The organism is Methylomonas paludis (assembly GCF_018734325.1).
Lineage (GTDB): Bacteria > Pseudomonadota > Gammaproteobacteria > Methylococcales > Methylomonadaceae > Methylomonas > Methylomonas paludis.
This window is the reverse complement of the sequence record NZ_CP073754.1, coordinates 2651543-2709213: the sequence shown is the minus strand read 5'-3', so window position 1 is coordinate 2709213 and position 57671 is coordinate 2651543. Positions and strand designations below refer to the sequence as shown.

The following is a 57671-nucleotide window of genomic DNA, read 5'->3' as shown; positions in this document are numbered from 1 at the left end:
TAACCACGTGCCACATGAGCAACAAAGCGCAGATTCGACATGACCAGTTCGCGGGCAGCTTCCAGATCGCCGCTGTCCCGGTAACGGATAGCCAGTTCGTGTTCTTGCTCTGCCGTCAGTTTAGGCATACGGGTCAAGAGGCTTAGATAAGCATCAAATGTCCCGACCGATAAATTGATCGGTAAAGCCAGATTGTTGTTCATAGATACCTCGATAATTCAGTGATGATTAAATTTTAGCACTCGTTTGATGCGAGTGCTAATAATTAATTCCCGAGACTCAAAAAAATTTATTCAGGACGACTTATCCCATTCCATGTGATGGGCTGCGAAGATGCCAGCACCCGTTAAGACAGGTTTTCAAGAGAATAATTTGACAATCAATCGTTTGTTTGAAATGATAACAATCAATCGTTTGATTTAATTTATTCGCCCACATATGACTCAATCTGACCCTAATAAAACCCTGCAGCCGGATGCCCGGTCACGACTGATATCGGCTGCATTGCATTTGTTTGCCGAAAAAGGCTATGAACGCACTTCTACCAGGGAAATTTGCCAGACTGCGCAAACCAATATTTCCTCTATTCGATATTATTTTGGTGACAAAGCCGGTTTATACCGCGCGGCATTTCTCGAAGGCACAGCTGATCATTCATGTGCCGTTAATATTGATCTCTATAGCAGTTTAGCCTTGCCGGAAGCCTTAAGTCTGTTATTTAAGGAGTTTCTTGAGCCTTTAAAAAGGAGTGAAGAATTAAGACTGGTGATGAAGCTGTATTACCGGGAAATACTGGAGCCCACCGGGCTGTGGCAGGAGCAAATTGATACCGATATCAAACCCCAACACGATGCCGTGGTAGCCATGCTGAAACAGCATTTTGGCTTGCAGAGGATAGATACCGATGTGCACCGGCTGGCTTTTGCCATTATCGGTATGGCGGTACATTTTTATGTGGGGCAGGATATTGTAGCGGCCATTGCGCCCAATATGGTTAAAAACGCCAAAGCCATCGATGTCTCAGCAGAGCGGCTCACGGCTTATGCATTGTCTATTATTGAAGGCGAGGCCCAACGCCGGGCAGCACAGGTGGATCATGACAAAATTTAACACCAAACTGGCAGGGTTGATCTTGGTGAGTGGGGCAGTCAGCGGTTGTGGCATGACCAGGGGTTTGCTAACCACCGTTGGCCCAGATTATCAACAAGCCACATTGCCAGTGGCTGAGCAATGGCAAACCCCGGCCTTGGTTGCCCATCAGGGCGAACCGGAAAATCTGCAGCAATGGTGGCAGCGCTTTAACGATCCGGTGCTGGATACCCTGTTAAAGGCCGCTGAACAGCAAAGCAGTTCGGTAGCAAAAGCCAAGGCCAGAATCAGCGAAGCCCGCGCCAATGTCACCAGCGCCACTGCAGCAGCCTTGCCCAATCTGGACAGCACTTTGGGCGCCAACCGCACCGCTTTCAGTTTTGGTGGCCCGGTGTTTATCCGCGATCAATATCAACTTAATTTGCAATCCAGCTGGGAAATAGACTTGTTCGGTGGATTGGCGCGTCAGCAGGAGATGTATGAAAGCCAGTTGGAATCGCGTCATGCCGCCTGGCATGATGCCAGGGTTGCCGTCGCCGCAGAAGTAGCCAATGCCTATTTGGCGTATCGCTATGACGAAATCCTGATCAAGCTGGCTGATAAAGATGCCGTATCACGGCGTGAATCTGCCCGCCTGATCGATATGGCCGGCCAGTACGGTTTACGAGCCCCCGCCGATGTGGCGCTCAGTCAGGCCAGTGCGGCCGACGGCAACAATATTTTGCTTCAACGTCAATTATTACGTGATAGGGCAGTGAAAGGACTGGTGGCGATGACCGGATTAGCCGAGGCCGAAGTACAAGGCTTGTTAACCGCGTCTGTAGAAGTCCAGGCCAAATTACCCCAACCACCGCCGTTCATTATCGACAGTATTCCCGCCCGGGTGTTGCTGCAAAGGCCGGATGTCCATAGCGCGGAACGTGATATGGCCGAAGCCAGCGCCAAAATAGGTGTGGAACTGGCGCAACGATTTCCGCGTTTATCGCTGACCGGTAATATTGCCGAATCCATGCAAAGCCTGCATCCCTCGCCGCTGATGTACGCACAAACCTGGTCGTTGGGGCCCAGCATCAGTTTACCGCTGTTTGATGCCGGCAAACGTGCCGCCAACGTGGAAACCGCCCGAGCCCAGTATGAAGCCGCCGCTGTTAACTTGCGCAGCGTGGTGCGCAATGCCGCCAAAGAAGTTGAAGAAGCCCTGTTACGGCTCAATAGTGCCGCCGCCCGCTTACCCGAAGTGCAAAAAGCCGCACAGGGTTATGCCCAGAATCTACGGGCCAGTGAAGAACTATACCGGGCCGGTTTGGGCAATCTGGTGGATGTCGAACTGAATCGCCGTACCGCCATTACCGCAGAAACCGCCGTCGCCGAACTGGAACAGGAGTCCGTTGCCGCCTGGATCGCCCTCTATCGGGCTATCGGTGGTGGCTGGGAAAATATTCCGGCCGATATACCTGATCCGGCTTTGGCAAGTGCAGACCGTTAAACCCAGACCAAAAATGATTTTTAACAGGATTTAGCTCATGAAAAAAACCATATTGACCATCATCTTTGGCTGCAGTGTCGTCTTGGCCTTAACCGGCATAGCCGGTCAGGCGCTTGCTCAAACCCCCACAGAAAAAGTCAGCCGTCCAGCGCTGACAGTAGCCGGCGTCAAACCGAAATTGATCGATATTCCGGTCAAACTCAGTGCCAACGGTTCCATAGCGGCCTGGCAGGAGGCCATCATCAGTGCTGATGTGAGTGGCTTGCGCCTGCTGGATATCAAAGCCCAAGTGGGTGATCAGGTCAAAAAAGGCCAGATTCTGGCGGTGTTTGATGATGAACAAGTGCTGGCGGATGTCGAGCAAAGCCGGGCAGCGCTGGCCGAGGCCGAAGCCAATCTGGCCGATGCCAAAGTCAACGCCGACCGGGCACGCGGAGTGGTCAGCTCCGGTGCCATTAGCGCCCAGCAAATCAATCAGTTTTTTACCACGGCAAAAACCGCCGCCGCCAAAGTCCAGTCCGCTAAAGCCCATCTGGATAACCAATTATTAAAATTAAAACACACCCGCTTGCTGGCCAACGATGACGGCGTGATTTCCGCGCGGAATGCCACCTTGGGCACCGTACCAGGGGTGGGTGAAGAATTATTCCGGCTGCTGCGCCAGAATCGCCTGGAATGGCGGGCCGAAGTCACCGCCGCCGAACTGTTACAGCTCCAACCGGGGCAGCTGGTCAATCTGGAAGTACCGGGGGCACCCAAAGTCGTTGGTAAAATTCGGGCATTGGCCCCGGCGCTGGATCAGCGCAGCAGAAATGCACTGGTCTACGTGGATGTGCCTGACGCTTACCGAAATGGCTTGCGCCCCGGCATGTTTGCTAGGGGCGAAATTGGTCTGGGGGCAAAATCCGGCCTGATGGTACCGCTGGATGCCATCAGTTTACGTGATGGCTTTAGCTTTGCTTACCGCATAGAACAGCTGGATGGTGAGCATGCCAAGGTCAGGCAGTTGAAGGTGCAACTGGGTAATACCGTGGGAGAACTGGTGGAAATTCTGGGCGGACTCAATGCCGACGATCTGTTGGTGGCCTCGGGCGCCGCTTTCCTGGCCGATGGTGACAACGTCAGAGTGGTGAGCAAATGAGTATCTCCACTTGGTGTATCCGTAACCCCATTCCGGCACTGATGTTTTTTGTACTGCTCAGCTTTGCCGGCATGCTGAGCTTTCAGGCCATGAAAATCCAGAACTTTCCAGATCTGGATTTGCCGACCGTCAGCGTTTCCGCCAGTTTGCCGGGGGCATCGCCTGCGCAACTGGAAACCGATGTGGCGCGCAAGATCGAAAACGCGCTCGCCAGTTTGCAGGGTTTAAAGCATATCACCACCAAGATTCAGGACGGCAGCGTCACCATGACCGTGGAATTCCGTCTGGAAAAACCGGTACAGGAAGCGGTTGATGATGTGCGCTCCGGCATTTCCAAAGTCCGGGCCGATTTACCCAATGAATTACGCGATCCTGTCGTCACCAAACTGGATTTGGCCGGTTCGCCGATTTTGGCCTACACCGTGACCTCCAACAAACTGGATGACGAGGCCTTGTCCTGGTTTGTTGATGATGCCTTAACCAAAAAACTGTTGCGTCTGCGCGGAGTAGGGGCGGTAAATCGGGTCGGCGGGGTCAGTCGACAGATATTAATCGCCCTAGATCCGGTCAAACTCCAGGCTTTAGGTGCTACTGCTGCCGATATTTCCAGTCAGTTACGTCGTATCCAGCGCGAAAGCTCAGGTGGCCGCACCGATTTGGGCAGTGGTGAACAGGCCTTGCGAACCCTGGGTAATGTCGCTACCGCCGGCGAACTGAAATCCATGCAAATCTCGCTGGCAGATGGCCGCAGCATCCGCTTGGAACAGGTCGCCACTATCAGCGATACCATCGCTGAACCCCGCTCTTTGGCGCTGATGGACGGCCAGCCGGTGGTCGGCTTTGAAGTCACTCGCAGCCGAGGCGCCAGCGAGGTGGAAGTGGGAGCCGAAGTGCAGAAAGTGCTGGCCGAATTGCAGACTGCTGATGCCGATCTGAAAATCACTGAAGCCTTTAACTTCGTGATACCGGTTGCCGAAGAATTTCAAGGCTCCATGTCCCTGCTTTATGAAGGCGCATTGTTGGCCGTACTGGTGGTCTGGTTGTTTCTCAGAGACATACGCGCCACCTTGATCGTGGCAGTAGCCTTGCCATTATCGGTTATCCCCGGTTTTGTCGGTATGCATTATTTCGGCTTCTCCTTAAATGTGGTCACCCTGCTGGCATTATCACTGGTGGTGGGTATCCTGGTGGATGATGCCATCGTGGAGGTGGAAAACATAGTCCGGCATTTGCGCATGGGTAAAACCCCGTATCAGGCCGCGCTGGAAGCGGCTGACGAAATTGGTCTGGCGGTCATCGCCACTACGTTTACCTTGATTGCGGTGTTTTTGCCCACCGCCTTCATGAGCGGTATCTCCGGCCGGTTTTTTAAACAGTTCGGCTGGACGGCGGCGCTGGCCGTTTTTGCCTCCTTGCTGGTGGCGCGTATGCTCACCCCGATGATGGCGGCCTATATCCTCAAGCCCACTAATGAAACCGAGCATAGCGATGGCCGCATTATGCGCAGCTATATGCTCACCGCTGCCTGGTGTTTACGGCACCGCTTTATCACCATTAGCGGCGCGGTGGCCTTTTTTGTGGGTTCAATTTTTCTGATTCAGTTTTTACCCACCGGCTTCATTCCCGCAGACGACAACCCGCAAACCCAGGTTTTTGTAGAATTACCGCCTGGATCGACCCTGGCCGAAACCAGGGCCGCCGCCGAACAGGCCCGGCAATTACTGACCCAGGTGGATTATGTAAAAAATGTCTACACCACCATAGGCGCAGGTTCGGCGGGTAGCGATCCTATGGCCGGGTCGTCTGGTAGCGGTGAAATTCGTAAAGCTACGCTGACCATCCTGTTGGCCAATCGCCAGGACAGGCCGGTGCGCAAACAGGTGATTGAGCAGAAGATACGCCAGGTATTAGAGATTATTCCCGGTGTCCGCACCAAAGTAGGTCTGGGCGCATCCGGCGAGAAATATATTCTGGTCTTGAGTGGCGATAATCCGCAAGCCCTGAGCCTGGCGGCCCGTGCCGTGGAGCAGGATTTACGCACCATACCGGGCTTGGGCAGCATCGTCTCCAGCGCCGCATTGATCAGGCCGGAAATCCAGTTGCATCCGGATTTTGCCGCAGCAGCCGACCTGGGTGTAACGTCAGTGGCCATAGCCGATACCTTGCGCATTGCCACCGTAGGCGATTACGACTGGTTTTTACCCAAGCTTAATCTGGAACAGCGCCAGATTCCGGTGGTGGTCAAAATTGACAGCGATGGCCGTCGTGATCTGGAACTATTAAAGCGTCTGGCCGTGCCGTCCAGCAAAGCCATAGGCCCGGTCATGATCGGCCAGGTGGCTACCATGGAATTATCCAGCAGTCCGGCGGTCATCGATCGTTATGACCGCTCCCGCAACATTAATTTTGAAATCGAATTATCCGGCGCACCCCTGGGCGATGTCACCACTGCCGTGGCTAATTTGCCCAGCATCACCAATCTGCCGCCCGGTGTCAAACAGGTCAATATCGGCGATGCCGAAATGATGAATGAACTGTTTACCAGCTTTGGGCTGGCCATGCTTACCGGCGTGCTGTGTATCTTTGTGGTGCTGATCCTGCTGTTCAAAGACTTTCTGCAACCCGTCACCATTCTGGCCGCCTTGCCCTTATCGTTTGGCGGTGGCTTTATCGCCCTGTTGCTCACCGGCAAAGCCTTGTCCATGCCGTCCATGATCGGTTTGATCATGCTAATGGGTATCGCCACCAAAAACTCCATATTATTGGTGGAGTACGCCATCACCGCCTGGCGGCACCAGGGGGTAAGCCGCTTGGAAGCACTGCTGGATGCCTGCCATAAACGCGCCCAGCCGGTGGTGATGACCACCATCGCCATGGGTGCCGGCATGTTGCCGATAGCCCTGGGCTGGGGTTCTTCGGATTCTTCGTTCCGCAGCCCAATGGCCGTCGCGGTCATCGGCGGTCTGGTCACCTCAACCGTACTAAGCTTACTGGTCATCCCGGTCGCCTTCACCTATCTGGACGACTTTAAAAATATCTTTATGCGCTACTGGCAAAAACTGCGCAGATAAACCTTAAATGCATACCATGCGCCGCCACCAGGCGGCGCATCAGTTTCCGGCTACCAACAATTAACCAAGGTAATAAAACAAATGTAGCCTCGATGCAGCAAAGCGGAATCGAGGGCGAGGGCTTAAAAATCAACCTTCAGTTTAAATTGCACGCAATATTTTGCCTGACTTAATTTAATTCGCTATGTTGTTATGATTGAATTGCCAATCCACCGTAATATGTGGGTTGTTTGAAAAGGTGCTCTCTAAGGAACCTCTGATTAATTCGCTATCTCGAATTTCTTGGCTAAAAAATCAATGTTTTGCGTATGGGTTTTTGTTGAAAAACTGTATTAATCAGAGGTTCCTTAAGATAAACTTCACATATAATGACATTTAGCAATTTTTATGTTTTAGGTGTGTTTTTTACCTGAAATCAAATTTGACTAAATTGAAACCCACTCTATCGATCAAACTCAAGGAAAAGTGTAGTGGTCAATATTTTTGAAGAAAAAAGTCAGTCAAGCCTTATCCTCGAAATCATTCTCGATTCAACGGTCAGCTACGCTTCCTATCAGAATCATGTGCCATTATTACGTAGTCTAAGGCTCGTAAATCAAGGAAATGGCATTGATAGCTCTGAATACCTTAATATCGAAGTTGTGATTAGAACGGAGCCGTTGATTGCTGATGTGCTTAGGTTACGATTCGATAAATTAGGTATCGGAGAAAGTCGCCAAATCAGCTCCTTGAATTTGAAGTTCAACCATGCGTATTTAGCCGAATTATCAGAACGCGAGCATGGGCGTTTGATCGTCCAAGTGTTATCCAACGAGCAGGAAGTTCTGGTATCAGATCACCCTATTGAGATACTGGCTTACGATCAATGGGCTGGCGCTCGATCCTTACCTGAGTTGTTAGCCGCTTTTTCATTACCGAATAATCCGGCAGTTGATCGATTAATCCATTCAGCGGGCGAACTACTAGCTAAGGCGGGAAAGGGTCAATCGATGAACGGTTATCAAAGTAAAAATCGAGAAATTTGCTGGACTCAGGTTTCATCTATTTATTGCGCTATCGGCGCTATTAACATTCATTACACGGCACCACCCGCCTCATTTGGAACGGACGGACAGAAAATCCGAACGCCAGATCGTATTCTGTCAGGCGGGGTTGCCACCTGTATGGATTTGGCGATGCTATTGACTTCTTGCTTGGAACAAGCGGGCCTGAATCCCATCATCTTAGTAAAAAACGGCCATGCATGGGTGGGTTGCTGGCTTATTAATACCAGCTTTCCAACATCTGTATTCGATGACGCCCAAGCCATTCGCAAACGCGTTACCAGTGGAGAATTAATAGTATTTGAAACCACCACATTAACGCATCGTCCAATCGGTTCTTTACGCGGAGCATGCGATCTTGGTCTCAGCCACCTCCAGGACGAAGCCGAATTTCTGTTTGCCATTGATGTACGGCGTGCTCGAATTGAGCAAGTACTGCCCTTACCCAGTCGTGGTCATGTAGCCAATAAACCCTTAGATAATATATTTGATCTCGCGCCCTTGATAGAAGCGCCACCGGTTCTCCCTTCGCTTGATGGCGAAACCATACTCCTGGATGAGGATGTTGTGCCTGAAAGTCCCGAAGGACGATTAGCGCGTTGGAAGGCAAAATTACTGGATTTAACTTTACGTAATCGGCTGATCAACTTTAAACCTACCAAGCTGGCTTTGCCATTGAGAGTGCCTGATTCGTGTCAACTGGAAGATGCGTTATCCGATGGTAAAGGGTGGAAGTTTAGGCCCCTACCGCAGATTATGCAAGGTAACGATCCACGAGAGGCCGAGCTTGCCCGGTTCCGAACCGGCGAAGATCCTATTCGGGCAGCAGCGCTTGCGGCTATGCGCGAAATGGAATTACTAGCAGACGTAGAGCCTAAAACCCTGGATACCCGTCTGCATGAAATATACAGCGCCGCAAAGTTAGGTCTTGAAGAAGGTGGGGCGAATACCCTCTATCTTGCCTTAGGATTTCTGCGTTGGGCAGAGGACGAAAGGTCTGAAAAAACCCATATCGCACCAATTCTGTTGATTCCAGTCACCTTAATGCGTTTATCCGTGCGTAGCGGTTATTCGATCAAACGTCATGATGATGAAGCCATCGTAAATCCCACGCTACTGGAATTATTGAGGCAAAATTTTCAACTTACACTGAAAGCACTCGATCCTTTGCCGACAGATACCAGTGGCGTTGATGTTGCGGCTATTTGGCAAATTTTCCGCTTGGCGGTTAAAGAAATTCCACGCTGGGAAGTACTGGAAAATCAGGTCTATTTGGGGATTTTTTCATTTACGAAATATCTGATGTGGAAGGATCTGCAAGACCGTGCTGAGCAACTGAAAAAAAACAAGGTGGTGAATCACCTGATTGAGCGGCCATGCGAATCAATGGGGGCAGGGCATTCCATATTGGATCGTCATGATCTGGACGAACGGCATTCACCTGAAAGTCTTCTGACACCCATGCTGGCGGATTCATCACAATTAAATGCGATCAGCCGTGCTTGTTCGGGTGTGGATTTTGCGCTTGAAGGGCCGCCAGGCACCGGCAAATCGCAAACCATCACTAATTTAATAGCGCATTTCCTCGGCACTGGTCGGTCTGTATTATTTGTTTCGGAAAAGATGGCCGCGTTGGATGTAGTCCATCGTCGGTTAATTTCTATTGGATTGGGGCCATTTTGTCTACAACTCCATTCGGCTAAAGCCCGTAAAGCCGAGGTATTAGAGCAACTTAGAATATCACTGAATGTATCCAATCGTTTCACTGAGGAGGGTTGGCAGAGGGAAGCCCTTCGATTATCCGGATTGAGGACAAATCTGAATGATTTTGTGCGTACTTTACACCGTCAACATCGTAACGGACTGACGGTACAAGCTGCGCTTGGTACAGCCATTAAATTTAAAAATTGGAAAGCCGCAGCAATGTCTTGGGCAAACCCAGAAGTTCACAGTATAGATGAATTGGTGCAGTTGCTAGAGCTTTCCCGATCCATGCAGGCCGTTGCCGGTGAACTACATTCTCTTACAGACCACCCGTTGGCGGCCATTCACCATGCCGATTGGACAAATGCTTGGGAAGAAAAGTTATTTCAACACTGTCAGCAACTTCAGGAACGGATAGAAGCCCTCCAAAGCGCAGTGCCCCCTATTGAAAAAATTTTTGATCTAAATTTAGGCGCGGCTTCAATAGAATTGTACCGGGCTATTGACCGTCTGGCAGCTATCTTGTTGCAAGCTCCACAAGTCCCTGTCGGACTGGCGCAGCGTGTAAATGACAGTACTACGCTGGCCCAAATACAATTAATGCGTCAGCATGGTGAAAAACGTCAATCACACTGGGACAAACTATCTGGATCGTTTAAACCGGAAGTCGCTAAAGCGGATGGTGGCCGTCTATCAGAAGACTGGGACTTGGCGCTACTCGCTTGGTGGCCAAAACGCTGGTTTTCAAAACGTTCTGTTCGCAGCCGTTTACAGCTTTACACGCTGAACCGTAAACGTCCAAAGATTACCGATGTCCTTTTTATTCTGGGCGAATTGTGCGGACTGAACGCCGAGGATAGGCGACTCGAAAGCCTTGAACCCAGGGCAACCGAATTACTGGGTTTCGAGTATAAAGGTCATGAAACCAATTGGAAAACCGTCCAAGAACATGAAATCTGGTGTCAAAATACCAGTCAGGCGCTAGTCTCGTTTTCAGGCATCCTTGATTTAAAGCAATACCAGGACATCACAGCACGTTTCCTTAAACTCGGTGGCGAGCAGCGAGAGCTTCTTGCGCCCACCAGTCCATACGCAGTGCAATTGGCTGAGTTTAGGGATGCTTGGCGAGAGTTTCAGCAAAAACTGGATGTGCTCGCCGAAATCGCCGAATCCGGCGAGCAGTTGGTGGGTACAAACCGACAACAAGCAGGTTTGACTAGTCGTATTCTGTCTACGCTCTGGGATTGGAATCAGCAACGGCGCTCGCTTAAAGTCTGGTGTCGCTGGCGCGATCTGCGTAACCAGGCGCAAGCCTCAGGTTTGTTGGGAGTTGTCGAAGCAGTCGAAAAAGGTGAAATCGAGATTGCCGATTTGGAAAAGTTCACGGAATATTCCTACCAGAACTGGTGGCTGAAAGCCGTAATCGATAATGAACCACTGCTCAGGAAATTTTCAAGCGCCGACCACGAACGAAAAATCAGGGAATTTCAGCAAGCTGATGAAAACTTCCAAAAATTAACAGAGCTGTATATCGCTGCTGTCCTAAGCGGGAAAATTCCTCATAACAAAGATGGGCAGAAGCCCGATACTGAAATGGCTCTTCTGCTGCGTGAATTGGCTAAACAAAGAGCGCATATCCCAATCAGAAAGTTGGTTCAAGGTATTCCAACATTACTGCCAAAGCTGAAGCCATGCCTGCTCATGTCACCCATTTCAGTAGCGCAATATTTGGACGCGTCCCATGCAGATTTTGATATTGTCGTTTTCGATGAGGCTTCACAGATCCCGACTTGGGATGCCGTGGGCGCGATTGCCCGAGGTCGCCAGCTCATTGTGGTCGGTGATCCTAAACAATTACCCCCCACCAATTTCTTTGGTCGTTCCGATCAGGCTGAAGAAAATGACACCGAAAATCTAGCCATCAAGGATTTGGAAAGTATACTCGATGAATGTTTAGGAGTTGGCATGCCGACACTTCGACTGGAATGGCATTACCGTAGTCGCCACGAGAGTCTGATTAACTTTTCAAATCATCGATATTATGATTCCAGACTGATTACCTTTCCTTCGCCGGTGACTAATGATGTTGCGGTAAAACTCGAAGTGGTCGAAGGTATTTATGACCGAGGTGCGACCCGCACCAACCGGGCAGAAGCTGAAGCCATTGTCGATGCAATTGTTTCGCACTTTTCCGATAATTCCCTTCGCCGTTTTACCATGGGGGTAGTGACATTCAATCAAACACAACAGCGCCTCATTGAAAAACTTCTGGATGAAGAACTGCGTAAAGCCCCTCTACTAGAAAACCATATTCAGGAACATGGAGCCGAACGACTGTTCATCAAAAATTTGGAAAATGTGCAAGGCGACGAAAGGGATTTCATATTATTTTCGGTAACCTACGGTAAAGACGCGGCTGGCCGAATGCCAATGAATTTTGGTCCGCTCAATCAGGAAGGCGGAGAGCGCAGACTAAATGTAGCAATTACTAGGGCACGGATGGGCGTCACTATCTATAGTTCGATACGACCAGAGGAAATTGATTTATCTAAATCACGTTCAACTGGGGTTGCCGATCTTAAAAATTACTTGGAATTTGCACAAAAAGGGCCGCGTGCGCTAGTTGAACAATCAATTCCTACCGGTCGAGAACCTGATAGTCCCTTTGAAGTTGAAGTCATACGCAGTTTACGCAATAAAGGCTGGATCGTTCATCCTCAAGTAGGATGTTCAGGCTATCGCTTGGACATGGCGGTTGTTGACCCTAAAAACCCAGGCCGGTATATACTTGGCATCGAATGTGATGGCGCAACTTATCATTCATTACCTACCGCAAGGGATCGAGACAGATTAAGAGAAATGGTTTTAAATGGCCTGGGATGGAAGTTGCACAGAATTTGGTCGACAGATTGGTGGACGGATCCTCAGAGAGAAATTGAAAAGCTGGAAAATAACTTAAGCCAATGTATTGAAAGTCAAGCTAGGGGTTAGCATAAATCGTTCGTAGTGGAGTGTTTCCGGAGCTTTGGCACTAAATTGCCAATCGTCATTGGGGTAAGGCCTATCCTACGGCAATTGTGATATATTGATGCAACCTTTGGTTTATTAAAGAATTCAATTTGGAAGCATTGGAGAGTAAGTGTTTGGTTATGCCTACCAACTATCAATCCTCGCATTACAAAGCCTAAACCCATTGCAATAATCCCCGATTTATTCCCAACCATACCCAGGCAATATGGCATAATCAACCCATAGTCACTGTCTGCTCTATACCGTGCAAAAATCCTTTAAATTACAAAGCGCTTACCAGCCTGCCGGGGATCAGCCAACCGCGATACGGCAACTGGTGGAAGGTATCAATGACGGCGAAGTCCACCAGACCTTACTGGGTGTGACCGGTTCCGGCAAAACCTTTACCATCGCCAACGTCATTCAGCAAACCCAGCGACCGGCCATGATCATGGCGCATAACAAAACCCTGGCCGCCCAGTTATACGGGGAAATGAAAGAGTTTTTCCCGGAAAACAGCGTGGAATACTTCGTTTCCTATTACGATTATTACCAGCCGGAAGCTTATATTCCTTCTTCGGACACCTTTATTGATAAAGATGCCTCGCTGAACGAACATATCGAACAAATGCGTCTATCCGCCACCAAGGCCTTGCTGGAGCGCCGCGACACCATCGTGGTGGCGACTGTCTCGGCTATTTATGGTCTGGGTGAGCCGGAATCCTATTTTCAGATGGTCTTGCATCTGGTGCGCGGGGATATCATCAAGCAGCGCGATCTCCTGCGCCGCCTGGCCGAAATGCAATACACCCGCAATGATATAGAATTGCGCCGGGCCACTTACCGGGTCAGAGGCGAGGTGATTGATGTGTATCCCGCGGAGTCGGAAGAACTGGCCATCAGAATCGAATTGTTCGATGACGAAATCGAACGCCTGTCGCTGTTCGACCCGCTCACCGGTGAAATCAGTCAACGTCTGGCCCGTTACACCATCTACCCCAAAACCCATTATGTCACCCCGCGCGATCAATTATTATCCGCCGTGGAAAAAATCAAGGTGGAACTGGCCGAACGTCTGGCCCAGCTACGCGATAACCATAAACTGGTGGAAGCACAACGTCTGGAACAGCGCACCCTGTTTGATATTGAAATGATCCTGGAAGTGGGCTATTGCTCCGGTATCGAGAATTATTCCCGGCATTTATCCAGCCGGAATAGCGGTGAATCACCGCCCACCATGTTTGACTATTTGCCCAAGGATGCCTTGCTGATCATAGACGAAAGCCATGTCACCATTCCCCAAATCGGCGCCATGTATAAAGGAGACCGTTCCCGTAAGGAAACCCTGGTGGAATACGGTTTTCGGCTGCCGTCCGCGCTGGATAACCGGCCCTTGAAGTTCGAAGAATTCGAGCAAAAAACCGCCCAGCGCATCTATGTGTCGGCCACCCCAAGCGTCTACGAACAAAATCTATCCGGCGCGGTGGTGGAGCAGGTGGCCCGTCCCACCGGTCTGCTCGATCCGGTGGTCGAAGTCCGGCCAGCCACCACCCAAGTCGATGATCTGCTCTCGGAAATCGGCAAACGGGTGGCGGTCAATGAACGGGTGCTGGTCACTACCCTGACCAAGCGCATGTCTGAAGATTTAACCGATTACCTCGGCGAGCACGGGGTAAAAGTGCGTTATCTGCATTCCGATATCGAAACCGTGGAGCGGGTGGAAATTATCCGCGATTTGCGGCTGGGCGTGTTTGATGTGTTGATCGGCATCAACCTGTTGCGGGAAGGCCTGGATATCCCCGAAGTTTCGTTGGTTGCCATTCTTGATTCAGACAAGGAAGGGTTTTTACGCTCACAGGTATCGTTTATCCAAACCATAGGCCGGGCAGCGCGTAATGTTAACGGCAAAGCGATTTTGTATGCCGACAAAATCACCAAATCCATGCAGTTCGCCATCGATGAAACCGAACGCCGCCGCTTTAAACAGATCGCCTTCAATCTGAAACACCATATCCAGCCGCAAACCATCAACAAACAGATTACCGATATTCTGGAGCTACCGATTCCCGGCTCCGGCGGTTCTATTAGTCACGCCCGAGCCAAAGTGGCAGAGCCCGCAGCGGAATACCACGCCATGACCCCCAAGCAATCAGCCAAGGTTTTGAAACAGCTGGAAGAAAAAATGTATCAGCATGCCAAAAACCTGGAATTTGAAGATGCGGCCAGAGTCCGGGATCAAATCCGCTTGTTGCAGGCCGAAATGGTGGTTTGAACGTAATGGCTTATGTTTAATTTCAGGTAGCTGCTTGGTACCTAAAACTTATTGAAAAACAGGTGCTTGTAGGATGTGCTAAACGCAGTGCAGCGCATCATTCGAAACTAATACTTTATTTAAAATGAATCGTGCCACTTTACACTGAGTAATTAGGGTTTCGAAGCCAATAATCCTCTGATCTCCGCAATACACGACCCACAATTAGTCCCGGCCTTTAAACAACGCCCCACATCCTGCACCGTTGCCAGTCCCTGAGTTTTGATAGCTGCGCGTATGGTTTTCTCGCCGACATTAAAACAGGCACAGATCACCTTGCCGCTATCCTCGCTGCCTATCGGCGGTAGGCCGGATAACACCACTTGTCTTTCCGCTGGTTCAAGCTCAGCTTTGCTGAACAGACTGGCTAACCAGTCACGGTTGGGCAAAGTAGGCCCTCGGCCAATAAACAGCAAGGCATCCAGCCGGTTTTGATTAATCAGTGCCGCCCGGTAAACGCCCAGACCGGTATCCTGATATTCCAGCCAGCCAGCAGTAATATTGCCAGGCAGATTGACTTGCCCCTTAGCCCATTCCAGCCAGTTTGCCGGACTGGATAAGCCGGCCAGTTCGTAACGGTAATAGTCGGTGCCGGTATTTTTTAGCCAATATTCCGTTGTAGGTGCAGCCAGTTCAGTCCGGGATAACATAAAGCCATACCATTTGGCCTGAAAAGCGTTGATTCGTACCGGCGTGTGTTTGCTCTCCGGTTGTTTGGAGATGGGATCGACGACCGGATTGACCAAGCCCCCCATTCGCCCGCGACTGGCGTATTGCCCGGTCCAGTGCATGGGTACAAACAGGTTGCCGGGCTGTATGCTGTCAGTAATGTGCACTCTGGCCAGCATACTGCCCCAGATGCTGTTGATTTCGGCCAGGCTGTCGGCGGCCAGACCATAACGCTCAGCGTCTGCCGGGTGTACTTCCACAAAAGCTTCCGGTTTGTGCTGATTCAGTTTACTTGCCAGCGCGGTGCGGGTCATGGTGTGCCATTGATCACGCAAGCGTCCGGTGTTTAAAATCAAGGGATAAGCTGCATTCGGCGCATTAACGGGCTTGGTTGGGCTAACCGCTATAAACTGGGCTTTACCCGATGCAGTAAAAAACTGCTGATCAGCAAATAATCTGGCCCGGCCTTGCGGGTAATCCTGATTTAGCGGCCATTGCCGGGGGGGGAGTTCAGCGTATTGCTGATGGCTGATGTCAGCATAAGCTGAAAGGTCAAAATCGCGGCGGCCATGTTCGGCATCATTTTCAAATGCGGAAAGCGCGGCATGTTCCCGAAAAATATCAGCAGCACCCTGATACGCAAAGGCCTGAGCAAACCCCAGTCGTTTCGCCAGTTCGGTGACGATCCACCAGTCCGGTTTGGCCTGACCGGCTGCCGCAAACAAGGCGCGCTGCCGGGAAATCCGCCGTTCGGAATTGGTGACCGTGCCGTCTTTTTCGCTCCAGCCCTGGGCGGGTAATAATAAGTGGGCCAATGCAGTGGTATCGGTAGCCGCGATACAATCCGAAACAGCCACGAAATCGCATTTGCCTAAAGCCTGTCTGACTTTATCGGCATTAGGCATACTCACGACCGGGTTGGTGCCCATAATCCATACTGCTTTTACTTTACCAGCATCAATAGCGTCAAATAGCTCAACTGCCGAATAGCCGGCTTGGCGGGCAATATTGCGGCTGCCCCAAAAACGGGCGACCCGATCGATATCCTCCGCATTGCTAAAATCCATGTGGGCAGCCAATTGATGAGCCAGGCCCCCGACTTCGCGGCCACCCATCGCATTAGGCTGGCCGGTCAGCGAAAACGGCCCCATCCCGGCTTGACCAATCCGCCCCGTGGCAAGATGGCAATTGATGATGCTGTTGACCTTATCGGTGCCGGAGGCGGATTGATTAATACCCTGGCTGTATAAGCTCATGACTTTTTCGGTGGCGGCAAACCAGCTATAAAAAGTCTGCAAATCCTGAGCTGGCAGGGCGCATTGTTGGGCCACCCGTTCCAGACTGGCGGTGCCGGCCAGTGTCAGTGCTGCCGAAAATCCTTGGGTATGCTGGGTTATATAGTCCCGGTCGATGGCTTGCTGCTGATGCAAATAATGCAGCAAGCCATTGAACAGCCAGCTATCACTACCAGAAGCCAGTGGCAGATGCAGATCGGCAATATCGCAGCTACTGGTCTGGCGCGGGTCTATCACGACCACTTTCAACAGCGGATTGGCGCTCTTGGCTGCGCGGATACGCTGAAAACTTACCGGGTGACACCAGGCGGCATTGGAGCCTATCAGGATGATCAAGTCTGCCAGTTCGAAATCCGCATAACAGCCAGGCACGGTATCGGCTCCAAAAGCGCGTTTGTGTCCGGCTACCGAAGAGGACATGCACAAGCGGCTGTTGGTATCAATATTGGCGCTGCCGATAAAACCCTTCATCAGCTTGTTGGCCACATAATAATCTTCGGTTAATAATTGTCCCGAGCCGTAAATGGCCACAGCATTCGGCCCATAAGTGCTAATAGTGTCGGCAAAGGCCGTAGCCAGCGCATCCAGCGCCAGTTCCCAGCTACAATCCTGGCCGTGCAAACGCGGTTGCAGCAGTCGGCCCTGCAGGGTGACGGTATCACCCAGCGCCGAACCTTTGGAACATAAACGGCCAAAGTTGGCCGGATGATCAACATCACCGCTGATCACTACCGTGCGTGCCAGTGGGTCAACTTCAGCGCTGATGCCACAGCCGACCCCGCAATAGGGGCAAGTGGTTTTGATGGTTTTAGGCATGAATAATCATTACATCCTGGCTAATGACGGACGATGGCGCGATCGGCATAGGCTTTACCAAAAATTAAGGCATCGCGGCGGGCGCTGATATCTTCACCACTTTCCAGCAAGTGCTGATACCACGGACCATCCTCGGTGTCACCGTAAAGTACGGCTCCCACCAGACGGTTATCTTTAAGCAGCAGATTTTTGTAAATGGCCCGCTCAGGGTCTTGATAACAAATCTGGCGGGTTTGCTGTCCGCCACTGAAATCGCCGGCCGAAAACAAATTAATGCCGCTGACTTTCAGCTTGGTGGCAGTCGGTACCTGCACAAAGCGGGCAACCCCGTGGCCACTAAGATGATTGGCGCAGACGCTGGCCTGGGCAAACAGCGGGGCAACCAAACCAAAAGTGGTGTCGCGATGCTGTATGCATTCTCCCACCGCATAAATGCGGGGATCATAACTTTGCAGGGTGTCATTAACCACTATGCCGCGCTGACAAAACAGGCCGGCTTGTTGCGCCAGACTAATATTGGGGCGGATACCGATAGCCATCACCAATAAATCGCAGGCCAGTTCGCGGCCATCCTCACAGCGCACGGCACGGATATGTTGCTGCTGGTTGCCCAGTAAGGCTTGTACCTGGCTGGTCATGCAAAATCGCACGCCGCGTTGCTCCAGTGCCGTTTGCAGCATCCGACCGGCCTGATTATCCAGTTGCCGGTTCATCAAAACGGCATGATTGTGGATGACGGTGACGTCCATGCCGCGCAGGGCCAGGCCGTTGGCGGCTTCCAGCCCCAGCAAACCGCCGCCCAGCACCACCGCGTGTTGATGGGTGCGGCTGTAATTGAGCATGGTACTGACATCAGCAATATCCCGGAAGCTGATCACGCCAGCCAAATCATGGCCCGGCACTGCTGCGATCACCGGTTTGGCGCCAGTGGCAATCAGCAGTTTGTCATATTCGGCTCTACTGCCGTCGCGGGTCAAAACGCTGCGTCTGCTGCGTTCAATTTTTACCACCTCCTTATCTGTCCCGGTTTGTAAGTTAATCCCATTAGCCGCATACCACTGCCGGTTATTAATGACGATATCGGGTAGCGCTTTTTCACCGGACAGCACGCCAGACAGCATAATCCGATTGTAATTGCCGTAAGGTTCAGCACCAAATACCGTGATGTCATATTGATCGGGGGCGGCGCACAGCAATTCTTCAACGGTGCGCATTCCGGCCATGCCGTTACCAATCACCACCAGACGCTGTTTCATAAGCTGGACTCAGGGCAAATTTGCACCGCAACCCGCTGCTGGCTGATGCGAACCGGGTAAGTATGGATGTGAATGTCGGCATCCTCAAAACAGCGTCCGCTGGTCAAACTGAAATGTTGTTTGTACAAAGGCGAAGCCAGCATGGGTTCGCCGCCGATATCACCCACCATACCGCGTGCCAGCACATTGGCCTTACCGATGGGATCAAAGTTGTCCACCGCGTAGACCTGATCAATTTTAGACAGATAAAACAGCGCCACCTGGCGACCTCCAGCCAGAACGCAGATCCCCGAATCGGCTATCAAATCATCCAGCCCGCATACCTCTATCCAGTCACTCATAGCCGCTCCTCCACCAGCTGATAATGCTGGCGTTCCTCTGGCTTAGCCGGGCGAATCTGGCCGCGTTCTTCAACAAACACAATATGATTGTCAGCCTGGTCACTGTTAACAAAATGCCGGAACCGTTTGAGTCGGGTTTCATCCTGCAAGGTAGTTTTCCATTCGCATTGATAGGTGGCGATGATATGTTGCATCTGTTGTTCCAGATCAGCACACAATCCTAGTCTGTCATCTATGACCACCGCCTGCAGATAATGCAGGCCGCCTTCCAGATTATCCAGCCAGACCGAGGTACGTTGCATACGGTCAGCCGTCCGTACATAAAAAATCAGCAACCGGTCTATATATTGAATCAAGCTGGCCTTGTCCAGGCTGGTGGCAAACAAATCGGCATGGCGCGGTTTCATGCCGCCATTGCCACAGACATACAGATTCCAGCCGGCTTCGGTAGCAATAATGCCGATATCTTTACCTTGTGCTTCGGCGCATTCGCGGGTACAGCCGGACACGCCGAACTTGATTTTATGCGGGGCACGTAAACCCTTGTAGCGGTTTTCCAGTTCTATGGCCAAACTCATGCTGTCATCCACCCCGTATCGGCACCAGGTGCTGCCGATACAGGATTTCACGGTACGTAGCGATTTGCCGTAGGCATGTCCAGACTCAAAACCGGCGGCGATCAGTTCCTGCCAGATCAAGGGTAATTGTTCCACTCGGGCGCCAAACAGATCAACCCGCTGGCCACCGGTGATTTTGGTATACAAGCCATATTTTTTGGCCACCTGACCTAACACGATCAGTCCATCCGGGCTGATTTCGCCGCCGGCAATGCGCGGAACTATCGAATAAGTACCGTCTTTCTGCATATTGGCCAGAAAAATGTCATTGGTGTCCTGCAAACCGATATGCGCCTGGGCCAAAATATAGTCGTTCCAGTAAGAGGCCAGTATCGAACCAACCGCCTGTTTACAGATTTCACAGCCCAGGCCGCGGCCATGTTTGTCCAGCAGCTCGGCAAAGGTTTTAAGCTGTTCGACTCTGATCAGATGATATAAGTCCTGGCGGGTATGCGGAAAATGCTCGCAGATGTCGGTATTGATTGCCACACCGGCTTTTTTCAGCTCGCCATCCAGCACGGATTTCAGTAGGGCCGTGCAACCGCCGCAACCGGTACCGGCTTTGGTTTCCGCTTTCAGGGCCGCTACGCTGGTGCAGCCGGCGGCAATGGCCGAGCACACGCTGGCCTTATCAACCGCGTAACAGGAACAGATTTGCGCGCTGTCCGGCAAGGCATCCGGCCCCAAACCGGTCGGCTGATCAGCGCGGGCCGGTAAGATCAGCGTCTCGGGATTTTCCGGCAGGGTCATGCCGTGTAAACAATACTGTAGCAGGCTGCTGTAGTCATTGGCATCACCGACCAGCACCGCGCCCAGCAGCCTTTTGTTGTCGGCACTGACTATCAGACGTTTGTAGACATCGGCGTGGCCATCCTGATAACTGTACACCAGCGCCCCAGGGGTTTTGGCATGGGCATCACCGATACTGGCGACATCAACCCCCAACAATTTTAATTTGGTGCTCATATCGGCGCCACTGAACCAGAGTTCACTGCCGCCCAATTGCGCGACCACACAACGGGCCATGCTGTAACCGGGGGCCACCAGACCGAATATCTGGCCATTCCATAACGCGCATTCGCCAATGGCGTAAATATCGGCATCGGAAGTCTGACAGGCATTGTTAATCACAATCCCGCCGCGTGGACCTACTTCCAGGCCACAGTCACGGGCTATTTGGTCTCGGGGTCGAATCCCGGCGGAAAACAGCACGATATCGGTTTCCAGTGCCGTGCCATCGGCAAAAGTCATTTTATGCAGGCACTGTTCGCCGGCGGCGATCAGCGTGGTGTTTTTTTGCAGGTGGATTGTTAAGCCCAGATTTTCAATTTTACGTTTCAGTACACCGCCGCCGGCCTCATCCAGTTGCACGGCCATCAGGCGTGGGGCAAATTCGATAATATGGGTTTCCAGACCTAAATCGCGCAGGGCTTTGGCGGCTTCCAGACCCAGCAAGCCGCCGCCGACCACGGCACCGACTTTGGACTGGTTGGCAGCGGCCTGGATGCGTTCCAAATCTTCAATGGTGCGGTAAACCATGCATTGCTGACGGTCATGCCCGGCAACCGGCGGAACAAACGGGTATGAGCCGGTAGCCAGCACCAGCTTGTCATAGGCCACGCTCCGGCCCTGTGCCGAAGTGATCCGCTTGCGCTGCCGGTCTATACTCACCACCTGATCATCCAGATATAGAGTAATGTCATGTTCATCGAAAAATTCTGCGGAAACCAGGGATAAGTCTTCCGCCGTTTTACCGCTGAAATACTCGGATAAATGTACCCGGTCATAAGCGGCACGCGGTTCTTCACCAAATGTGGTAATCCGATATTGGTGCAGGGCAGGGCTGGCGGCCAGACTGGCTAAAAAATGCTGTCCCACCATGCCATTGCCGATAACGACCAGATTTTGTTTATGACTCATACCCACACCTCATTCATTTTAGATTGCACCGCGTGCCGAGACGCTGCCAAAATTCCGTACCGATAGCTGATTCAGTATTTTTCGGGCATAAAAAAAGGCATCCTGAATTGTAATGAGGGAAACTCATTCAATCAGGACGCCTTTGTCCAAACTCACAATAATCAATAATCTCGGCAGGAGACTTGCAGAACTGACAGCAATAAACAGGCCAAAACAGCAGATCCAGACTGGACGGGCTTGCCGGACATCACTGGCTGGTTAGATTTCAGTAAAAACTGTCAAGATGGTGCAAATTGATGGTGCGAGCGCACCATTATGGATATATTTTTTGTAAGCACTCAGTGTCCAAATATCACTTTAAAAACAGATAGTTGTAGGATCTGCTAAACGCAGTGCAGCGCATCATTCGAAGCTAATTACTTGTTTAAAAACAGTGTTTCAAAATTTATGCTGAATAATTTCCTATTTTTAATCAATAGGCTTGGGCATTAGCCGTATAGCTGACTTTGATAAGGTCTGAGTGTGATCTATTCGCTTGCAGCTTAGGGGTAAGGATGTCACTTCACACAACGGCACGGCCTGGCCGCTTATGCTTATATGGCATGTTATCTGCTCAGGCTATGCTATACACTACTTCTTTTGTTCAACGCCACCATGTCTATGCCGGTTTATAAACTATTGTCCATGCAGGGAAAAACTAAAATCCTGCATATGAGCTGGATGGCTTTTTTTATCAGTTTTGTGGTTTGGTTTAATCATGCTCCCTTGCTGATGCTGATTAAGCAAGATTTACAGATTTCCGATGCTGAAATCGAAATTATTCTGTTACTGAATGTGGCTTTGACTATTCCGGCCAGGGTGATTATCGGCATGGTGGTGGATAGATTTGGAGCTAAAATCAGTTACAGTGTGTTATTGGCAGCCTGCAGTCTGCCCTGTTTCATGTTTGCCCTGGCGGAAAATTTTGCCGAGCTGGCCTGGTCGCGATTTTTGCTGGGCTTTATTGGCGCGGGGTTTGTGGTGGGGGTGCGCATTATCGGCGACTGGTTTCCTTCCCGCCAGATCGGCATGGCCGAGGGTATTTATGCAGGTTGGGGTAATTTCGGTTCGGCGGTTGCCGCCATTATTCTGCCGGGCGTGGCTTATTACTTTGGAGCCGAAAACGGCTGGCGCTATGCAATTGCCGCTACCGGAGTGCTGGCGCTGATCTATTCCTTGATCTATTACCTGAATGTGGAGAACCTGCCCCCTGAATTGGCCGGCCTGAAAAGTAAACGCGCCACGACTATGGAGGTCAGCAGTATCAGCGATTTATTTTTATACATGCTGAGTCTGACACCGCTATACGCCACCTTGTCTTTATTGATCTGGAAATTAGCCGGCGCCGTGCCGATCCCCCTAATCTCCGGGCAAGCAGCCATTTTGTTGCATCTCCTGATCTGGGGAATATTTATTTTCCATGCCTGGCAATTGGTCAGGACTAACGCCGTCAGGCTGAGCCGGCCGATTGCCAGTATTCATCACTACCGGTATCGCCAGGTGTTCATATTGGCTATTGCCTATTTGATTACGTTTGGTTCCAAGCTGGCTGTGTTGTCCATGCTGCCGATGTTTTTTTTCAAAACCTTTCAGCAAAGCCAGCAGCTTTCCATGCTTAATGCCGGCTTGCTGGCTTCCAGTTTTGTGATTACCAATGTCATTGCCCGGCCGGCCGGGGGCTGGCTCAGCGATAAAATCGGCCGAAAACTGGCGCTGACCCTGTTTACCATCGGTCTGGCGGGCGGCTATTTACTAATGGCACTGATTTCTGCAGACTGGTCAATTGGGCTAACCCTGCTGGTGACCATCGTTTGCTCGATTTTTATGCAGGCTGCCGAAGGTGCCATTTTTGCCTTCGTACCCCTGGTCAGACGGGCCATAACTGGGGAAGTGGCCGGTATTGTCGGAGCATATGGCAATGCCGGAGCGATTATTTTTCTGATTATGCTGACCTTTGTCTCACCCAGTGGGTTTTTTATGTTATTGGGCGGCGACTGCATCCTGTTGCTGGGTTTGATCTATTATCTGGATGAACCCAAAAACTTCATTACCGAAATCATGCCGGACGGCTCAATACTGAAAATTGAGCTCGATTGATGATGACCAGGCTGAAAGTATTAATCATTGATGAATTTGATGCCGAGGGTCTGATCGAAAAAAGTTTGCAGTCCTATGGCTATGAAATCGCCACCCTCAAGCTGCGCGCCTTAAATCTGTTGACCGTCGTCAAAACCTTGCAGCCGGATGTGGTGGTGCTGAATCTGTATACCCCTGATGCTGCCGTGTTAAACATGATGCGCGCTATCAATCAGCAGCATCCAGTGCCGGTGGTCATGTTTGCCGAAGACCAGCAAACCGATACCATCAATCAGGTAATTAACGCTGGAGTCAGTGCTTATATCGTTGATGGTCTGGAACCGAAGCGTTTGAAAGCCATCATTGATATTGCCATTGCCCGGTTTCGCGCCCAGCAGGAACTAAAGGATGAGCTGCAGAAAACCAAAAACCAGTTGGAAGATCGGAAACTGATTGATCGCGCCAAAGGCATTTTATGTAAATCCCAGGGCTATAGTGAAGATGAAGCCTATCATGCGCTACGCAAGCTGGCGATGGATAGAAATATCGCCCTGGGTGAAATGGCCAGAAATGTGATTGCCATGGCCGAGTTGTTTAAATGAAATGATTTTTGCACCATTTCCAATTTAGCGCACCAACTCGGGGCTGAAATACAGCTTAAAATCCTGTCTAACCGCACTAGCATCGTCCTGATATCGCGGCAGGAGTGGATGGTTAATTTATATCGTATTGTTTATTATGATATTTTTAAATTAGGTTTTGGTTTTCATTAATGCGGCATGTATATTGCTGAATTTTAGATAATCCCCGCTGTTGGGGTGACAATTTAGCTCAACGTAGAGCAAACCAGACAAAGGCGTCTTATGTGCCCGGATTTTTCCGGGTGCTAAGACGCCTTTTTTTTGGCCTAAATTTTCTCAAAGAACAGGATCAGGCATGAAACCCAATACTACATTGACATCTAAAACATTGCTGACAGCCCTGGCTGTAACCGTGCTCAGTGTCTCAAGTCCTGCCGGTGCCGCCGGCAAACTGGAGAAAGAAGATTTGAAATTCGGCTTTATCAAGTTGACCGATATGGCGCCTCTGGCCGTGGCAGCTGAAAAAGGCTTTTTCGAGGATGAAGGCCTGTTTGTGCAACTGGAAGCTCAGGCCAACTGGAAAGTGGTGATGGATAGAGTGGTCAATGGCGAACTGGATGGTTCGCACATGCTGGCTCCCGCACCATTGGCCGCCAGCATCGGTTTCGGCACCAAAGCCGACATCATCGCCCCGTTCAGCATGGGCTATAACGGCAACGCCATTACTGTGAGTAATGATGTCTGGAAACAAATGAAAACCAGTATCCCGTTGCAGGATGGCAAACCGGTGCATCCGATCAAGGCGGATGCGCTGAAACCGGTGCTGGAAAGTTATAAAAATGCCGGCAAGCCCTTCAATATGGCCATGACATTTCCGGCCGGCAGTCATAATTTGAAATTGCGTTACTGGTTGGCCGCCGGTGGGATTAATCCGGGATTTTACCAGCCGCCGCAAGATATCTCCGGCCAACTCAATGCTGAAGCCTTGCTGTCGGTGACGCCACCGCCGCAAATGCCGGCTACCCTGGAGTCTGGCACGATTTCCGGTTATTGCGTGGGTGAGCCCTGGAACCAGCAGGCCGTTTTTAAAGGCATTGGGGTACCGGTGGTCACTGACGACGAATTATGGAAAGACACCCCGGAAAAAGTGTTTGGCGTCACTCAGGCCTGGGCTGATAAATATCCCAATACCCTGAAAGCCGTGGTCAAGGCTTTGATTCGTGCATCTATCTGGCTGGATGCCGAACACAACAAAAACCGCCATGAAGCCGTGGAAATGCTGGCCCAAAAACAGTATGTGGGGGCGGATTATGAGGTGTTGGCCAACAGCATGAATGGCAGTTTTGAATACGAAAAAGGCGACAAACGCGCATTGCCCGACTTCAACACCTTCTTTCGCAATGGCGCCAGCTACCCGTCCTACAACGGAGCCATCTGGTATCTGACCCAAATGCGCCGTTGGGGCCAGATCAACGAGTTTAAACCGGATAACTGGTATCTGGAAACAGCGAAAAAAGTCTACCGTCCCGACATTTATCTGGCTGCCGCCAAAGAGTTGGTGGCCGAAGGTAAAGCTAGGCCAGAAGATTTTCCGGCTGATACCGGTTTGAAACCGGCGCACAACGATTTCATCGACAAAATTTCCTTCGATGCGGCTAAGCCCAATGACTATCTGAGCAAATTTCCGCTGGGTCTGAAAGCCAAACAAACCGTCAGCGGCGGCAAAATTGTTGAATAAGCCTGTACTTCCGTCCAGGAAGGTTTTGGTCGGCAGGGAAGCCGGATTTTTTCTAAATCAGTCTGCAAAGAGTAAGGACTATGACGCATAAACTCATCAAATTTTTTAACATCACCGGTTTGACCTGGTTTATTCCGTTGGTCAGAATCGCTGCCGGCGAAAACCCGGCCAAGCAGCTCAAACAATTGTGGCTGGTCATGGGCGTGCCCATTCTGGCGTTTATCCTGTTTCTGGGGTTGTGGAGTGTTTCTGCCGCCAGGGTGAATACCAGTCTGGGCACTATTCCCGGCCCGCTGGCGGTCTGGCACGAGGTGGGCGGCTTAATAGACGAACATTTTGCCGAAGCCGCCAAAAAAGCCGAGTTTTACCAGCGTCAGGAATTGCGCAACAAGGACAAACTGGCAGAAGACCCACATGCCGAAATCAAAGTCCGGCCCTATACTGGTAAACCGACTTATCTTCAGCAAATATTCACCAGTCTGCGCACGGTATTCGCCGGTTTTATCATCGCATCGCTACTGGCAGTACCGCTGGGTATATTGTGTGGTATGAGTCCGGTCATTAATACCGCTGTCAATCCGCTGATTCAAATCTTTAAACCGGTGTCGCCGCTAGCCTGGCTGCCGATAGTCACTCTGGTGGTCAGTGCCGTGTATGTCAGTGGCGATGATGCCTGGTTCGCTAAATCCTTTATCACTTCGGCCATTACCGTCACGCTGTGTTCCTTGTGGCCAACCCTGATCAACACGGCGGTCGGGGTTTCTTCGATAGACCGCGATCTGCTTAATGTCGGCAAGGTATTGCGTCTGGACTGGTCAACCCAGATCAAGCGCATCATCCTGCCCAGTGCACTGCCTTATATTTTTACCGGCATGCGTTTATCGTTGGGCGTGGGCTGGATGGTGCTAATAGCCGCAGAAATGCTGGCGCAGAATCCCGGTCTGGGTAAGTTTGTCTGGGATGAATTCCAAAACGGCAGTGCCAATTCGCTGAGTCGCATCATGGTGGCGGTATTCACCATCGGTATTATCGGTTTTATGCTCGATCGCATCATGCAGTCGCTACAGAACGTCTTTTCGTTCAGCAAATTCTGAGGAAACAGTTCATGAGCGCAAATCAGGCAAAAATTATTAATCTGGCCGCACATCAGCGGGAAATAGCCCAAATTTCCGGCCCGGCAATCGCCAAACCGCTGCTGGAGCTGAAAAACGTCTGTAAATCTTATGGAGAAGGTCAGGACACAACAGCTATTCTTAAGGATATCAATCTGGATATCCGTACTGGTGAATTTATCGCTATTGTTGGGTTTTCCGGTAGCGGTAAAACCACGCTGGTATCGCTGATTGCCGGCTTGATCCAGGCAGACAGTGGTGAGCTGTTAAAGCAGGGCATCGCCATCAGTGCGCCCGGACCGGATCGAGGTGTGGTGTTTCAGAATTATGCGCTGATGCCCTGGCTGACGGTTTATGAAAACGTGGCCCTGGCCGTCGATGCCATCTTTAAGGATTGGGACCCGGCCCAGCGCCGTGCCCATACCGAAAAATATGTGCAAATGGTCAATCTGGGCAAAGCCAGGGATAAAAAACCGGCCGAACTGTCCGGTGGTATGCGCCAGCGCGTGAATGTGGCGCGCGCCTTGGCTGCCAATCCGGATATTTTGTTGCTGGATGAGCCGCTCAGCGCCCTGGATGCGTTGACCAGAGGCAAGTTGCAGGATGAAATTCTGCAAATCTGGGTACAGGACCAGAAAACGGTGATTCTGATCACCAATGATGTCGACGAAGCTATTTATATGGCTGACCGGGTCATTCCGCTCAAACCTGGGCCAGGGGCCAGCTTTGGTCCGGCATTTCAGGTAGATTTGCCGCGGCCCCGTCATCGAGCAGCCCTGAATCATAATGCTGAATTCATTCGTCTGCGCGCTGAAATTACCCGTTATTTGCTGGATATCGGCAAGGAAAAATCCTCCAGCCTGGGCGTGGATCGGGTCAAATTACCGGATGTGCGCCCCAATACCAGTAATGACTGGAAGCTGGACACTTCGGCATTGAAACCCGGCGTGCAGCAGATCGGTAAGCCGGGTTATTTGGAGTTTGCCAAATTATCCAAAGACTATCCCACTCCAGATGGCAACAGTACCGTGAGAGTGGTGGATGGCTTTGATATGAAAATCAAGAAAGGCGAATTCGTTTCCATCATCGGTCATTCCGGTTGCGGTAAATCGACAGTGCTATCCATGACTGCCGGTCTGAACGCCATATCCGACGGCGGGATTATTCTCGACAACCGGGAAATTGATGGGGCAGGGCCGGATCGCGGCGTAGTGTTTCAGGCGCCTAGTCTGTTTCCCTGGCTGACCGCATTTGAAAACGTCATGCTCGGTGTCGATAAGGTGTATCCCCATGCTTCTCAGGACGAACGCGAAGATATAGTCGAATACTACCTGACCCGAGTGGGTCTGGCTGAAGCCATGCACCGCAAAGCAGCGGCCATGTCAAACGGTATGAAGCAGCGGGTGGGTATTGCCAGGGCATTTGCCCTGTCTCCCAAACTGCTGTTGCTTGATGAACCATTTGGTATGTTAGATTCCCTGACCCGCTGGGAATTGCAGGAAGTGCTGATGGAAGTCTGGGAGCGTACCCATGTGACGGCGATAGTCGTTACTCACGATGTCGATGAAGCCATACTGCTGGCAGATCGGGTCGTGATGATGACCAATGGCCCGCAGGCCAGAATCGGCAAGATTTTGGAAATCGATTTACCCAGGCCGCGTACCCGCAAAGCCTTGCTCGAACATCCGGATTACTACCGCTATCGGGAAAGTCTGCTGACTTTTCTCACTGATTGCGATCACTGCCATTAAGCCATATCAACTTAACCTATTAGTTAGATAAGAGATTTCTATGACACCGAAGACACCCCAATATTTACCCACATTTCTGCCGGCAGTATTCTTAACCCTAACCAGCCTGTCCGTCAGCGCCGACCTCAGCCGCGATGTTGAAGACGCCTTAAATTTTTACCATTACGGCAATAACGGCGCCGTCAAAGTGGATATCAACTACCGCTGGGAAAATAATAACCAGTATCAAGGCCCGAAAATCCCCCACTCCAGTCAGTATGTCGATACCGCCAACGCCAATACCACCCGTTTACGCTTGGGCCTGTTGTCGCCTACCGTGCTTAATTTTCAGGGTTATGCCGAATATCAGGGAAATTATGCCCTACAGGATGACTATAACCAGGGTGTATTGGTTCAGAATAAAAACTATTCGGTGATTCAGGATCCCCAGCGCAGTGAACTTGATCAGTTATGGCTGAATTACAAGGGAATAGCCGACACCTCGGTCAAGTTTGGCCGACAGCGCATTAAATATGACGATGACCGCTTTATCGGCAACGTCGGCTGGCGACAATTGGAGTAGACTTATGATGCTGTTACCTTGACACATAATAATCAGACTATTTTTGGCTTAACTGTCAATGCAGCTTATCTCGGGCATTTGCAGGATCCTCTAGGTCAAAACGCCAAATTAAGTGCGCCGTTACTAAACTTAAGCTATAAAATTAATCCTGAATCCGTGTTCGTTTTTTTTATAAATAGTCATAAGTCAATGATAAAAAAGGTATAATATAGTTTTTCTATAGTCACCCGTTTTGATTATGGCACGTTTTAAGCTTAAAGAATCCAAAAAGGAACTTACCTCCTATGCCGGACTATCCTTGATCGGCCAGTGCCTGGAAGCGGTCAATGTCGAAGTGATGGTGGACGGTAGAATACCTGTTTCACAGGGTATCAAAACCTCGGATTTAGTCAAAACCACTGTTGGCCTTTTAAGTATAGGCAAAAGCGACTTCGAGGCTGTTGAGCCGTTTCGTGAAGATCGTTTTTTCAAGAAGGCATTGGATGTACGTAAGGTTCCCGGCAGCGTGTGGCTGCGGCAACGTCTTGATCGTGTCAGCGGCAGCCTGCTGGAGCCGGTGGATGATCTATCGATACGACTCATCGAACGAACAGAAGCCCCAATTACGCCGCATAAAGGCTACGTCTGTCTGGACATGGACACCTTCGTCATGGATCAGAGCGGTACCAAGAAGGAAGAGGTGAGTCGAACCTATCAGGGAGTGGATGGCTATACGCCTGTCGCGGCTTATTTGGGCAATGAAGGCTGGTGTATAGGATTGGAACTGCGTCCAGGCCGCTGGCATTCATCGCTGGAGATTGATTATTTTCTAGAAAGGCTGTTTCCTCGAGTTGAGCGCTTGGTTGCACCGGGTTTGCCGTTGTTATTACGCAAAGACTCAGGGTTTGATAGCGCCAAACTGTTATTTACGGTTGCGGCTGAGAAAGAACGCTGGGCAGCCATGAACAGGCGCTTTGAATACTTGATCAAGTGGAATCCAAGACGGCAAGATAAGACATCCTGGTTAGAAAAAGCGGAAGCGGCCGGCGCCTTTGTTGAAAAACGCCCCGGTAAACGGGAAGCGTTAATGACACTGACGGTGGAACGTGCTTGGAAAAAACAGACTCGCCCCTTCAGACTGGTCGTGCGGATCATTGAACGCACGAGCAATAAGCACGGCCAGATGCTATTACTGCCGGACATTCAACTGGAAGGCTGGTGGACGAGTCTGGAGGAACCCGAAGAAACCGTCATTGAACGCTACCGCGACCACGGCACCCATGAACAATTTCATTCGGAATTCAAAACTGACCTGGATATGGAACGCTTACCATCTGGAAAGTTTGAGACCAACGACTGTCTATTGAGAATGGGTATGTTTGCCTATAATTGCTTGCGACTGATTGGTCAACTGGGCTTGACTGGCGACTTGGCGCCAATACGTCATCCGGCAAAACGACGGCGGTTACGAACGGTGCTGCAAGAAGTCATGTATCGAGCAGCCCAGGTGATCCACAAAGCCCGGCAATGGTGGCTGGACTTAGGGTGCGCCTCACCCGTGGCAAAAGTATTCGCTTATTTACAAGAGCGATTGGTGGTGCAGCCTGGCTTTGCATCAGGATAAGCGGCGCGAAAGCTGAGATGCTGGTTACGAGCTGATTCTCCGGGTAGAGAAGAAGATTGCTTGTCTTGGCGTCAGGTTTTTCATCTGGCGATGCCGGCAATACCATGGAAACGATTGATTTTTGCGACTGAGGGCTTGATGAACGGCAGTTAAATTTCGATTGGTGGTAGATTTTTTTAAAAAACGCGTCTGAAACGCGACTGCCCTCACTTAAACCGAAAGGAACACGGATTCAGGTTAATGACTGGGGGAATTTGATCGGTTACGGCTACTGGCTGGATTTTCAGGACAAGATTAATTATGCCAAGTCCTCCCAGACATACGGCGTGCGTTTTGATGGTAAATCACCGCAATTTTTCGATCGTGTCAATATGGTTTACACCGCAGAGTGGGGTACCCAGTCTAATTATGCCAGCAACCCCAACCATTATCAGGCGGATCGGATCAATTTAATGGGTGGATTAAGTGCGTTCGACTTTACCTTGCAGGGCGCTATGGAGCAACTGGACGGCAATGGGGTGAATAAAACCTTTAATACCCCGTTAGGTACCAATCATGCTTTTCAGGGTTGGGCAGATGTGATCAAAAATCCGATTAATGCCTCTGCACCAGTGGCAGCTGCACTGGGCAAGGGTATTCGCGATGTTTTTGCCACTGCCAGCTATAAGATGCTCAATGATAGCCTGCTGTTGACCGGTATTTACCACGATTTTTACGATGATACCGGTTCAGTCCGATTTGGTTCCGAATGAGATTTTTCGTTACAGAAAAAATTCGGCAAACATTACACCTTGCTGGCCAAGTATGCGAATTTTAACAGTGATTACAACGCCTTTACCGATACCCAAAAAATCTGGCTGCAGGGTAATATCAACTATTAACCGGGGTAGCGGCACAGTTGGACAAATTGACCTGCTATTCGCAGTCAATTGTGTTGATAAGCCAGCCGATTTGCTAGTACAGAGTCAAGCGTGTCTCTGTTTAAGTGGTGGCCTACGCTGAATTAGTCTAAATTAGCGGTAAAACAGTGGTAACCAACTGCAATTTATGCCTGTTTATCGGTAAACAATTAATTTTGTTTCGAAACCCTTCGAAAAAATGTATATAATTAAACCAGTTAACCCTCGTCGTCATACGGGGGGGGTTGTTGGTAAGCAGTTGGAGCAAGCAACACAAGCATGGCGCAAAAACTTTATATACAGACTAATGGCTGTCAGATGAATGAATACGATTCCGATAAAATGCGGGATGTATTGCAGGCTTCACATGGCATGGAATTGACGGAATTTCCCGAGCAGGCGGATGTTTTGTTATTAAACACCTGTTCTATTCGCGAAAAGGCCCAGGAAAAGGTGTTTTCGGCCGTCGGTCGCTGGAAAAAAATCAAGGATAAACGTCCGCATGTGATCATTGGCGTGGGCGGTTGTGTGGCCAGTCAGGAAGGTGAGGCTTTGCAAAAGCGTGCCCCTTATGTTGATATCGTGTTTGGCCCGCAAACTTTGCATCGTTTGCCGGAATTGCTGAATCAGGTTCGGGCCGGCAAGAAGCATGTGGTGGACATTTCCTTTCCGGAAATTGAAAAGTTTGATAACTTGCCGGAGCCCCGTGCTGAAGGTCCCAAAGCCTATGTTTCGGTGATGGAAGGCTGCAGTAAATATTGTACTTATTGTGTGGTGCCTTATACCCGTGGTGAGGAAGTCAGCCGACCTCTACAGGATGTGATATTTGAGATTAACACCCTGGCGCAACAAGGTGTGCGCGAAGTCAACCTGTTGGGGCAGAACGTCAATGCTTATCGCGGCCAGCTACCTGATGGTGAAATAGCCAGTTTCGCCCTGTTGCTGCATTATGTGGCGGCGGTGGACGGCATAGATCGGATCCGTTTCACCACCTCGCATCCGTTGGAATTTACCGATGATATCATAGAGGCCTATGCCGAAATTCCGCAATTGGTCAATCATCTGCATTTACCTGTCCAGAGCGGCAGCAACCGGATTTTGGCAGAAATGAAACGCGGTCACAAACGCGAGGATTATCTGGAAATTATTCGTAAAGTTAAAGCGGTGCGGCCGGATATAAGTTTGTCTTCAGATTTTATCATTGGCTTTCCCGGCGAAACCGAACAGGATTTTGCCGACACCTTGGATTTGATTGAGCAGGTGGGCTATGACTTTTCCTATAGCTTTATTTTTAGCCCCAGACCGGGTACTCCGGCGGCCGATTTTCCTGATGATGTCAGTATGGCCGTCAAAGAGCAACGTTTGAAAACATTGCAAACCCGCCTTAATGAAATGACCATGGCTATAGGTGAAGCGATGATAGGTACAGTGCAAACCGTGCTGGTGGAAGGCATATCCAGGAAAAATCCGCTACATTTGACTGGACGCACTGAAAACAACCGGGCGGTCAATTTCGCCGGTCATCCGCGTCTGACTGGTCAGTTTGTTGATGTGTATATTGCCGAGTCTTTGCCTAATTCCCTGCGCGGACGTTTGGTCGAATCTTCACTTGAAAAAATTGCCCAGATAGCCTAGTGTTGCCTTCAGCCGTTTTTTATCAAGAACTCACGCTGCTTCCGGCAGATAATCACCGCTTGTCTAACTTTTGCGGACAACTGGATAGCCATTTGCGCCAAATAGAGCAGCGTTTACAAGTGGTTATCGCTAATCGCAGCAACCATTTTCGGGTATCCGGCGGAGAGCCGGCAGTCAAGGCCGCCAGTATTGTGATACAAAAATTATTCGACATGACCGAACGGGAAGAAATTACCCCTGAGCAAGTACATTTAAGTTTGCAGGAGGCCAGCATTGATCAACTGTTGAAAACGCCTGTAGTTTCAACGCCGCATCAGCCCTTGATCGGTATCAAGACCAAGCGTGGGGTTATTAAAGGCCGTGGGCAGAATCAGCAGGAATATTTGCAAAAAATTCTCACCCATGACATTAATTTCGGGGTGGGTCCAGCTGGAACCGGTAAGACCTTTTTGGCGGTGGCTTGTGCTGTAGAAGCGCTGCAAACTGAAATGGTGCGGCGTATTGTCCTGGTCCGGCCTGCCGTCGAAGCTGGTGAAAAACTAGGATTTTTACCCGGTGATATGGCTCAGAAAGTCGATCCGTATTTAAGGCCGCTCTATGATGCGCTTTATGAGATGCTGGGATTTGAGCGCGTAGAAAAACTTTTGGAAAAGAGTATTATCGAGGTCGCCCCTTTGGCGTTTATGCGCGGCAGAACGCTGAATGACTCCTTTATCATTCTGGATGAGGCGCAAAACACCACAACAGAACAGATCAAAATGTTTTTGACCAGGGTCGGCTTTGGTTCAACAGCCGTAATCACTGGTGATGTCACTCAAATAGATTTGCCGACCGAAAAAATGTCTGGTCTTAAGCATGTTCTGAAAGTATTGAAGGATGTGGAAGGTATTAGTTTTACCTATTTTGGTGTCAGCGATGTCGTAAGGCATCCTTTGGTACAACGCATCGTGGCCGCTTATGATCTTTACGAACAGCAGCAAAATACTTCTTCATGAACTATATTGAATTGCAAATAGCCTGCACCGGCGTCGATTATCCCACTGAGCAACAATTCCTGGCTTGGGTGGATGCTGCACTGCCTGCTCAGGAACAAGATTCGGAGATAGTTATCCGTTTAGTGGATGCTGCGGAAAGTGCCGAATTGAACCTGCAGTACCGGCATAAAACCGGGCCGACCAATATTCTGAGTTTTCCGTTTGAAGCACCGCCCGGTATCGAGATGGATTTGTTGGGTGATCTGGTGATGTGTGTACCGGTCATCCTCCAGGAAGCTGGGCAGCAAACAAAACCCCAGATGCAGCATTGGGCGCATATCACTATACATGGCGTGTTGCATTTGTTAGGGTATGATCATATAGAAGATGCCGATGCCGAGGAAATGGAAGCATTGGAGATAGACATTTTAAGCCGGTTAAATATAGCTAACCCTTATCTGGAGCAGAGCGAGAATACACCATGAGCGATGGTAAGCCCCCGAGTAGTCAAACCCATCAACGCAGTTTTCTGGAACGCATCAGCTATTTCCTGACCGGAGAACCCCAGGATCTGGAAGATTTACTGGAGATTCTCAGAGAATCGCAAGAAAAACATTTACTGGACTCAGATGCCTTAAACATGATGGAAGGTGTCATGCAGGTTTCGCAGATGCGGGTCAGAGATATCATGATTCCGCGTTCGCAAATGGTCGTGGTGCCCAAGGCAGCCGAATTGGAAAGCATCATGCCACTGGTGGTCGAGTTCGCCCATTCCCGTTTTCCGGTGATACAGGAAGATCGCAGCAAAGTAGTCGGGATTCTACTCGGCAAGGATTTACTGGCCCATGTTTTGGCCGACAAGTCCTTGAAAGTGGAAAATATCATGCGTCCTGCCAGTGTGGTGCCGGAAAGCAAGCGTCTAAACGTGTTGCTGAAAGAATTCCGTACCGAGCGTAATCACATGGCGATTGTGGTTGACGAATATGGCAATGCCGCTGGATTGGTAACTATTGAAGATATCCTCGAGCAAATTGTCGGAAAAATCGAAGATGAGCACGATGAGGACGAAATTCAGGAATACATCTATAAGCGCAATGATCAGGAGTTTATAGTCAACGCTTTAACCCCAATTGCTGATTTCAACGAGTATTTTCACGCTGATCTTGAAGATGATGATTGCGATACTGTGGGTGGCTTGATTGTGCAACGCTTGGAACATTTCCCCAAACGCGGTGAAAAGCTGGAAATGGATCAGTTCTGTTTTGAAGTCATGCGTGCTGATAACCGCCGCGTGCATATGCTGAAACTCAAGCTTAAGTAATTCACTAACAATTACTCGCAATTTTTCAGTTGCGGCGATATATCTTTACCCGGACAACTTGCTTGTGTTAAATGGATTTTCGACAGTTTAGTTAGTATTCCCCATCAAAATAACACTCATAAATATCTGTTTAATCATTACAATAGCGCCAATTAAAATCATTACGCCTTGATGTTATGAATGTGCTGTTGATAGAAGACCATTTTTGCGCACGGGAAGGCGTGGCCAATCTATTGAAGCAATTATTTGCCGATATTCAAGTTAGTGAGGCCGAGACTATAGATCAGGGGTTAGCAATCGCTGAATCGGTTCCGTTAAGTCTGGTGCTTTTGGATGTCAACTTGCCAGGCAAGGATGGTCTGATCGGTTTAAAACTATTCCGTCAGCAATTTCCTAATTTATGCATGGTGATGTTTTCCGGCTTTGATGATAAGGATTTGGTGTTAGAAGCTTTAGGCTTGGGAGCCATGGGTTTTATCAGTAAAAACTTGCCCAGAGTTGTTTTTGTAGAAGCATTGCAAGATGTACTGGCCGGTAAGCTTTATCTGCCGGTATCAATAATCAATCAGTCTGGCTTGGCCTTGAATTTTGGCAGATCGCAGTTGCCTAATCGTCACCGGACAGAGCCACAAACACTGGGTTTGACTGTTCGCGAATTTGAAGTATTGGCCGCTGTAGTACAAGGTAAAAGCAATAAACTGATTGCCCGTCAGTTGGGTATTCAGGAACAGACCGTGAAAAATCATTTAAGGCCGGTGTTTCTGAAGCTGGGTGTGGTAAGGCGTACCGAGTTATTAGTAAAGGTTTTTGAAATGGGGGTGGTTTTTGGCAGGCCGGAAGTTGGTAATAACAAATTGTAGTAATTGCATTGCAGCAGGAGTTTAGTCGGGCTTATTCGAGGCGGGATTACTGGCAATTGCTTTGCAGATCATCGCTTGTAAGTCATGGGCGCTCACGGGCTTCAGTAAGAAATGCACATTAGCTGGCCATTGGTTCGTTTGTTTGTCGGACAGGTTATGTGCGGAAAGGATAATGGTAGGCAATGTCCCGTAAAGTTTATTGGCTTGGAAGATGATATCTTCTGCCGTCTCCTGATGTGACAGATAATAATCAGTAATTACTAAATCGGGCGCTCTGATGTTGTCTATCAGCTGGTTAAATGCCGTGGATTTGTTGGTGGCCGTTTGTACTAAGCATCCATAGGAACTTAGCTGTTGAGCCAGAGCGGCCAGTACATCCTCGTCGTCGTCAACGATAAACACAAATTGACCGGAAAGATCGCCAATGTTGGCGTTATGATGCCAAAGGGGTGCTTTGGCTTCTGCAAGTGGTAGATAAAGTTGAAAATCACTGCCGCGATCCAGTCTGGAGCAGAAACTTAAGCAATGATCGGGTAGGGTTTCCACTGCTTTCAGCACATAGGCCAGACCTATGCCTAAACCGTGAGCCGCGCTCTGTTGTAAATGATCGGCACGATAGAACTCCTTGAAGATATTTTGTTGGTTAATCTCTTTAATACCAATACCGCTGTCATAAATATGCAGTTTTAAGTGCTGGGCGGAAATTTTCACTGCCGAAACACAAATCCAGCCGTGATTAGTATATTTGATTGCATTGTCCAGCAGATTGCTGAGAATTTGTTTCAAAATAATCGGATCGGTGCGGATGGTGTAAGGGGGGTTGCTCCTTAATTGAATTTTTAGTTTTAAGTGGCGTTTGGCGGCTAGTGGTTCAAATTGATCAGCCAAAGCAATCAGCATGGCGTTAATATTAACCACCGATATCACCGGTTGTTGTTTGCCTGACTCTAGGTTAACGATATTGAGTATATTATTAAAGGACAGATTCAACTCGTCAATGGCAAAACCCAGTTTGCCGACAACTGTCGGAAGTTCTCCTTGATCTGATGGGCAAATATTCTCCAGGATGCTGGCGTAACAGCTTAATGCCTGTAGAGGTTGACGTAGATTATGACTAAGTTGCTGTAAAAATTGCGATTTGCTCAATGCGGTAGTTTCAGCCTTACGTTTAGCCAAAAAAGCCCGGCGTGCATGCTTTTCCAATTGATAACGAGTTCCGTAGCCGAACAGATTAATCAGCAGCAGGATCAACGCAGAGGGCAGCAAAGTGGTGGTACTGACACCAATCATATGGCCGCCTACTATTACTGTTAGCATTGCCAGCCAGCAAAATATCACAGTAGAGATAATTCCCATGAACAACTGGCCGTAGATGAAGAAATAAACCGGTATCAAGCCTATCCAGATTTGATTATAGTTCCTGGGGTCTGGGGTCAAAAACAAAGCGGCACAGAGATTGGCTAAAGCGGCAATAACAGCCAGTTTAGCAGTAATCGTAATTTGGGAATAAGGCAGTTTGTGGTAAATAAGGCGGGCGTATAGGCTGAACAAGATACCAACGAATAATAAGTCCAGTAACGAACTGTAACGGTCGGCATCATTGTAAAGCCAGCCAAGTGCAATATAGCCTAGAAAGCCGTAAGCACTAATCAGTAAGGAACATTTTAGGATGGCTAGGCTGGCAGGTTTTTGTTCCTGGCGAAACTGATACTCTGTTTCAGCATCTAAACAATAGCCGGCATCATCAGTAATTGGTGGGTTATTATTGGTGCTGCGACAAATTGGCTGTCGACACCGCTGCAATAAATTGCTAAGCCGTTTAAAACGGTTTGTTGAAGAAAATTTCCATCCGGTGAGCATTGACATAGTTTGCAACCGATGTAATCAAGAGGGTTAAGCATGAATAAAGATGCCACTGGCATGGTTATTCTGTCCTTAATGTCAGGAACTTGTCTAGCAACTTCAGCTAAAATTTCTTGGTGCTTGCGTTGTTTTGGTGCATCATGTTTATTTTGGTGCATTATGCTGAGCAAGGTAGTGTTTGTGCTGTTGGCAAAACCTCCCACCCATTTGTGCATAATCGTCCGGCTATCAGGCGGTTTACTTATCAAATACAGTAAGGTGATAGCAATATCGGCAATCATTGCCGGCTATACTTTGCCGTCCGGTTAAATTCCAAGTTGATAGGCTGCTAGCAAAATCTTGCGAGTTATCTGGAATGTATTTTGCTTGTAATTAAGTGGTTATTAAATTTTTATTCTCAGGAGAAGTGTGAATGCACAACGTCACGTTGATAAAAGGTGATGGTATCGGCCCATCCATTATGGAGGCCGCTGTAGCGGTAATTGATGCCTCTGGCGCAAAGATTAACTGGCATTTGGCCGAGGCAGGTCTAACCGCATTTGAACAGACCGGTACTCCTTTGCCGGAAGCAACTCTGGCCTCTATAGCTGAAACCAGAGTGGCATTCAAAGGTCCGCTGACCACTATGGTGGGCGAAGGTTTTCGCAGTATTAATGTCGAGTTGCGTAAAACATACGATTTGTATGCTAATGTCCGACCAGCCAAAAGCTGGAATGGAGTGAAAACTCGTTTTGAGAATGTCGATATCGTCATTGTCCGGGAAAATACCGAAGGTTTATATGTTGGCTTGGAGCATTATCTAAGCCCTAAAAAAGACATTGCCGAAAGTTTGGCAGTGATTACCCGCGCCGGATCTGAACGCATTGTTGAGTATGCCTTTAAATATGCGCGAGATAATCAGCGTAAAAAGGTTACGGTTTGTCATAAGGCCAATATTCTTAAGTTTAGCCAGGGCTTATTTCTGAATACCGCCAGAGAAGTGGCGGCAAAATATCCTGACATTGAATTCGACGAAAAAATTATCGATGCGGCCTGTATGCATATGGTTATGAAGCCGGAGCAGTTTGATGTCGTTGTTACTACCAATATGTTCGGCGATATTTTGTCGGATATTACTGCTGGATTGGTGGGGGGCTTAGGTTTAATACCAGGCGCCAATATCGGTGCGGATGCTGCGTTGTTCGAAGCGGTGCATGGTAGTGCTCCAGATATCGCTGGCAAAAATATAGCCAATCCGGTAGCTGTGATGATGGCCGGAGTGATGATGTTAAATCACTTAGGTGAGCACGAAGCTGCTATTCGTATGCAAAATGCCATAGAAAAAGTGGTTAATGAAGGCATCTATGTCACACCGGATCTCAACCCCGCCAGTACTACGGGTACCAAAGAAATGGGCTTAGCCATTATTGCGGCAATGGAATAAGTAAATTTTTAAGCTGGGCTTGACAGCCTAGGCTTATGCCAATATAATGAAAATTCAACTTGCTTAGGCAAGTATGCCGAGGTGGTGAAATTGGTAGACGCGCTAGCTTCAGGTGCTAGTGAGCGTAAGCTCGTGGAGGTTCAAGTCCTCTCCTCGGCACCATAGATTTAATTATTAATCAGTGAGTGGTTGATAAATGAAAAAAGGGGTGAAGATATTTATCTTCGCCCCTTTTTTTTGCTTAAAAAACCACTATTAGTTGCGGAATGAATAGCTGGATCCACAAATTTCAGGTATTAAAAGCACTACAGCTTATGCCGCGTTGATAAGCTGTGGCGAGTGCTTATGAGTGAAGTTTCATTACTGTTGAAAACGGGGAAAAATTTTAGTGTAATTTGTTTTTTATTCTCAATTGCTGCCGGAGTATGATTATGAGAACCATGTTAATTTGTATTATTTTCCTAATGGTGGTTAGTCGTGTTGGCAGAGCTGCAGATAATGATTTTTCGATCTGTGCTGTCGCCGGATTTTATGCAGCCAATCATAATCAGTTCTTAACCGATTTGGCTGAGCGAATAGCCGCTAAAAACAATCTGTTTGGTGATGAGCGATGCACGCTGGCTCTCAAGGCGGGTAAGGATACTGGTGGACGTTTTTCTAAGCCCAATGAGCAAAGAACAGATAGTGATAATCTGATTATTCGTCAGGCTACCCACTTTAGTAATCTGATTTACGATTCGATTTTATCCCGAGTCAAGTTCTAAGGCAGTTTGGTTCTGGTGACTGTTTTGAGTTTGCCGTAAACTAGGCCGTTAAGCATCGAGGTGGGCTGTTCCGGCAAGCTAGTGTGCAGAAAAACTCAGGATGGCTGCTTGGTTTTGTTGGCAGTACTTATAATTGTTGCACTTTTGGTATTAAAAAAATATAATCTCGCGCTTTTTTCATAATGTTTGTACTCAGTTAATTACAAAATGACTAATCATCTTATGGCAACTTATGCTCGTCAGGCTGTTACATTTGAACGCGGTGCCGGAGCGTGGCTTTGGGATGTCGATGGTCGGCGTTATCTGGATGCGGTGGCCGGGGTCGCTGTTTGTAATCTGGGACACGCTCATCCGGCAATACAGCAGGCGCTTTCAGAACAAAGCGGCAAATTAGTGCATACTTCCAATTTGTACGCCATCGACTTGCAAACCAAATTGGCTGATGAGCTTAGCCGGTTAACCGGAATGGAAAAAGTGTTTTTTGGCAATTCCGGTGCTGAAGCCAATGAAGCAGCCATTAAAATAGCGCGTAAGTATGCCCAACAACGCGGTATTGATAAGCCGGTGATAGTCACCATGGAAAAAAGCTTTCATGGCCGCACCATGGCAACCTTGAGTGCCAGTGGCAATACCAAAATCCAGCAAGGTTTTGCCCCATTGCTGCCAGGCTTTATCCATGTGCCTTATAACGATATTGAGGCCGTTAAGGCTGCGGTGGCTGCCGATAACAATATTGTCGCCATCATGGTCGAACCAGTGCAGGGTGAGGGCGGTGTTAATATTCCAGCAGCCGATTATTTATCACAATTACGTGAATTATGCGATCAACACCATTTGCTGTTGATTTTGGATGAAATTCAGACCGGAGTAGGGCGTACCGGTCGTTTTATGGCCTATCAGCATAGCCAAATCTTACCTGATGTATGTACCATGGCCAAAGCATTGGGAAATGGTGTGCCGATTGGTGCTTGTCTGGCACGGGGCCAAGCTGCTGAAATCTTCACAGCAGGTAGCCATGGCTCAACCTTCGGCGGTAATCCACTGGCCTGTAGTGCCGGCTTAGCCGTGCTTTCAACCTTGGAAAATAGTCGTTTAATTGCCGATGCCCAGCAAAAAGGTGAACAGATTTGTGCCCAGATTGCTGAAAAAACCAAAGGCAACCAAGTTGTTCGGCAGATCCGTTATTTAGGCCTGATGATAGGCATAGAATTGGATAGGCCTTGTTCAGAGCTGGTTGCTAAAGCTTTAACCAAGGGATTGCTAATCAATGTCACAGCAGATAATGTGATTCGTTTATTGCCGCCCTTGCTAATAGATACACAACAAATTGACCTGCTGACCGATGGTCTGGCAGCGCTTATTCAGGAAAGTTACGCCTAGTTCCAATTATGCAACCAAGACATTTTACCAGTCTGCTGGATTTAACCAGCGCCGAATTATACGCTTTGATACTTCGTGCCATTGAGCTGAAAACCAAGCCAAATCTGGATTATCGGCCTTTAAAAGGCCGGGTATTGGCGATGATATTTGAAAAATCATCCACTCGTACCCGTATTTCATTTGAAGTGGCCATGGCCCAGTTTGGCGGCACTGCGCTGTTTTTGTCACCACGCGACACCCAGTTAGGGCGTGGCGAACCGCTGGAAGATAGCGCCAAAGTCATTTCCAGTATGGTGGATTGCATCATGTTACGCACCAATTCACACGAAACAGTGGCTACTTTTGCTCTGCATTCCCGTGTGCCGGTGATTAATGGTTTGACCGACTGGCAGCATCCCTGCCAGTTACTGGCCGATATCCAGACCTATTTTGAGCTGCGGGGTGATATTGCTGGTAAAACTGTGACTTGGATAGGTGATGGCAATAATATGTGCCATTCTTATATCCATGCGGCTCAGCAGTTTGATTTTAAATTAAATATTGCCTGTCCAGATTCCTACCGGCCCGATCAGGCTATTGTCGATGCTGCCGGCGACAGAGTCAGATTTTTTGCCAGTCCCGAGCAGGCTGCCAGTCAGGCGGAACTGGTTGTTACCGATGTTTGGGCTAGTATGGGGCAGGAAGACGAACAAAAAAATCGGGAAATTGCTTTCCGCAACTTTCAGGTCAATGCCCAAGTGATGCAAGCTGCCCGTGCTGATGCCATATTTATGCATTGTTTGCCGGCGCATCGGGGTGAAGAAGTCAGTGCGGATGTCATCGATGGGCCGCAAAGCGTAGTGTTCATCGAAGCAGAAAATCGCCTCCATGCCCAAAAAGCCTTATTGGAATTTCTCATCTGCCGATAATTTCGTTAAAATCTTAAGTCTTATCCATTCAGAGAATCGCATCGTGAAAAAAAAGCTGGTCTGTTTGTTCGTTCTGTCTAGTGCTTGTGGTGCTGCTCATGCCAGAACAGCTTATGTAACCGATAATGTGGAAATCCCCTTGCGTAGCGGTGAAACCGAGCGTAGCCGGATCGTCAAAGTCCTTGGTAACGGCACCATATTGAATGTATTGGAAGACCGGCCTGAGAGTGGGTACAGCTATGTGCAGGCCAATAACGGCGCAGAAGGATTTATTCTCAGCCGTTATTTGAGTGGCGAGCCCAGCAGTCGATCACAGTTGGAGGCGGCCAACAAAAAGCTTGAAGCCTTGACAGAAGAAAACAAGCAATTAAAGGCGTCGCAATCCGCTAATCAGGAAATCGGTAAAGAGCGGGACAAAATCAGCAGCGAACTGAGTGAATTGCAGCAAACCGCCGCCAATGCCATTCAACTAAAGCAGCAGCGAGATCAACTCCAGGAGCAGGTCGTTAGTATCGAAAGAGAGCTGCAACAATTAAAACGTGAAAATCAGGCCTTAACCGACAGCACTAATCAAGACTGGTTTCTGTATGGAGGGGGGCTGTCCTTATTTGGTGTACTGTTGGGTTTTATTTTGCCTAGAATGAGTTGGCGGCGGCGCACAAGTGGCTGGGGCGACAGTTTTTAATCACTGTTTCTAGCAATTGAACATCGTAAGATATGGTGAGCGACAATCAGGATTTATTTTTTGCCTGCACAAGCACAAAATAAACTGATTGATGGCTAATAACCGAGTCAGCAAAATGCTTACATAATTAGTTAAAAAGTAAATAAATTTTGCTGTGCAAGGTCAAGGTAGTTTGTCGGTGCCATGAAAAATCACCCGTTCACCAGATAAAAGCTCTTGCAATATTTCCTTAATACTATATAATGTCTCGATCGATTGGGTCGTTAGCTCAGCAGGTAGAGCACCGCACTTTTAATGCGATGGTCGTGCGTTCGAATCGCACACGACCCACCAAATTTGATAAACAAAAAAACAGTTGCTTGATACAGCAACTGTTTTTTTTTGCGCGTTATTTTCCATGAACCAATTTTTTAACATAAAACTGGTTTATCAGTGTCCAAATCATGTCGGGAAATTGCTCTGGCGGCATTGCTTGGTCTGTCTCATTATTATAGCTATAATTCATTGTTATATATAATTATTGAAATTCAGTGTCGGCTTTCATACGCTTTAGTGTGTTTGATTTTTTGTAGTTATTGCCTGTAGGGTAATGGTACTTTTTTTGCGCTATTTTGCAGTTTTAAGTTAGAATACCTTCTATTGTTATATAGGTAGAATCAAGCAAAGGATGCTGTGCGCAGTAACTTGATTAAGGTGCGTCAGTGTCGGCATAGATCGGAACTGATGTAGCTTTCTTAAGTCACTCATCCGCTGAAAATCTTGGAAGCGGAACGTAAGTGGAGCGAAGATTTTTAGTCCCCGATAGGCGTAGCGCCGGGCGGGTTTTCGAAGCGAAGCGGAGAAAACCTGCAAGGCATCGCGAAACGCCGTCAAGTCACTTGGAGCCGAAGTTCCGATCCCCTTGTTGGGTCGGAACGAGGTGAGGAGGACGAATCGGGGCCGCCGGAGGCATTAGCGGTCGCGTAATTTTTGCCGCTTGTTGGGGCTGGGATGCCCCTAAACAAGCTTTCGCAAAAATAGCGACTCACTGACTATTTCGCTCATTCGTTAAAACTAAAGTTCGTCAACTATTAGTACTATGTCTAGGCTGATTGTGAGATAGTTTACACATGGTATGTCGGTAAATATTTATGACTAACGATGGTGATCTTCGCGTCGGTGTTCCTGCATTACTGTCCTATTCCGTTTTTAAAAATTATCAATAATTGCGAACCGCAAATATGACCAGTTTATATGTCATTTTAGACCGCGATGGTGTGATTAATGAGGATTCTGCGGATTTCATCAAATCAGCAGAAGAGTGGCAGCCGGTACCCGGTAGTTTGGATGCCATTGCCTTATTACACCGGCATGGTTATCAAATAGTAGTGATTACCAATCAATCAGGTGTAGCTCGGGGGTTGTTCGATCTGGAGACCTTGGGGAAAATTCATGCCAAGATGCTGGAGTTGGTTCGGCAGGCGGGTGGTGATGTATTAAAAATCTATTTTTGCCCGCATGGTCCGGACAATGATTGTGATTGTCGTAAACCCAAAGCAGGTTTATTTCGACAATTCGCTCAAGATTATAATGTAGATTTACGCCAAGTATTTGCTGTTGGTGATTCCTTGCGCGATGCTCAGGCTGCTACATTAGTCGGTGCCAAGCCGATATTGGTAAAAACCGGTAAAGGGCTGCAAACCTTAGAAAATAATCCTCAATTACAGATTCCTGTATTTGAAAGCCTCTATGGGGCGGCAAGTTACATTACAGCATCAAAATGATTGTGTGGTGGCTTGTCTCCCTGTTTGGAGCTGGATATCACTTTGTATTAGGCCCGAACAAAATCCAACAAGGAAAGGGGTTAAGAAAAGCCGGGTGTTGCATGCCCAGGTTTGTTTGTGGGGATAGTGGCGATGTCCGCACTGAGCTGGCAACCTGAAGGCGACAAGTTTATTTTAGCCAAGCCTTAAGATTTGGGTGTAATGTTTGGTATAGTCAATATTAATTTTGTATCAAATCAGGAGGATAAAATAATTTTTGTGGACTGGTCGAGGGTTTGGGCGTTCACCGCCTAAATCATTTGACAATTAATTTTTGTTGCGATAGACTCGAATCGCAAAGAAAATTGGACTCGTCAGAAATTTGGTTGGATCTGGCACAACTCAAAATTTTTAATATAGAGGTATCTATGAAACGTTTAAATTTAATGGCATCAATGGCCACAATCGGGCTCTTGTTTGTAGCTCAACCAGCTGGAGCGTTTGTTTACGGCTATAGTGGAGAAAGTGTCAACAATGTGCTTGAGCTAAGTAGTGGTAATTTGGATATTTATAACAGTGGTTCGTATTGGGGGGGATATTCTTTAACACCTGGAACCACAGGTACCCAAGGGTATACAGTTGCATTGCCAACGGATCCAGGTCTTCATAACACAGCCGTAAATGATTTTTTTGTGTTTAATATTTCTGGATTAAGTGCTCCTGTAACTAGTGCAACGCTGCAACTGCAAACATTTTATGTAAGTAACCCTGCAGTCACGTCGATTGTAACTTTTTATGATTACACTGGTTCAATCCCAGAGTTAATAAGTGCTGCAGGTGATGATAGTGTAACAATTCCAACTTTTAATGACTTGCAAAGCGGCAAAGTGTATGGGTCACAATCGTATGATACAGGCGCGACTCCTCTCCCTTATAAAGACATTACATTGAACAGCAATTTTCTGACAGACCTAAATAGTGCAATAGCTGCTCATGATCAGTTTTTTGCATTAGGTGGACATTTGACTGCTGCTGCTGTGCCTGAGGCAGATGAATGGATGTTCATTGTGTTTGGTTCTTTGTTAATGACAGTAGTGGCGGCTAGAAAAAAATGCTTGCTTGATTAAAGCAGGGTTTTATGATGTGTCTATCTTATGAATATTTGATGCATCAGGTAAAATATGGAAAAATTTGCCTACAATTTGTAGCAAATTTGAAATGTCATAGCACGGTAGCGTAAATTTTATATACAAGGTGATTAAAATGAAATCTATATATCAACATGTTCTAATTGTTTCTTTAATATTGCTGGCAGGTATGTCAACTGCATCGGCTAACGGGTCTGTTCCTGGTAGTGACGGTCATGGCGGTGGTGGATCAGTGCCAACCTATTTACTGCCAAACTACCTTACAGGCCATACTGATGTGCCGGAAATTGATGCGGCTGGTGTATTGCCTGCATTGACCTTGCTGGGTGGCGCAATGGGTTTGATTAATGCTAGAAGAAAAGGTAAAGTTCAGAATAAATAATTAGTATTTATTCGATGCATTCTCTTTTCTATAAAAAAAACTTTCAATATATCGCAGTTGGAATATTAATTTTTGAGTTATTAGCTGTAGGGTTTGCATTTGATATTCGAAATATTTTGGCACCCAATAAAGGTGAGCTCTCTAAAATATTAGAGCCAGAACAAGGCTTTCGGTTTTTCTTGCTGGTATGTGCCTTGGTCGTGGCAATTGATGCAAAAACTAAAAAGCTCCATAGCGCATTAAAAGCGATAACGTTTCAATTTAAGCCAATATCATGCATTTTGCATTTTATTGGTTTTTTTTTATTTCTGATTATTTCCTCAAAGCTTGATGTAACATATAACTGGCCTCAAGGAAATTTGAGAAGCCTATATATATTTGGTTGGCTGCTATCGGCATTTGCATTTGTGGTGGCGCTAATACTAGCGGTTATGCCGATAAACAGTATTGGTAATATTCTGATTATTATCAGAAAGCCAATTCTGATAAGTGCTGGAACCAGTTTTTTGATTTATCAAGCAACTTTTATTACTCAATGGCAATGGCAAGAGTTTAATGCACTGGCATTTAATTCGGTCGAAATGCTGTTAAAACAGGTGTTTTCTGAGGTGTTGGTAGATCAAAGCCAGTTTGTCATTGGTACTCCAACGTTTATGGTGAAAATCGCTAAGGAATGTTCCGGTTATGAAGGAATGGGCCTAATTGGAGCGTTTATAGTTCTGTATTTGTGGTTGTATCGAACAGATTTGAAATTTCCTAATGGATTATTATTATTACCAATTGGCTTGATATTAATCTGGTGTTTTAATATCATTAGGATAACGGTATTAATAATAATAGGTGCAAGAATTTCTGAAGAGATAGCAGTAAATGGCTTTCACTCTCAAGCCGGATGGATTGCATTTATTGGTGTATCATTTACAGTCATGTGGGCGGCGCCAAAATTATTTGGCAATCGTCAGTTAGTTCATGTCAATAATTCACAGCAACACGAATCTTTGGACATGGTTACTGCCTTAATTTTGCCGTTTGTTTTGTTATTGGCGTTACAAATGTTGACCACCGCTTTTACCATTACAAGTGATATATGGTATCCGCTAAAAATAATTGTAGTTAGCTATGTAATATGGCGAAACAAATCGGTTTATAAAAAAATAATTTACAATCCATCAATAATAGGGTTATGGGTTGGTGTATTTGTATTTGTGATTTGGTGTTTGGCAGAATACAGGCAGCCAAACAGCAATTTAGCACCGCAATGGTTTGTCGAAATGCCTGAATCATACAAAGCAGTTTGGCTGGCATTAAGAGTTATGGGGTCAATTATTGTAGTGCCAATTGCAGAAGAGTTGTTTTTTAGAGGCTATATGTTGAATAAGATTGCCGAAATAAAAATTAAGATTCTGGATACAAGATATATTAGTATAATAGCTTGGTTTTCATCATCACTATTGTTTGGCCTGCTGCATCAACGTTGGCAAATCGCCAGCATTGCCGGTTTGGCATTTGCCTATGCTCAACACAAGTCTGGGAAATTAGCAGATGCAGTTATTGCACATTACGTGGCAAATAGCTTGATAGCAGTAATGGTAATAGGCTTTGGTCAGTGGACATTTTGGAATTAGGCATAAATAATGCTTTCTGGTGAAACGGTAATAACATGCGAAAATTAATACTAATTGCCAGTGTATTGGCGGCACCAATTATTCAAGGCGATACTTTGGATAAGGGTGTTAATCAGTATGTAGCAAAATTGGCGATAATAGAAAATGCTGAGCAAATATTTGTGAAGGCGTGCACAGATATTAACGGAAAAAAAGGTATATTATGCAATGATGGTTATTGTGACAGTTCAAAAGCAGGTCGACCTTGTCAAGGACATAACGGAAACACATTTGGAAGAAATATGCAAGTAGGATCGAGCGCATCAATGCTAGTTGGTAAATGATACTGCTTGGTATTCAAATCGCGCTCTCTGCAAAACAATTTGGCACAATTCAAGCGAAAACTTAATCAGCTTCAGGAAGGATTCGGTTTTACCTTACTTATTAGAATGGCATCATATGTAACGAAATCGAAAAGAAGCTATTCATAAATAAAATCACTGCATATATTTACAATAATGTAGATATTACACTTTTAACGATTGGCTAAATGTTATAGTAATAGCCAAAGTTGATAGAGCATCAACTTAAAGCGAAACAAAGCCATAAGCAATACATTGCATTTGGCTGTCTCTGTGGGGACTGATAAATCACCAGGCTTAATCTGGAAAATAATATATCCCATGAATTCGCCAAAATACTTTAATTAATATCTTGCTCTAATATAATGCCTTTTTTATTTAAAACAATTTTAGCAGTATTTTTTATAATGCCTTTACCGTTTGGTAGTAATAGAGATTGGGCGTGGTTATTGGCTGCCGCTGTTTGTTTCATCATGATGACTTATTGGTGTTTTTTATTCATCAATGGTAAAACTCATCTTAGTTTATGTCTAAAAAAACCGATCAATATCGCAACACTAGGTTTGTTGAGTCTGCTAGTTTGTTGGATTTTCATCCAAAGTCTGCCATTTCCCTCAGTATTATTACCAGAAAAAACTGTTGATATTTATACGCAAGCTAATTTTGCCTTGACAGGACTCAAAGAGCTGCAAAGTACTAGTATCTCTTGGGATGCCGGTATAACGAAAATGACTGCGTTAAAAAGTTTATTCTATCTGTGTATATATTTTTTATTGATGCAACTGATAGATAGCCGAGAAAAATTAAAGACTTTTTTAAGTGTGGTGTTCGTTGCCGGTTTGTTTCAAGCTGTATACGGTAGTTTTATGGTATGGTCAGGCATTGAATATTTATTCGGTGTAAAAAAACAAGGTTATATTGGCTACGCTACCGGCACTTTTGTGGCTCGTAATCATTTTGCCGGTTATCTGGAAATGGCTGTAGCCTTTGGTATCGGTAGAATATTACTGACTAATAATAAAGAAAAAAATATCCACTACGGACATTCCTGGCGCAGCAAATTAAGAAAATGGCTGGATAGGCTTTACAGTAAAAATGCACTTCAGGCTGTCGCGATAATGATGATGTTATATGCTTTGGTTATGAGTGGTTCAAGAATGGGGAATGTGGCGTTTTTTTTCAGCTTGCTGTTCAGTGGCATAATAAGCACATTGATATCGCCAAACTTCAGAGCATACGGCAAAAAAATTGTTAAATTCTGTAGTGCATCTCTTGTTATAATCGTGATAGCTGGTTTACTGGGGTGGTTAAAGGTAGCTGATAGAATAGAAAAAACCGATGTTCATAACGAAAGCCGGTTTGATGTGGCCGCCAGCATAGTGCCAATGATTCATGATTTCAGCTGGCTGGGTAGTGGTGCAGGCACCTTTAAATATGTATTTCCTGGCTATATAACTAATAATTATTGTTGTTTTGAGCATGCGCATAATGATTATCTTGAGATTTTAAGCGATATGGGTTATATAGGGTTTGTGTTGCTGGCCGGAGTTGTTTTGATAAGTTTATATCAAGCCATTGTAACTATAAGGCACAGACATTCACGGCTTGTAAGAACAACGGGGTTTGTTGGTATAATGGCCACCTTAAGCTTATTGATACATGGATTTATGGATTTTAATCTGCATATACCAGCTAATGCCTTATTATTTATAGCATCTTTAAGTCTGCCGAGCATCGGCAAAGCTGTTTATCAAAAAAATAATGGCCTGCGTAAATGAAGAGAATTGATAAGATAATCTTGCTAATGTGGTTGTTAACAAGCGCTTACAATGTCTCAGCAGCAGATAAAGACATGAAGCCAGGTATGTTATCGCTTGGTGCGTTTGATTTAACACCAACTTTGAATGTGGATGAGTCCTATAACGACAATATATTTTATAGTCAAGAAAATCCGAAAGGAAGTTTTATTACTCAGGTAACTGGAGGCGGAGAAATAGCCTTAAGAAAAAAAATGGATAAATATGCCTTAAGGTATTCATTTTTGAGTTCACAATATCATGATAGTAATAAAGATAGTTATGTGGATCAGTTCTTGGGGTTTACTACGCATTTTGAGGCCAATAATCGAAATCGTATTGATTTTAATACCAATGCTATATTCAGTCACTATATGCGAGGTACGGTTTTATCACAAGGTTCAATAGCGCAGACGCTATCAGGGCCGGATCAATATCATTTATATAATGCTGGTTTGGAATATCGCTATGGTCGAGTGGATGCTAAAGGTAATCTTGGTATGGATTTAAAATGGCTACAATTTACCTACGATAACAGGTTGAATGCCACTCAGGTATATGACCGAACTCAGTTTGAATTTACACCAGGGTTCTTTCTGCGTCTAAGTCCAGATGTTTATTTTACTAGTCAAGTACAAAATATAATTGTTGATTATCCAAGTTCACAAACTGTTACGACAACAATCGGCCAGTTTATTTCCCCCCAGTCATATAATATGCAGCGTTATTTAGTTGGTATGAAATGGAATCAAACTTCAAAGACTAAGGGATCAATTAGAGTTGGCGAATTTCAAGAACAAATACAAAGTAACTCACAATTAATAAGTACAGGAGGTACCAGCGGTTTAACTTGGGATGGTGACATTTATTGGGCTCCACTGGAGTACTCAAAATTTAACCTAGATATTTCCAATATGATACAGCCTAGTATAGGTTTTGGTAACAGGCAATTGCAAACTTATAATTTGGGTTGGGAGCATGAATGGCCTAACCGAATAACCACTAACCTTGGTGGCATGTATCAAACCGTATCGCATAGTGCATCGCTTCATACCGTATCAGGAACAACCTATAAACTCGATGTAAAATATAAAATACGTGATTGGGTCGACTTGGGAGTGAATTATTATAAAACAGATTTTCAGGCGTATTTGCTTAATTCAAATAGTAACCAAGATATTTATATGTTATATATTCATTTTAAATAGGCGTTAAATGAAAAATACCTTGCAAAAAACAAAACAGATGATAGTTGGGTTAATGATGTTATGCGTTTTAGCAAGTGCTAAAGCCGAAAATGAAAATATCATTTTTGAAAGTCAAAATCCAATTAATACCGAAGTCAAAACCAGCAGTAACGATAGCGTTGCTTCGGCATATCGACTAGGGCCTGGTGATAAAATTCAGGTGCTAGTATTTGGAGAAGCTGGTATGGGCGTTGAGGCTAAATTAACCGATGCCGGTACATTCATTCATCCATTATTAGGTGAAATTACTGCCAGTGGCTTAACTATTGGGGAATTGTCAGCCAAAGTAGTGAATCAGTTAAAAGTCAAATATTTAAAAGAGCCCAAAGTCAGTATCAATATCACTGAATACCGTGAGTTTTATATAAACGGGGAAGTACAAAAACCAGGGGCTTATCACTTTACGCCTGGTTTAACCGTATTTAAAGCAATTTCAATGGCAGGTGGGTTTACCCAACGAGCATCCAGAACCAATATTGAATTAATAGCAGATAAAAGCCAAAGTAAATCAGCACAGACTGTTGGTTTAGATACGCCTATAAATCCAGGTGATGTTTTGACGATAGAAGAGAGCTTTTTTTAATGAATTTACAAACCATAGAACGTGCCGCCTCGGGAATGGAATACACAGAGAAATCACTTGCAAATACTGCAATTAATAGCCAGGAGGGTATTGATTTAACAAAATATTGGCGAATTATTCGTTACAATAAATGGAATATAATAGGCATTGGTGGTTTATTTGCAGTGTTGGCAGTTATTGCCATGATTAAGTCAACGCCCATATATCGATCAACTGGGAGTATATTAATAGATGCCCAGCAATCGAAAATTCTGATGATGAACGATGCATATGAAATGCAGACACTTACCGAGCAATATTTTCGTACTCAAATCGAATTATTAAAATCTCGTGATCTGATCAGAAAAGTGATAGAAAAATTAGATCTGGCCGATAATCCAGAATTTAATAAACCCAAAGAGAAAAATTTATTAAGAGCAAAGCTAACAGCCTTATTACCTGCTGTTTTTGAAAACAAAGACGAAAAAAACCAGCAGAATGATATTGATTACTCTAAATATAGTAAAGAAGAGGGTTTAATTTCCGATTTTCAGAGTCGATTAGCCGTAAATCCGCGCAAACTAACCCAAGTGTTGGATATATCCTTTGAGGCTAGTGATCCATTACTAGCTAGCGATATTGTTAATATACTTGGTGAAACTTATATACAAACTCGCCAGGCTGGGCGTACAAATGATACCCGAATGGCTGCCGAATGGCTGGCTGATCGTATGCAGTCTTTAAAAGAAAAATTAAATCTGTCGGAGAGCAAACTACAGAATTATTTAGAAAAAGAACATTTAGTCGACCTGGAAGGAGTGTTAACACTCACCAAAGGTGAGATAGAAGGAAATACTCGGCGACTGTCGGACGCTCGCATTACCCGCATGGAAGCGGAGGCCTTATATAAAAAGATCCAAAGTTTGGGTGACTCCATATATAAAAATACGGAAGTAGTGCCGGAAATCTTTGCCGATCCAGTTATTATTGGGTTAAAACAAAAGGAAATTACTTTAAGTCAAAAACTTAGCGAGTTAAGCCAGCGTTATGGCAGTGGTCATGATGACATTATAGCCACAAAATCAGAATTGGAATCCATAGAACAGGAGTTAAAAAAGCATATAGCTAGTACTATTAACGGTATAAAAAATCACTATGAAATCGCTTTGGCAAAGGAAAAATCAGTTGCTAGTGAAGTAAATACCAATAAAGATCAAGTACAGGATATTGGTTCAAAACAGACTCAGCTTAGAGAATTACAGCGAGAAGTTGATTCAAACCGTAATTTGTACGAAATGTTTTTTAATCGCTATAAAGAAGCCACAGAAACAGCATCCTTATCAGATAATGCCATCCGGTTTGTTGATAGGGCAGATCATCCATTAGTTCCAGTAAAACCCAAGAAAAAATTAATTGTTATCATTTCATTTATGATTGGGTTAGTTTTTGGGGTGATTCTAGCAGTACTGAGAGATTATTTAAATTCTACAATTAAGTCACCGGCAGAAATTGAAGAAAAGTTAGGTGCAGCGTTATTAGGAATAGTGCCTTTCCATAAAGTTAAAAAAGCCGATACAGACAAAATTAGCGATATTGGTAAAATGGCACAAGTATTTCCGAAATCGCAATTTGCTGAATCAATTCGTACTATTCGTACGGGTTTAATTTTATCGGCACTTGATAGTCCACATAATGTTTGGTTAATTACCTCCTCATTAAGTGGTGAAGGTAAAAGTAGCATTTGTATGAACTTGGCGATTTCCTTATCTCAGCTAGATAACGGTAAGGTGTTGCTGATAGATGCGGACTTGAGACGCCCAACCTTGATGAAACGTTTTGCTACACTACCGGAAGGTAGTTTTGGTCTTGCCCATGTACTGTCAAAAACTGCGGAAATTGACGAATGTATACATAATATAGGACCCAATATCGATTTAATCCCGGCTGGGCTAATCCCACCAAATCCTCTGGAATTGTTGGGTTCACAAATGTTTATCAATTTACTTCAGGAATTGGAGAAGCGTTATACTATGGTATTAATCGACTCGCCGCCTATCAATAGTGTCAGTGACTCAAATTTATTAGCCCAATATGTAAGATCGGTTATTTATGTAGTAAGAGCAGAACATACTCAAGTTGCAACCATTAGGCAGGGTTTGAAGCATCTGAGAAAGTTTGGCGCACCTATGGCTGGTATTATTTTAAATCAGTTGGATGTTGAAAAAGGTCATGGGTATTATGGTACAAATTATTATTATAATTACTACCAAAGTAGTAACTATAGTGAAGAAAAGTCCTAACAGGAAAATTAGCTTGGCATATGGAACGAACTAAATCTAGCTATAGGATAATTTACAAGCAAGCGGAGTGCCTATGATTGGAATTATTAATTTATAATAAACAAATGGTGTGCTCTTTGTTTAAATTGTGCTGGTGATTGACTAATTTAGTTTTATAGGTAAATCGAATAGTATGTATCGGGGTTGGGGTGAGTGGGTCAACGCAACTTATGATATTTTTAGGCAACTATATCAATTTGTCCAGCACATTTTAGGCCTGATTTGCCGATTACTTGGTAGTATGCTGTGCAGGAGTGATGTAACAACTTAGAAAATGGGAGGGGCTCTGTGTAGTATGTTATGGTGTCTATAACCATCTGGAGAGGCTTGCAGTGGAGTTATGTTAACCATTGTTTACATTGAGTTACGATATCCAAATATGCTCAGAATTTGGCTAAGGGAATTTCCTCTGTACACGACAAAACCTAAAAACTGCCTAAAGAAGATGATCTAAGCTTATGACTTGAAAGCCCATCGCAAATCTGTTTCACTCTCTAATGACTAAAAAAGGGGGTGAACATGGACTTAAACGATGGGCTTAGAGCGATTTTAAAAGACCATGTGTCTTGGAGCAAGCGCCGTTTAGATTGTTTTATCGGTCTGTTACTGGCGTTAATCCAATCCAGGCACATGAATTTAACGCAATTAGCGGTGAATTTTGGTGGACAGGCGACCTTAAAGTCCCGGTACAGGCGGCTTCAGCGTTTTTTTCAAACCGTTGTTTTTGATTATGACGCCGTGGCGCATCTGATCATGCAGTTGTTTGATTTTAAGGGCCAGTCGTATTATTTGACTCTGGATCGCACTAACTGGAAATGGGGAAAGGCCAATCTGAATATCCTCACCCTGGCGATTGCTTATAAAGGCATGGCGGTGCCGGTGTACTGGTTGGTGTTGAATAAGCAGGGTAACTCCAATCAGCGTGAACGAATCGCCTTATTGCAACGCTTCATCCGGCAGTTTGGTCGGCATGGCATTCAAGGCGTATTGGCTGACCGGGAGTTTATTGGCGATCAGTGGTGGCAATGGTTAACAGACCATACCATTCCGTATTTGATTCGGATGAAAGACAATCAGTTACTGACCAATCGCCGCCACGCCGGAAAGCCCGTTCAAGCCCTATTCCGGGATTTAAAGGCGGGCGAGCAGCGCGTACTGAGGAAAAGACAGCGCATTGGCGATCAGTGGGTTTGGTTGAACGCCTTAAAATTAGAGACCAACGAGCTATTAGTGTTGGCCAGTAACCAGCGCTTGGCTCAGGCGATTCAAGTTTACGGCCAGCGCTGGCAAATTGAAAACCTGTTCCAATGCTTGAAAGGGCGCGGCTTCCATTTAGAAGAGACCCGGCTGACCCGGTATTATCGGATTAAGAAAGTCATGGCGCTCCAAGCCATTGCTTTTTGCTGGGCCCATAAAGTCGGGGAATGGAAACATCGAGCCGTTAAGCCGTTAACCATCAAACAACACGGTCGCCCGGAATGTAGCTTGTTTCGTTATGGGCTAGACGAGCTGAATAACTTTTTGTTGAAAACGGTTAAATCGGCTGATGAGATGCTTCGATTCTGGATTTTGTTTTTATGTCCGCCGACTATGATCGATTATGACCGAAGTCGGTCTGGGAAAATAACCCTCAGAATTTAAGTGGCGCGTTTTGTCGTGTACAGAGGGGAATTTCTTTAAACCTAACAGGTGCAAGTAGTGTAATATCATTGCAAATGATACGAACAAATTTGCATTAAATTCGGGTGTTCGGGGTCAATTCGCCGAAAATACTTGGTGGTTGTTTACAACGATCTGCAAACCAGCATAATAAATTTATGATAGATCTACATTGTCATCTCTTGCCAGGTATCGACGACGGCCCCAAAAATTTGGACGACTCGTTAAAAATGGCAGCATACGCGGTGGAGCAGGGTATTACTCAGGCTGTTGTTACGCCACACATCCATCCGGGCACCTATGATAACGATATAAATAATATTCAAACAGTGTTTAGCAGCTTTAAACAGGCTGTGAATGCCAATAATATTAATTTAAAGCTCAGCATGGCTGCCGAAGTCAGGCTTTGTTCTGAATTGCCTATAATGATTAGCCAAAATCGCATTCCTTTTCTTGGCATGTGGCAAAATAAAAAAGTTCTGTTATTAGAGTTTCCCCATGACCACATTCCTTTAGGCGCGGAAAAGCTGGTAATTTGGTTGTTGCAAAAAGGGATTATGCCGATGATAGCTCATCCGGAACGAAATTTGAGCGTATTGGCAAAAAAAGAAAAAATTCTGCCTTTTATCAATGCTGGTTGTTTATTACAAATTACGGCCAGCTCAGTAACGGGGTTGTTTGGTGAAGCATCAAAAAACACAGCCCTTTGGTTAATTGCAAATAAATATGCAACTCTAATGGCAACTGATGCTCATAATCTGCACAAACGAATACCTACTATGTTAGCCGCATCCGAAATAGTAGAGCAGGCCTTTGGAAATAAATATATGCAATTACTCACAGAGGGTAATGCCACTATTATTGTCAATTCATAGCTTTCTGCCATGC

At 46.8% G+C, this 57671-nt stretch carries 42 protein-coding genes and 2 tRNA genes (1 of these 44 cut by a window edge); 37 read left to right on the top strand and 7 right to left on the bottom strand.

Annotated elements, in window-relative coordinates:
• Positions 1-203: the 5' end (the start) of an RNA polymerase sigma factor RpoH gene (gene rpoH, locus KEF85_RS12090; protein WP_215580913.1), read on the bottom strand. Its footprint begins 655 nt before the window's first position; 203 of the gene's 858 nt are visible here — the first part of the coding sequence; its start codon is at positions 201-203; its stop codon lies beyond the left edge, outside the window.
• Between the two features lie 235 nt (positions 204-438).
• Here rpoH and KEF85_RS12085 point away from each other — a divergent pair, with 235 nt between their 5' ends.
• The 6 genes from KEF85_RS12085 (at position 439) to uvrB (ending at position 14815) form a co-directional block, all read left to right on the top strand.
• The gene (locus tag KEF85_RS12085) at positions 439-1110 is read left to right on the top strand and encodes a TetR/AcrR family transcriptional regulator (protein ID WP_215580911.1); all 672 of its coding nucleotides are present in this window, start codon (positions 439-441) and stop codon (positions 1108-1110) included.
• The gene (locus tag KEF85_RS12080; RefSeq protein ID WP_215580909.1) at positions 1097-2575 is read left to right on the top strand and encodes an efflux transporter outer membrane subunit; all 1479 of its coding nucleotides are present in this window, start codon (positions 1097-1099) and stop codon (positions 2573-2575) included. The genes KEF85_RS12085 and KEF85_RS12080 overlap by 14 nt, the downstream gene beginning before the upstream one ends.
• 37 nt (positions 2576-2612) lie before the next feature.
• Positions 2613-3716: an efflux RND transporter periplasmic adaptor subunit gene (locus KEF85_RS12075; protein WP_215580907.1), complete on the top strand. Its 1104-nt coding sequence runs from the start codon at positions 2613-2615 to the stop codon at positions 3714-3716.
• On the top strand, positions 3713-6787 hold the full coding sequence (locus tag KEF85_RS12070) for an efflux RND transporter permease subunit (protein ID WP_215580905.1): 3075 nt from the start codon (positions 3713-3715) through the stop codon (positions 6785-6787). Before KEF85_RS12075 ends, KEF85_RS12070 begins: the two co-directional genes overlap by 4 nt.
• Before the next feature lie 470 nt (positions 6788-7257).
• Positions 7258-12525, top strand: coding sequence for an anti-phage protein ProA (locus KEF85_RS12065; protein WP_215580903.1), 5268 nt, complete (start codon positions 7258-7260; stop codon positions 12523-12525).
• A gap of 283 nt (positions 12526-12808) precedes the next feature.
• A complete protein-coding gene (uvrB, locus tag KEF85_RS12060) occupies positions 12809-14815 on the top strand; it encodes an excinuclease ABC subunit UvrB (protein ID WP_215580901.1) in 2007 nt (668 codons plus the stop codon).
• 152 nt (positions 14816-14967) lie between these two features.
• Here uvrB and KEF85_RS12055 read toward each other — a convergent pair whose 3' ends face one another.
• From KEF85_RS12055 to nirB, 4 genes are read right to left on the bottom strand one after another with little or no spacing between them, the layout of a single operon-like run.
• Positions 14968-17634, bottom strand: coding sequence for a nitrate reductase (locus tag KEF85_RS12055; protein ID WP_215580899.1), 2667 nt, complete (start codon positions 17632-17634; stop codon positions 14968-14970).
• Between the two features lie 20 nt (positions 17635-17654).
• Positions 17655-18890 (bottom strand): NAD(P)/FAD-dependent oxidoreductase, encoded by a 1236-nt coding sequence (locus KEF85_RS12050; RefSeq protein WP_215580897.1) that lies wholly within the window; start codon positions 18888-18890, stop codon positions 17655-17657.
• Positions 18887-19231: a nitrite reductase small subunit NirD gene (gene nirD / locus KEF85_RS12045; protein WP_215580895.1), complete on the bottom strand. Its 345-nt coding sequence runs from the start codon at positions 19229-19231 to the stop codon at positions 18887-18889. Before nirD ends, KEF85_RS12050 begins: the two co-directional genes overlap by 4 nt.
• The gene (nirB, locus tag KEF85_RS12040) at positions 19228-21768 is read right to left on the bottom strand and encodes a nitrite reductase large subunit NirB (RefSeq protein WP_215580893.1); all 2541 of its coding nucleotides are present in this window, start codon (positions 21766-21768) and stop codon (positions 19228-19230) included. Before nirB ends, nirD begins: the two co-directional genes overlap by 4 nt.
• A gap of 684 nt (positions 21769-22452) precedes the next feature.
• On the opposite strand from nirB, the gene KEF85_RS12035 reads away from it, so the two are divergent.
• The 13 genes from KEF85_RS12035 (at position 22453) to KEF85_RS11975 (ending at position 36919) form a co-directional block, all read left to right on the top strand.
• Positions 22453-23904, top strand: a complete 1452-nt coding sequence (locus tag KEF85_RS12035) for an MFS transporter (RefSeq protein ID WP_246534916.1) — start codon at positions 22453-22455, stop codon at positions 23902-23904.
• Entirely contained in the window at positions 23904-24485 is a 582-nt protein-coding gene (locus KEF85_RS12030; RefSeq protein ID WP_246535107.1) for an ANTAR domain-containing response regulator, read from the top strand. The genes KEF85_RS12035 and KEF85_RS12030 overlap by 1 nt, the downstream gene beginning before the upstream one ends.
• Before the next feature lie 334 nt (positions 24486-24819).
• Positions 24820-26202: a CmpA/NrtA family ABC transporter substrate-binding protein gene (locus KEF85_RS12025; protein WP_215580890.1), complete on the top strand. Its 1383-nt coding sequence runs from the start codon at positions 24820-24822 to the stop codon at positions 26200-26202.
• An 80-nt stretch (positions 26203-26282) separates the two neighbouring features.
• Positions 26283-27296, top strand: coding sequence for an ABC transporter permease (locus KEF85_RS12020; RefSeq protein ID WP_215580888.1), 1014 nt, complete (start codon positions 26283-26285; stop codon positions 27294-27296).
• A gap of 11 nt (positions 27297-27307) precedes the next feature.
• Entirely contained in the window at positions 27308-29065 is a 1758-nt protein-coding gene (locus tag KEF85_RS12015) for an ABC transporter ATP-binding protein (protein ID WP_215580885.1), read from the top strand.
• Positions 29066-29105: 40 nt separating this feature from the next.
• Entirely contained in the window at positions 29106-29627 is a 522-nt protein-coding gene (locus KEF85_RS12010; protein ID WP_246534914.1) for an alginate export family protein, read from the top strand.
• A 238-nt stretch (positions 29628-29865) separates the two neighbouring features.
• On the top strand, positions 29866-31230 hold the full coding sequence (locus KEF85_RS12005; protein WP_215580104.1) for an IS1380 family transposase: 1365 nt from the start codon (positions 29866-29868) through the stop codon (positions 31228-31230).
• Positions 31231-31484: 254 nt separating this feature from the next.
• Positions 31485-31982 (top strand): hypothetical protein, encoded by a 498-nt coding sequence (locus KEF85_RS12000; protein ID WP_215580883.1) that lies wholly within the window; start codon positions 31485-31487, stop codon positions 31980-31982.
• 426 nt (positions 31983-32408) lie between these two features.
• Positions 32409-33764 (top strand): tRNA (N6-isopentenyl adenosine(37)-C2)-methylthiotransferase MiaB, encoded by a 1356-nt coding sequence (gene miaB, locus KEF85_RS11995; RefSeq protein ID WP_215580881.1) that lies wholly within the window; start codon positions 32409-32411, stop codon positions 33762-33764.
• A 2-nt stretch (positions 33765-33766) separates the two neighbouring features.
• On the top strand, positions 33767-34759 hold the full coding sequence (locus KEF85_RS11990; protein ID WP_425515564.1) for a PhoH family protein: 993 nt from the start codon (positions 33767-33769) through the stop codon (positions 34757-34759).
• The gene (gene ybeY / locus KEF85_RS11985) at positions 34756-35223 is read left to right on the top strand and encodes an rRNA maturation RNase YbeY (RefSeq protein ID WP_215580877.1); all 468 of its coding nucleotides are present in this window, start codon (positions 34756-34758) and stop codon (positions 35221-35223) included. The genes KEF85_RS11990 and ybeY overlap by 4 nt, the downstream gene beginning before the upstream one ends.
• Positions 35220-36059 carry a CorC family transporter gene (locus KEF85_RS11980; RefSeq protein WP_215580875.1) on the top strand — a complete coding sequence of 280 codons (840 nt, stop codon included), beginning with the start codon at positions 35220-35222 and terminating at the stop codon, positions 36057-36059. The genes ybeY and KEF85_RS11980 overlap by 4 nt, the downstream gene beginning before the upstream one ends.
• A gap of 176 nt (positions 36060-36235) precedes the next feature.
• Complete coding sequence (locus KEF85_RS11975; protein ID WP_215580873.1) at positions 36236-36919, top strand: response regulator; 684 nt, start codon at positions 36236-36238, stop codon at positions 36917-36919.
• Between the two features lie 21 nt (positions 36920-36940).
• Here the strand turns inward: KEF85_RS11975 and KEF85_RS11970 are convergent, their stop codons facing one another.
• Both KEF85_RS11970 and KEF85_RS11965 read right to left on the bottom strand, forming a co-directional pair.
• Positions 36941-38722 carry an ATP-binding response regulator gene (locus tag KEF85_RS11970; RefSeq protein WP_215580871.1) on the bottom strand — a complete coding sequence of 594 codons (1782 nt, stop codon included), beginning with the start codon at positions 38720-38722 and terminating at the stop codon, positions 36941-36943.
• Positions 38644-39063 carry a hypothetical protein gene (locus KEF85_RS11965; protein ID WP_215580869.1) on the bottom strand — a complete coding sequence of 140 codons (420 nt, stop codon included), beginning with the start codon at positions 39061-39063 and terminating at the stop codon, positions 38644-38646. The genes KEF85_RS11970 and KEF85_RS11965 overlap by 79 nt, the downstream gene beginning before the upstream one ends.
• Positions 39064-39194: 131 nt before the next feature.
• Between KEF85_RS11965 and KEF85_RS11960 the strand changes: the two genes are divergently transcribed.
• From KEF85_RS11960 to KEF85_RS11875, 18 genes are all read left to right on the top strand, one after another.
• Positions 39195-40205 carry an isocitrate/isopropylmalate dehydrogenase family protein gene (locus KEF85_RS11960; protein WP_215580867.1) on the top strand — a complete coding sequence of 337 codons (1011 nt, stop codon included), beginning with the start codon at positions 39195-39197 and terminating at the stop codon, positions 40203-40205.
• A 75-nt stretch (positions 40206-40280) separates the two neighbouring features.
• Positions 40281-40367, top strand: a tRNA-Leu gene (locus KEF85_RS11955).
• A 269-nt stretch (positions 40368-40636) separates the two neighbouring features.
• Positions 40637-40969 carry a hypothetical protein gene (locus tag KEF85_RS11950; RefSeq protein ID WP_215580865.1) on the top strand — a complete coding sequence of 111 codons (333 nt, stop codon included), beginning with the start codon at positions 40637-40639 and terminating at the stop codon, positions 40967-40969.
• A gap of 207 nt (positions 40970-41176) precedes the next feature.
• Positions 41177-42349, top strand: a complete 1173-nt coding sequence (locus KEF85_RS11945; protein WP_215580863.1) for an acetylornithine transaminase — start codon at positions 41177-41179, stop codon at positions 42347-42349.
• 8 nt (positions 42350-42357) lie between these two features.
• Positions 42358-43257, top strand: a complete 900-nt coding sequence (gene argF / locus KEF85_RS11940; protein ID WP_215580861.1) for an ornithine carbamoyltransferase — start codon at positions 42358-42360, stop codon at positions 43255-43257.
• Between the two features lie 43 nt (positions 43258-43300).
• Complete coding sequence (locus KEF85_RS11935; protein ID WP_246534913.1) at positions 43301-43942, top strand: TIGR04211 family SH3 domain-containing protein; 642 nt, start codon at positions 43301-43303, stop codon at positions 43940-43942.
• Between the two features lie 257 nt (positions 43943-44199).
• A tRNA-Lys gene (locus tag KEF85_RS11930) sits at positions 44200-44275 on the top strand.
• An 887-nt stretch (positions 44276-45162) separates the two neighbouring features.
• Positions 45163-45705: a D-glycero-beta-D-manno-heptose 1,7-bisphosphate 7-phosphatase gene (gene gmhB / locus KEF85_RS11925; RefSeq protein WP_215580856.1), complete on the top strand. Its 543-nt coding sequence runs from the start codon at positions 45163-45165 to the stop codon at positions 45703-45705.
• A 407-nt stretch (positions 45706-46112) separates the two neighbouring features.
• On the top strand, positions 46113-46811 hold the full coding sequence (locus KEF85_RS11920) for a hypothetical protein (RefSeq protein ID WP_215580854.1): 699 nt from the start codon (positions 46113-46115) through the stop codon (positions 46809-46811).
• 136 nt (positions 46812-46947) lie between these two features.
• Entirely contained in the window at positions 46948-47214 is a 267-nt protein-coding gene (locus KEF85_RS11915) for a hypothetical protein (RefSeq protein ID WP_215580852.1), read from the top strand.
• A 14-nt stretch (positions 47215-47228) separates the two neighbouring features.
• A complete protein-coding gene (xrtE, locus tag KEF85_RS11910; RefSeq protein WP_215580850.1) occupies positions 47229-48839 on the top strand; it encodes an exosortase E/protease, VPEID-CTERM system in 1611 nt (536 codons plus the stop codon).
• Positions 48840-48874: 35 nt separating this feature from the next.
• Positions 48875-49162, top strand: coding sequence for a hypothetical protein (locus KEF85_RS11905; RefSeq protein WP_215580848.1), 288 nt, complete (start codon positions 48875-48877; stop codon positions 49160-49162).
• A 383-nt stretch (positions 49163-49545) separates the two neighbouring features.
• Positions 49546-50958 (top strand): O-antigen ligase family protein, encoded by a 1413-nt coding sequence (locus KEF85_RS11900; protein ID WP_215580846.1) that lies wholly within the window; start codon positions 49546-49548, stop codon positions 50956-50958.
• On the top strand, positions 50955-52184 hold the full coding sequence (locus tag KEF85_RS11895) for an outer membrane beta-barrel protein (RefSeq protein WP_215580844.1): 1230 nt from the start codon (positions 50955-50957) through the stop codon (positions 52182-52184). The genes KEF85_RS11900 and KEF85_RS11895 overlap by 4 nt, the downstream gene beginning before the upstream one ends.
• Positions 52185-52191: 7 nt before the next feature.
• Positions 52192-52806, top strand: coding sequence for a polysaccharide biosynthesis/export family protein (locus KEF85_RS11890; protein WP_246534911.1), 615 nt, complete (start codon positions 52192-52194; stop codon positions 52804-52806).
• Positions 52806-55085, top strand: coding sequence for a GumC family protein (locus KEF85_RS11885; protein ID WP_215580842.1), 2280 nt, complete (start codon positions 52806-52808; stop codon positions 55083-55085). Before KEF85_RS11890 ends, KEF85_RS11885 begins: the two co-directional genes overlap by 1 nt.
• A gap of 558 nt (positions 55086-55643) precedes the next feature.
• Complete coding sequence (locus KEF85_RS11880; RefSeq protein ID WP_215579912.1) at positions 55644-56765, top strand: IS4 family transposase; 1122 nt, start codon at positions 55644-55646, stop codon at positions 56763-56765.
• Positions 56766-56941: 176 nt separating this feature from the next.
• Positions 56942-57658 (top strand): tyrosine-protein phosphatase, encoded by a 717-nt coding sequence (locus KEF85_RS11875; protein ID WP_215580840.1) that lies wholly within the window; start codon positions 56942-56944, stop codon positions 57656-57658.
• Positions 57659-57671: the final 13 nt, after the last annotated feature.

Bases quoted from the DNA above. Each gene is read 5' to 3' on its own strand.
- gmhB (WP_215580856.1), top strand. From the start codon at position 45,163: ATGACCAGTTTATATGTCATTTTAGACCGCGATGGTGTGATTAATGAG.
- KEF85_RS11890 (WP_246534911.1), top strand. From the start codon at position 52,192: ATGAAAAATACCTTGCAAAAAACAAAACAGATGATAGTTGGGTTAATG.
- nirB (WP_215580893.1), bottom strand. From the start codon at position 21,768: ATGAGTCATAAACAAAATCTGGTCGTTATCGGCAATGGCATGGTGGGA.
- KEF85_RS12030 (WP_246535107.1), top strand. From the start codon at position 23,904: ATGATGACCAGGCTGAAAGTATTAATCATTGATGAATTTGATGCCGAG.
- KEF85_RS12010 (WP_246534914.1), top strand. From the start codon at position 29,106: ATGACACCGAAGACACCCCAATATTTACCCACATTTCTGCCGGCAGTA.
- KEF85_RS12085 (WP_215580911.1), top strand. From the start codon at position 439: ATGACTCAATCTGACCCTAATAAAACCCTGCAGCCGGATGCCCGGTCA.
- KEF85_RS12035 (WP_246534916.1), top strand. From the start codon at position 22,453: ATGCAGGGAAAAACTAAAATCCTGCATATGAGCTGGATGGCTTTTTTT.
- xrtE (WP_215580850.1), top strand. From the start codon at position 47,229: ATGCATTCTCTTTTCTATAAAAAAAACTTTCAATATATCGCAGTTGGA.
- KEF85_RS12075 (WP_215580907.1), top strand. From the start codon at position 2,613: ATGAAAAAAACCATATTGACCATCATCTTTGGCTGCAGTGTCGTCTTG.
- KEF85_RS11895 (WP_215580844.1), top strand. From the start codon at position 50,955: ATGAAGAGAATTGATAAGATAATCTTGCTAATGTGGTTGTTAACAAGC.
- KEF85_RS12070 (WP_215580905.1), top strand. From the start codon at position 3,713: ATGAGTATCTCCACTTGGTGTATCCGTAACCCCATTCCGGCACTGATG.
- KEF85_RS11905 (WP_215580848.1), top strand. From the start codon at position 48,875: ATGCGAAAATTAATACTAATTGCCAGTGTATTGGCGGCACCAATTATT.
- KEF85_RS11950 (WP_215580865.1), top strand. From the start codon at position 40,637: ATGAGAACCATGTTAATTTGTATTATTTTCCTAATGGTGGTTAGTCGT.
- KEF85_RS11920 (WP_215580854.1), top strand. From the start codon at position 46,113: ATGAAACGTTTAAATTTAATGGCATCAATGGCCACAATCGGGCTCTTG.
- KEF85_RS11915 (WP_215580852.1), top strand. From the start codon at position 46,948: ATGAAATCTATATATCAACATGTTCTAATTGTTTCTTTAATATTGCTG.
- KEF85_RS11900 (WP_215580846.1), top strand. From the start codon at position 49,546: ATGCCTTTTTTATTTAAAACAATTTTAGCAGTATTTTTTATAATGCCT.
- KEF85_RS12050 (WP_215580897.1), bottom strand. From the start codon at position 18,890: ATGAAACAGCGTCTGGTGGTGATTGGTAACGGCATGGCCGGAATGCGC.
- KEF85_RS11880 (WP_215579912.1), top strand. From the start codon at position 55,644: ATGGACTTAAACGATGGGCTTAGAGCGATTTTAAAAGACCATGTGTCT.
- KEF85_RS12020 (WP_215580888.1), top strand. From the start codon at position 26,283: ATGACGCATAAACTCATCAAATTTTTTAACATCACCGGTTTGACCTGG.
- KEF85_RS11875 (WP_215580840.1), top strand. From the start codon at position 56,942: ATGATAGATCTACATTGTCATCTCTTGCCAGGTATCGACGACGGCCCC.
- argF (WP_215580861.1), top strand. From the start codon at position 42,358: ATGCAACCAAGACATTTTACCAGTCTGCTGGATTTAACCAGCGCCGAA.
- miaB (WP_215580881.1), top strand. From the start codon at position 32,409: ATGGCGCAAAAACTTTATATACAGACTAATGGCTGTCAGATGAATGAA.
- KEF85_RS12015 (WP_215580885.1), top strand. From the start codon at position 27,308: ATGAGCGCAAATCAGGCAAAAATTATTAATCTGGCCGCACATCAGCGG.
- KEF85_RS12055 (WP_215580899.1), bottom strand. From the start codon at position 17,634: ATGCCTAAAACCATCAAAACCACTTGCCCCTATTGCGGGGTCGGCTGT.
- KEF85_RS11980 (WP_215580875.1), top strand. From the start codon at position 35,220: ATGAGCGATGGTAAGCCCCCGAGTAGTCAAACCCATCAACGCAGTTTT.
- KEF85_RS11945 (WP_215580863.1), top strand. From the start codon at position 41,177: ATGACTAATCATCTTATGGCAACTTATGCTCGTCAGGCTGTTACATTT.
- KEF85_RS11965 (WP_215580869.1), bottom strand. From the start codon at position 39,063: ATGATTGCCGATATTGCTATCACCTTACTGTATTTGATAAGTAAACCG.
- KEF85_RS11885 (WP_215580842.1), top strand. From the start codon at position 52,806: ATGAATTTACAAACCATAGAACGTGCCGCCTCGGGAATGGAATACACA.
- KEF85_RS12025 (WP_215580890.1), top strand. From the start codon at position 24,820: ATGAAACCCAATACTACATTGACATCTAAAACATTGCTGACAGCCCTG.
- KEF85_RS12005 (WP_215580104.1), top strand. From the start codon at position 29,866: ATGGCACGTTTTAAGCTTAAAGAATCCAAAAAGGAACTTACCTCCTAT.
- KEF85_RS12080 (WP_215580909.1), top strand. From the start codon at position 1,097: ATGACAAAATTTAACACCAAACTGGCAGGGTTGATCTTGGTGAGTGGG.
- KEF85_RS11975 (WP_215580873.1), top strand. From the start codon at position 36,236: ATGAATGTGCTGTTGATAGAAGACCATTTTTGCGCACGGGAAGGCGTG.
- ybeY (WP_215580877.1), top strand. From the start codon at position 34,756: ATGAACTATATTGAATTGCAAATAGCCTGCACCGGCGTCGATTATCCC.
- nirD (WP_215580895.1), bottom strand. From the start codon at position 19,231: ATGAGTGACTGGATAGAGGTATGCGGGCTGGATGATTTGATAGCCGAT.
- KEF85_RS11960 (WP_215580867.1), top strand. From the start codon at position 39,195: ATGCACAACGTCACGTTGATAAAAGGTGATGGTATCGGCCCATCCATT.